Source organism: Pedosphaera parvula Ellin514 (genome assembly GCF_000172555.1).
Lineage (GTDB): Bacteria > Verrucomicrobiota > Verrucomicrobiia > Limisphaerales > Pedosphaeraceae > Pedosphaera.
In genome coordinates, this window is record NZ_ABOX02000020.1 from 1 (window position 1) to 57,671 (window position 57,671).

Genomic DNA, 57,671 nt, shown 5'->3' on the forward strand with positions numbered 1-57,671 from the left:
GATGCGATGCGAACATCTGCAAGACCCGCTTGGAATTGACGTGGTCAAGCCGCGCCTTAGCTGGGTTCTTACGTCAACAAACCGTGGCTGTCATCAAACAGCTTATCAAGTCCTGGTGGCCTCAAGTCCGGCAATTCTTGCGCAGAATCAGGGTGATATGTGGAACAGTGGCAAGGTGGTTTCAGACCAGTCAATTCTCGCTGCATACGATGGACAGCCACTGGTCTCGGGTCATCAGTATTACTGGAAGGTGCGAGTCTGGGATCAGGACGGGACCGCTTCAGCATGGAGTCCCACCGCGGCGTGGAGCATGGGGTTGCTCAGTCCTTCCGATTGGAGTGCCAACTGGATTGGGATGAACACTGACACAAACATTTTACCCGCCCCGCCAAGTCCGATGCTGCGGAAGACCTTCACCGTGAGTAAACCGGTTGCACGGGCGACTGCCTATATATGCGGCCTTGGTTACTATGAACTTCAACTGAACGGCGCAAAGGTCGGTGACCACGTTTTGGACCCGACTTGGACGCGATATGATGACCATTCCGACTATGTCACCTACGATGTGACGACGAACCTCCTTCAAGGTCAAAACGCTTTGGGGATTCAGCTTGCCAACGGTTTCTACAACCAATGGACGACGGATGCATGGAACACCTACAACGCTCCGTGGCGCGCATTGCCGCAGACGATCATGCAATTGGACGTCGAATACACCGACGGAACAAGCATGCGTGTGATCAGCGATCAAACATGGAAAGCTTCGACTGGTCCGCTGCTGCTGGATGCAACAAGATTGGGTGAAGTATACGATGCTCGACTGGAGCAACAGGGCTGGGCGGCCGCCAGTTACAACGACTCGGCCTGGGGCTCGGCTATCTTGCGAGAGGGTATCAGGGGAGATTTGATAGCCCCGAATGCCGAACCGATCCGGGTCAAAAAAACAATGTCTCCTGTTAAAATCATTCCTGTTTCAGGTCAGCCCGGAGTTTACACGTTCGATTTTGGTCAGAACCTGGTTGGATGGGGGCGCTTATCAGTCACCGGCCCTGCGGGGACGGTGGTGACGATGGTGTTTGGCGAAAAAACCAACAGCAACGGCTCGGTGGATCAAGGCAACATCAATGTCTATGTGGATTCCCAGCGGACTTATTTTCAGAAGGACATTTACACCCTCAAAGGCGGAGGCGTGGAAGTTTGGGAGCCACGCTTTACCTATCATGGTTTCCGGTACGCCCAGGTTTCAGGGCTTCCATCAGCACCGACAACCAACACACTCGTAGCCCGTGTGTTGAACACCGATTTCGAGTCGGCGGGAAGTTTTCTTTGTTCCAGCGATTTGCTCAACCGGATTGAGACGAATACATTGTGGTCGTACCTCGGTAATTTCGTCGGCATTCCGACTGACTGTCCGCACCGGGAAAAGAACGGTTGGACCGGTGACGCCCAGCTTGCCTGCGAAATCGGCCTGACGCATTTCGGCAGCGCCGCTGCTTACACGCGCTGGCTCCGGGAATTTCGCCCGGAGGAATTTGCCAGCGGAGGTTATGGCGTTCTCCCCAACGCTGTCTGGGGCGCCAGCGTGGGGCCGCCGTGGGAGTCCGCATATTTGATCATCCCGTGGTCCATTTATCAGCATTGTGGCGATGAACGCATCCTGACGAACAATTATGTCGGGATGAAGGCGTATGTGGATTACCTGACCAGTGTCGCGTCGGGAAACATCGTTTCGTTTGGCTTGGGCGACTGGTTGCCTGCGGCCACGACAACTCCCACATCTGTGACCGGCACGACTTACTATTATCAAGACGCTTTGATCGTAGCCCGCACGGCAGCGCTGATGGGAAACACGGCTGAATCGCTGCAATACAGCAATCTGGCTGCGCAGATCAAGACGTCATTCAATAGCACCTTTTACAATTCAACAACGAAACTTTATTCGGTGGGCAGCCAGACGGCGCAGTCGGCCGCGCTCTATTTCGGATTGGCGGATACGAATCAGGTTCCAGCAGTCGCCAAAACGTTGGCCGATAATGTTCGAGGGGTAGGCAACACCGTTGACACGGGAATCCTCGGTTCGAAGTATCTACTGCGTGCACTCTGTGACAACGGTCAGTCCGATACCGCGTTGGCGCTCGCGACCCAGACAACCTACCCGAGTTGGGGTTACACGGTCCTGTCCGGTGGTACTACGTTGTGGGAAACCTGGAACGGAACCGGGAGCATTGATTCCCTCAATCACGTGATGTTTGGCGATATTTCGGCGTGGTTCATTCAGTATCTCGCCGGCATCCGCCCCGGAGCGCCGGGCTACAAGACTGTGACTATCAAACCCGAGATCGTGAGTGGGCTGACCTGGGCACAGGCAACCCACGAATCGCCTTATGGAACGATTTCCAGCGCGTGGCAATTGAGCGGACAGGACGTCAACCTTAACATCACCATTCCGCCGGGAGCGGTGGCCAAGGTTTATCTACCAACGATGGGTGGTAGTGCGACAAATCTGGTCATCAAAGAAACTGGCACAACCATCTGGCAGGGTGGCGCCATCGCAGCCAGTGTTTCCAGCGTGACGTTCGATCACTTTGAAGGTGGTGGCGCGCAGACCTATTCTGTTTGGTCGGTTGCTTCGGGAAGTTACCAGTTCGCGTGGAATGTTTTGCCGGTCCCGAACGGTTTGACTGCGAAGGCCGGCAACCGTTGGGTGAGTTTAAACTGGAATGCAGTGCCGGGCGCGACCGGTTACAACGTGAAACGTTCCACGGCGTCAGGCGGGCCTTACGCGACATTGGTCAGTGGTTTGAACACCACCAATTACAATGATGCGCCGCTGAGCAATGGCGTCACCTGGTATTATGTCGTCTCTGCGGTTTACTCGAATGGCGAGAGCTTTAATTCTTCCGAGGCCAGTGCCAAACCGAGTGAGATTCTGAATGCAGGTTTTGAAATCCCACACATTGGTGGCGGCTACATGTATACCCCGCAGGGCGTTTCGTGGAATTTTACCGGAGGCACCGACAACGGCTCGGGCATCGCGGCGAACAATAGCGGCTTTACCTCTGAAAATCCGTCGGCCCCCGAGGGAACACAAGTAGGATTTGTTCAATCAAACGGGGTTATTTCACAAATCTTGTCCGGCTTCATTCCTGGAACGCACTACACCATCACTTTTGCCGCCGCGCAACGAGCGGGTGGCAACCAACATGGTGGAGAATCCTGGGACGTGAGGATTGATGGAAATGTGATCGCTAGCTTCAATCCCGGACCAACTGCCACCAGCTATGTGGACTATACTGCCAATTTCACAGCGACGGCGGCAAACCACAGCCTTGCATTTGTCGGTACAGATTTGGCCACTGGTGACAACACGGTTTTCCTGGATAGTGTGCGAGTGTCTCCTTCGCTTCAGCCTGCTCCTATAATGGTAACATTGACGAGCCCGATCAATAACACCGGATTTGCTACAGGCATGCTGGTTAATCTCGCTGCAACAGTAAACAGCAATGGAAATACCATCAACTCGGTACAGTTCTATGCCAGTACCAACACTCTGATTGGCACGGATACCAGCGCGCCGTATACGTACATTTGGACCAATCCAACTGCAGGTAACTACAAGGTGTTTGCACGGGCGATCTTCAACGGTGGCAATGTCTCTGATTCCGGTGTTGTGAACATTGTCGTTACCAATCTGCCGCCGGTGATTCAAGGCATTAACTCAATCCCTGGCGGTCAATACTTTTCCATTGGAGGCACTGGTCAAGCGGGGCAGCCTGTCGTCTTGATGACCACTGCAGGCTTGTCGGCTCCAGTGCTGTGGTCCCCGCTGGCTACCAATCAAGCCGATGCCAATGGCCATGTTGTTTTCTCAAACCTTGCGGCAACAAACCAACAACAATTTTATCGTCTCGCGGCTCCGCAGTGACTTTGATCCGTCTGAGCGTCGCAAATGCCGTACGGGGAACTAGCACGAACTCATGAACGATGAACCCGATCGGGATTTAGCAGTGTTCACGGAGGCAGTCCAGATGCCTGTCGGTGAGCGGACTGCCTATTTGGAGTTTGCATGCGCAAACGACCCCGGTCTGCGCGAGCGTGTCGATGCATTATTGCGAGCCCACGAAAAGGCAGGAGACTTTCTGGGAAAATTCCCAGTGGATGCAGCACTTGGGGGTGGACGCACACTGTCGGCGGGACCAGGACCGGGTGACAGAATTGGTCATTACAAATTGTTGCAGCAGATCGGCGAAGGCGGCTGCGGCATTGTTTTCATGGCGGAGCAGCATGAGCCGGTACGACGTTTGGTGGCTCTTAAGGTCATCAAGGCGGGCATGGACACAAAGAGTGTCATAGCCCGCTTTGAGGCTGAGCGGCAGGCGCTGGCGATGATGGATCACCCAAATATCGCCAAAGTGCTGGAGGCCGGAGCTACGGATGCTGGCAGGCCTTACTTCGTCATGGAGTTGGTTCGTGGAGTAAAGATCACGGAATACTGCGACCAGAATTCATTGACGACTTCCGCTCGCCTGCAACTTTTTATTCTGGTTTGTGAGGCGGTGCAGCATGCGCATCAGAAGGGAATCATCCATCGAGACATCAAGCCTTCAAACATCCTGGTGACAACTACCGCCGAGGGTAAAGCTCTACCGAAAGTCATTGATTTTGGAATTGCTAAAGCGACCACGAACCAACGGTTGACCGATAAGACACTCTTCACAGCGTTTGAAATGCTGATTGGAACGCCCGCATACATGAGTCCGGAGCAAGCGGCGCTGACCAGTGTGGACGTGGACACTCGAACGGATATCTACAGCTTGGGGGTTCTACTTTACGAACTGCTGACCAGCAAGACGCCATTTGATGCTCACGAGCTTCTGAAGGCAGGGCTCGATGAGATTCGACGTGTAATTCGCGAGCAGGAGCCAGTGCGGCCTTCAACGCGATTAAGCACAATGGCGGGGCAAGACTTGACTACGATAGCTCAATGTAGGCGTGCCGAGCCACCCAAGCTAGTTCGTGCCCTAACAGGTGATCTCGACTGGATCGTGATGAAGGCGCTGGAGAAAGATCGAGCGCGCCGCTACCAGACTGCCAGTGGGATGGCACAAGACATCCAGCATTACGTGGTGGGCGAGGCGGTTGCTGCCAGACCCCCCAATGCTCTCTACAAGTTTCAAAAGTTATTTCTCCGGAACAAACTATTATTCGGCGGGCTCGGCATTATCGCCGTTTTGCTGGTCGCGGGTTTAGGCATCACGACCTGGCTGTTAGCCAAGGAAAATCGGACGCGTCTGGAGGCAGATAGCGCTCGCTCGCAAGCGGAGGCGGATAAAAAGTATGCTTTAAGTGAGGCAGCCAAAAGCCGACAAGTGACCCAGTTCATGGAGGACATGCTGCAAGGAGTGGGTCCGTCAGTCGCACGTGGTCGAGACACCGCAATGTTGAAGGAGATTCTTGATAAGGCTGCTGAGCGTGTCGGCAAAGAATTGACCAACCAGCCGGCCGTCGAAGCGGAGCTGCGAAGCATGATTGGCAGCGTCTATCATGAGCTCGCGCTGTATGATAAGGCAGAAACCATGCATCGTGCGGCGCTGGCCAACTACAACCGACTTTTTGGCACCGAGAATAAGGAAGTAGCTGCATCGCTGAACAATCTAGCGCGCGTGTTGCTGGAAGAAGGCAGACGGGACGAGGCGGAAAGTGCATTTCGGGAGGCATTAGCCATCCGGCAAAGAATATTTGGCAATGAGCACCCTGACGTTGCCACCTCCCTCCAAGGTTTGTCCGAGGTGCTCCGGCGCAAAGGGAATCAGTCCGAGGCAGTAAGGCTCAATGTGGAGGCATTGGAGATGCGTCGGAAGGTGTTGGGTAACGACAATCTGGAGGTTGCTGATTCTCTGCACAAGCTGGCAGCCTTGGTGGCGGAAAGAGGTGAGTTTGCCCAAGCTGAATCCATGGAGCGCGAGGTTTTGGCAATGCAACGCAAATTCGTCGGTGATGAGCATCCAATGATTGCTACGACGCTCCTCAACTTGAACATCATGCTATGCGGCCAAGGCAAGCAAGAGGAGGCAGAAATGGGACATCGCCAGGTGCTGGCGATGCAACGCAGGCTTTACGGCGACGAACATCCGGCTGTGGCGGTTAGTCTTGAAAGCCTTGGATTGATTCTCCAGCAGCGAGGGAAGTTGGCTGAGGCTGAAATCAACCTGCGCGAAGCACTTTCAATACAAGGCAAGTTCCTGAGCGATGAAAGTCCACAACGGCTCACATTTTTCCGACATTTGGCCGAATTGCTCGAAGTCGCCGGCAAGTTGGCGGAAGCTGAAACCGTGTATAGGCAAATGCTGGATATGCGAGTCAAAAGTTTGGGCGAGGAACACCTGGATGTGGCTGAATCGCTCGATGCTTTGGCAAACGTGCTCCAAGCCCAAGGCAAGTTGACTGAGGCTGAGACAATGTATCGCCGAGCTCTCAAAATTAGACGTAAACTCTTGGGTGACGTGCATCAGCTCGTAGCTGATTCAGTCAACAAACTTCTCTCCTTACTTCTGAGCCAGAAAAAATTTGGCGAAGCTGAGCAAAGTTTAACCATGTTTCTTACCCCGGCATTAGTTGGCAATCCTCGAAGCGTCACTTTATTGAATGCGCGGGTCGAACTCTTTGCGAGGCAGGGCCGGTGGAAAGAGGCCGCTGTAGATGCAAGCATCGTCCTTGAGTATCAACCAACAAATAATCTGGCTTACCACACTTTGGCGCCGCTGCTGGTCGCTTCCAGAGACCTCGTCCTCTATCAACGGCTTTGCCAAAGAATGATGAGTCAATTTGCAGGCACAACCGATGCTTGCGCTGCTGACCGCATGGCCAAAGATTGTCTCATGCTTCCATTGTCGGAAGTGAATTTTCAGCTGGTTGGCAACCTGGCTGATACTGCCGTCACGAACGGCAGCGAACTGGTTGCGATTCCCTTTTTCCAAACTTGCAAAGCGCTGGCAGAATATCGACAAGGGCGTTTTACCGCAGCCAGAGAGTGGGCGCAAAAGGCCTTGGAAGGACGTATTGTGTTCGCTCAGGCCGAGGCTTATCCCGTTCTGGCGATGGCCCATTACCGGCTGAACCAAAAGGACAATGCCCGTGCCGTGTTAGTGATGGGCAAGGACTTTGTTAAAAACAATTTGCCCCAGGTCGATAGCGATGATTTTGGTGTCGATTGGCGTGACTGGATCATCACCCAGGCGTTGATCGACGAAGCCACTGCGCTCATCGAAGGTAAACCTGCCTCGGAAAGCAACCCATACAAAAAATAAACTCCAGGCATGAAGGAAGATCGAACGGACTTTGATCAGGATGTATCTGCCAGGAGCTGATCCGTCACGTCAGCCTCGACGCGGAATCTACGTTTGATGAATCTGAAGAAAAGAATGGCCTCTGAGAAATCTCACTGATAAATTCTGCGATGAAACGCTGTATCTCAGGAAACATGAGCGATGTCACACAACTGTTAGCTTTCATAGGAGACGATGCCAAATCCGCAGAACAGTTGCTCTCACTCGTTTACGATGAATTGCGGCGACTCGCGACCTACAGGATGTCCCGAGAAGCACCCGGCCAGACGCTCCAACCGACTGCGCTCGTACACGAAGCATGGTTGCGATTGGCTGATGGCAAAGTGCCGAGATTTGAAAATCGTGCTCACTTCTTTTCCGCTGCCGCCGAAGCGATGCGCCGCATCCTCATAGACCGTGCTCGCCGCAAACTCACCCGGCGTCACGGCAGCGGACTAGAGCGGGTGGACATCGATGGGTACGATCTGGCAGCTCCTGATGAGGACGATCAAGTACTGGCCATGCACGAGGCATTGGACAAACTTGCCAGGAGGTATCCCGTACAGGCCGAGTTGGTCAAGTTGCGCTATTTTGGCGGCCTGACAAATGAGGAAGCGGCTCAGCTTCTTGGCATTTCTGTCGCCACGGCAAAGAATTACTGGACGTTCGCGCGTGCGTGGCTTTTCCAAGAGATCAAAGGTTCCTAGTCTGTCGCCAGTCAATTCTGAATCTGAACTGCTTCACCTTTCTTCATCGTTTCCCGAAGAACTGGCCATCTCGCAGATTGGGCATGCAGAGTTCTGCCGAGCATCGCACTGACTCTTCTGCGGACTGCGAATCTTCATTTTGTGGATGAGGTGTCCTATCAGCAAGCAGCGGCGGGAGGCGAATTCCGGTAGAGCTACAGTGAGGAGGATCACTTTAGCCAGAATGACTACATGACGGTAAGTTTTTCAAATTCGGTTAGCCTTTCTTTTCCGAAATCTCGCATTACTTAATGATGATAAGAATCGAGATGAAAATCAAAACTATCCGACAACGGGAATCGACTTGATACAACTGCTGAATCCCTAAAGACAATATTCATGAAACTCGCCTCTAACATCGCTGGAATTCTGCTCGGACTAGTTTTCAATGTCGTCGCGTTCAACTACTTCTTTCACTTTTTTCCCATGCCAGCCCCGCCCGCAGATTCGCCGCCTGGGCATTTCCTGGGTGCCATGATACCAACTGGCTACTTTGCATTCGTGAAATTGCTCGAAATTGCAGGTGGGGTTCTCGTCGCAATCCCACGCACAAGAGCACTTGGCCTGCTAACGCTAGGTCCAATCGTCGTCAATATACTTTGCTTCCACATTTTCCTCGTCAAGGGCGCTGGACTGATTCCGATGCCATCACTGGTCGCGTTGCTGTCACTATTTTTGCTATGGACGAGCCGAGGGGCTTTTTCGGCAATGCTGCTGGCGCCTAGGGAATCACGGCGACTTGAAGAGAATGTTCGCAGCGCATGAGGGAGTTTCATGCTACACCAAATTCGCCTTTCGTTTATGGCTTTGTTTCCCTGCAGACGAGGAAAGAGCGTTGAGCAGAGCGCTCAACGGCTCTACAACTTTCCCGCGCTGCCAGACGACATCCAAGTTCCAGGTTGCTGTTTCGTCAGCAATCGGGATCAAGGACACACCGGGGCCGGCTCGATGGCGCACGAAACCTGGCAGGAGCAAGACCGCGTGGTCGTTAGCTACAAGCTCGAGCCCTTCGGCAAGGCTTTGAGGCTGGCCAATAAACTTTACCCTGAATTTCCCGAGTTTTCGGCAAAGCTGGGCAACCCGGCGATTATATCCGGGCATGTCGCATTCGAGCCCACTTACGAATGCCTCACCTTTCAATTCGGCCAGTCGCACTCGTTTTCGAGAAGCAAGAGAATGGTCCGCTGGCAGGAAAACAAGACTTGGAACAGTAGCCACCCGACGGGTGGAAAAATCAAGTGCGAGGAGGTCACCAGCCTGGTCCATCAGCCCCACGTCGATCTTGCCATGGCGCAAAGCAGATATTTGTTCACCGGGCGAAAGATCGTGCAACTGCAACTTCACAGCCGGATAGGCCTGGCGCAGTTCGGTAAGGGCGGGGTTGAGATAATCAAGCGCGGCAGAGCCGACGTAGCCGATACGCAGCCGCTTACTAGCGCCGCACACAATTCGACGGACCTCCAGCATGGCGGCATCGTAGCTCGCAAGACATGGCCCCATCCGCGCCGCCAGAGCGTGGCCCCCGGTGGTTGGTTGCACTCCAGTGGAACTACGCTCCAAAAGTTTTCCGCCAACTTCGTGTTCAAGAGCCTGCATTTGCCGCGAAAGTGCGGATTGCGACAGACTCAAACGCGTGGCGGCACGATGCAGACTGCCTTCCTCGATCACGCAAAGGAACGCGCGAATTTGCAAAATCATAAACGGAACAGTGATGCAAAACATGCATCACCGCAATCACCAATCAGCGTTACCCGAACAACTCTTCTCTGAATAATCTAAAAACATCATGAATACGAATATTTCGCCCAGACAACTTCTCGGACAACTTAATTGGCGCTACGCAGTGAAGCAGTTTGATTCCGCTCGCAAAATCAGCCCCGAGGTTTGGACTACGCTTGAGGACGCGCTGGTGCTTACTCCGTCAAGCGGGGGGTTGCAGCCCTGGGCGTTTATCGTGGTCGATGATCCTGCAATCAGGGAAAAGCTTGTATCCGCCTCTTATGGTCAAACCAAGGTTAAGGAAGCATCTCACCTCGTGGTTTTTGCCGCCAAGCAGAACTTCAGCGCAGCGGATGTCGATGCGCATATCAAGCGGACTGCTGAAGTCCAAGGCCAAACCGTTGAAGCGCTGGCCCCGTTTCGCGACATGCTCGTTGGTGGAATTGTGAACGCGATGGATCGGCCTGCGCTCAAGGCATGGGCTGGACGACAAGTTGCCATCGCACTAGGCAACCTCCTCACCAGTGCCGCACTGCTGGGAATTGACGCCTGTCCCATGGAGGGTTTTGTGCCCGCTCAGTACGACTCAATCCTTGGTCTTGAAAGTAAAGGACTAAGTGCTGTGGCAATTTGCACACTCGGCTTCCGCTCTGAAAAGGACACGTTCGCTGCCCTCCCAAAAGTTCGCTTCCGCAAAGAACAGGTAATCTTTCACATCTGAAACTCGTACCAGACAGCAACCAATAGAAAAGACAAATAATGAACACCAACATTAACCGAACAGCTGACGCAACATTGAATCACTCACGTGCTGCAAAAGTCGGCCTCGAAGCACTGCTCACGCCGGGCAACTGCGCTTTAATACTCATCGACCACCAGCCATTCCAGGTTGCTGGCCTCCGCAGCCACGATACTCAGACGATGATCAACAATGTCGTAGGGCTCGCCAAATCCGCGAAGGTCTTCGGTGTGCCAACGCTCTTTACGACAGTCCTCGAACGGCAGGGTGGCTACCTGCTAAAACCCCTTCAGGATGTATTTCCTGACCAAAAGCCGATCGACCGTACGTTCATCAATACCTGGGAAGACCCGCGCATCGTGGATTGGGTCAGGAAGACCGGCCGCAAGAAAATCGTCATGGCGGCGCTCTGGACCGAAATATGCCTCGCGATGCCAGCCATTCAGGCTCTCGGTGAAGGCTATGAGGTTTATATCGTCACCGATGCTTCCGGCGGTGTGAGCGTAGAGGCGCACGAGATGGCAATTCAGCGGATGGTTCAAGCTGGCGCCGTTCCGATCACCTGGATGGTCTTCGGGTCAGAACTCCAGCGCGACTGGGCTCGTACCGACACCGCGCCCGCCTTGGCTCAAATGCTCGTGGAACATGCAGGCGTCGTCGGCACCACTTTTGTGTGGGAGCAGCAGCTGCTCAATTCGCGGTGAACATAAAGGTGTTCTGAGGCGAACGGTGTTTCCAAGGCGAATGCGCGCTCGCTCTGACCGAAATGATCGAGCGGAGTAATCGCACATGAAACACTTTCTGCCGCTTCTACTGGCTTTAATGTTCTGTTCGCCCATCCATGCCGAGAAAATGAAAACTTACAAAAAAGACGTCACCATTTGGTATGAGGCGTTCAACAAAAACGACTCGACCCTCCTTGACAAGATCCTCAGCGAGAACTGGGTTGATATTCCACCCGCGCCCGGTCAGCCCTCCGGGCCAGCAGGTGCAAAACAAATTTTAGTCGAGCTCACAAAGACTTTTCCTGACCTGAAGGTTACGATTCAGGATGTTCTCCAGGAAGGAAACAAGGTTGTCGTTCGTTCCGAAATTTCGGGGACACAGAAAGCGTCATTTATGGGCTTTCCTTCCAAAAGTCGGAAACTGGTCATCCAGGCCATTGACATCCATGAATTCAAGGACGGAAAGATTATCCGAACCTGGCACACTGAGGATTGGATGACTGGTTTCCATCAATTGGATGTTTTCGCAAAGTAACATACAGAGTAAGTACCCAATATGAGTAGCACATCCACCGTACCCAATGATTTCCGCGATAAAGTTGTCTTAGTTACCGGGGCCGGCTCCGGCATAGGTCGGGAGGCGGCAAGGTCATTTGCCGCCCGGGGCGCTCTGGTATACTGCGCTGACATTAACGATCGGGGCCTTGCCGAAACTCAAAGTCTGATAACCAAAGCCTCAGGCAAAGTCCAAATCGCACACACTGACGTTTCAGTCGAAGAAGAAGTCTCATCCCTCCTTTCACGAATCGACAAAGAAGCTGGACGACTGGACGTCGCGTTTAATAACGCCGGCATCACTGGCGGAGCCCACCGAATTGAGGAGTATCCGATGGACGACTTCGACAAGGTTCTTCGGGTCAATTTGAAGAGTGTGTTTCTATGTATGAAGTATGAGTTGCCGCTCTTGAAACGTGGCGGCGGTGGCGCCATTTGCAACACCGCTTCTGTTGCCGCCATAACTGGACCAGGTGGCATGTGTGCTTACGCCGCCTCCAAGCATGCTGTTCTTGGCCTCACTCGTGTTGCTGCAATGGAAAACGCCGCTCACAAAGTTCGCGTCAATGCGCTTGTTCCCGGGTGGACCGATACACCAATGGTACGCGCAGAAAGTGCCCAGAATCCTGCATTTGCCAAGCATGGGCTTTCGGCTATTCCCGCCAAGCGAGGGGGCCAGCCCAGTGAAGTTGCTGCTGCGGCTGTTTGGTTGTGCTCGAGCGAAGCGAGTTACGTTATGGGGCAAATGATCGTCGTCGACGGCGGCATGACGATTGGTGGCTTTGAATTTGAGTGATGGGCAAACCTCCAGGAAAGAGGACATAATATGAGTGAACTTCTAAAAGGTAAGGTGATGATTGTCACCGGCGCATCGAGCGGCATTGGCCGGGCCATCGCAATTGCGGCGGCACGGCATGGAGCGAAAGCGGTGATTGTTTCCGACATCGCCGAGGCGCCGCGAGAAGGCGGTGAACCAACGACCCGTGAGATCCAATCGCTTGGTGTCCCCACACGATTTTTCCGCACTAACGTGAGTCAACGCTCTGAAGTGGATGCGCTAGTCGAATCGGCCGCCGAATTTGGCGGCGTGGACGTGATGGTATGCAATGCCGGCATCACATTACGATCCGATGGTGCCGACGTGGCCGAAGAAGATTACCGCCGCCTTATGGCAGTCAATCTTGATGGCGTGCTATTTGGTGCACAAGCAGCTGCGCGTCAGATGAAGGCGCGGGCAAAATCCGGCAGTATCGTGCTGATGGGAAGCATGGGCGGGATATCGGGCGCGGGCATGACTGTCGCTTATTCGACCAGCAAAGGCGGTGTTGTGCTCATGGCCAAGGCCCTCGCCGATGCACTTGGTCCGGATGGCATTCGGGTCAACTCGGTTTGCCCAGGCACGATTGACACCCATTTGCTGCGCACAACGCCGGGAATTGCAGAGGCGGCTGAAGAATTTAGGAAGCGCACTCCGTTGCGCAGACTCGGTAAACCTTCTGAAATTGGTGATGCCGTTGTTTGGCTTGGGTCTGACCTATCGAGCTATGTTACCGGCATTGCGCTTTTCGTCGATGGCGGACTGCTCTCGGTGATCTGATCCATGCGCCACACGATGCCAGACTAACACGACCACTACCCCGCCAATATTCGGAAATAATTATGTCCATCGTCGTCCGCTTTTATCAGTATGGCCCACCTTCAGTCCTTAAGGTCGAGGACGAGGTTCATGAAGATATTGCCGTATTGCCGCACGTCGTCGCTCAAGCTCACCAGTAATCCTCCCATGATTCGTAGTGACCAGTTACGCAAGGCTTCGTGCCAATGGAACAGCTAAGATATGACAACCAACCAATTTTGACGGAATGTGAACAATGAGTAAGCAAGATAATTCAACAGCCGAAAATAGTAGTGTTTCCAGCGATGCTGTAAAAGCCGTCGTCCGCAGGAACACGGAAGAGGTTCAGGGCAGGGGAAACTTTGACGTCTTCGAGCAACTCTTCGCTGATGATTTCCTGGATCATACGCCCCAACCCAATTCCGGCACCGACAAAGATAGCGTCCGTACTCTGTACCGCAGGCTTCGCGCTGCATTTCCCGATTTCCATGCAGACATTCATTGGCAAGCCAGCGACGGGGAGTTGGTGACGACTTACAAGACGTATCATGGAACGCACGAGGGACCATTCCTGGGCGTGGCGCCGACCGGTCGAAAAATCCACTTTGAAACCGTGGATGTCATGCGGGTGCATAACGGCAAAATCACGGAACACTGGGGTGTGGCAAATCTTTTCTCCCTTATGCAACAGCTCGGCGCTTTACCCACGGCGACACAAGCGGGGAACGCTCAGCGCACTTCGAGTGATGCATCCACGCGAAAGTAGCCGGGCGGCTACGGGTTCCTGTTCATTGGGAAAAAGATGTTTGGTTCAACGGTCTCAAAATTCTATTCACTGGAAGCCGTAAGCATACTTCGTATTTGCCCCAACAATCCACCAATCAGACCGCCTCATCAGACCTTCTCCATCGTGCCGGGCGGCAGGTGGAATGACAAATCACCCTCAACCTGACCAAAGCCATCACTCCAAACCCATGGAACCAGCACATTACAAATCGCACAGGAGACTCCGAACCAGACTGCCGTGGATTACCGCTGTGGGCTGCCTGATGATTGAAATCGCACTGGGGCAGCCGATCGCGCCGCCAACAACCAACGCGCTGCCACAAACGGTTCCACCCAGCCTTGCCGGAGATTCCATCGTCCTTCCTTCCGGGTTCAACGATCCCATCGAGCCTTTTAATCGCGCCATTTGGGGGTTCAACACGGGTTTTATGACGTCGTTGGTGAGGCCGACCTCCAAGGTGTATCGGCGCGTGGTGGCCAAGCCCGTGCGCACGGGGATTGGGAATATGGGCAAAAACCTGACCTATCCGGGACGACTCGCGAATAACATGTTGCAAGGAAACTGGGCGGGGATGGGTCAGGAAACGGAACGCTGTTTGTGTAACACAGTGTTGGGCCTGGGCGGGTTCTTCGATGTGGCCACGCACTGGGGCGTGCCCAAAAACGACGCGGATTTTGGCCAGACCTTCAGGAAATGGGGCTGGCAGCCGGGGTGTTATCTGATGCTGCCGGTTTTCGGACCGAGCGACGGGCGGGACGCCACCGGCCTGGTCGGGGACATGGCCGCCAACCCGCTGACCTACTTTGCCCCCTATAGCTACATCGGTTCCGGGGTCGCGGCCAATAACTTCGGTGACACCGTGGAGGGGGCCGTGCGCTTCAGCCAGGCCGAGGCGGATTCATATTCGATCCTGCAATACGCCTGGAGCTTTGGGCACGAAAACCGGCGGGTTGACTGGCGTGTGGATGGAAGCAAAGACGAAGCGGCGCTGGAAACACTGCAATCCATCTTTTTCACTTATACAAACGCCGAATTTCCAGCCCTGGGCAAAACACGATCGGTATTAATCCCCGCCACCGGGAAGAAATTGGACTTCACCTTCTGGCTGCAACCAGGCCATGCGCCGGTCGTGTATCTGGTGCCTGGTTTTGGCGCCCATCGCCTGGCCGGGAATGAGCTGGCGCTGGCCGAACTTCTCTACCAGAACGGTTTCTCCCCCGTCTGCATCAGCAGCACGTTCCATCCCGAATTCATGGAGCACGCCTCGAGCACCGACCTTCCATCCTATCCACCCGTCGGCGTGCGCGACGTGCACGTCGCACTGACTCAGATCGACCGCCGTTTGGAGGAATTGTATCCGCATCGCCTGGGCGCAAGGGCTCTGATGGGTTACTCCATGGGAGCATTCCAGACGTTGTTCCTGGCGGCGACAGCAGCCACCAATGACACTCCATTGCTCAAATTTGACCGTTACGTCGCCATCGATGCCCCGGTTCGTTTGCAGTACTGTGTCACCAATGTGGACCAATTTTACCAGGCGCCATTGGCCTGGCCCGCCGGAGAGCGAACCTCCAACATTGAAAACACGCTGCTCAAGGTGGCGGCCTTGGGCGCACGCCCCCCGGCGCCAGGGTCCGTCCTGCCATTCAATGACATCGAAAGCAGGTTCCTGATCGGCCTGGGTTTCCGTTTGACGCTGCGGGACATGATTTTCAGCAGCCAATTGCGCCACAATCAAGGCGTGTTGAAACATCCGCTCAAAAAATCAAGGCGGCGCGCTGCTTACGAGGAAATCATGCAGTACTCCTTGTGGGATTATATCGATAAGTTTGCGAGCCCTTATGACCAGGCCAGAGGCATCGATATCGCGAATCCCGAGACAATGGACAAGGGCACGGATCTGCGCACCTATTCCGCCGAACTACAGGACAACCATAATATCCAGGTCATCGCAAACCGGAACGATTTTATCCTGGCGGCTGAGGATCTTAATTGGATCGAGGCCACATTCGGACCAGCACGCGCGACACTCTTTGAGCGGGGCGGCCATATGGGCAACCTTTCACAGCCAGTGGTGCAACGGGCCATTTTGGAGGCTCTTGATGGCCTGGCAGAAATCCAAACGGCGTCAAAAACGCGTCATGGGCTTGATTCCAAGTCGACGCATGCCACTAGTGCAGAGAACAATAAATAGCGCAAACTGCCTTGCGGGATGGTAAATACGGCAGCATGGAATTGTTAATTTCAACGACACGGCCACGGCGGGAGGGAGCTGGGAATGAATGAGATCACACGGTTTCTTCTGAGCCACGGCGGGAGTGTTTTATTTCTGGTCGTTTTTGTGGAGCAGGCCGGCCTTCCGTTGCCCGCCGCACCGTGGCTGTTGACGGCGGGCGCTCTGATCGCAGGTGGAAGGTTGAATGCATGGCTGGCGGTCAGCGTGACCTTCATGGCCTGTATGATTGCGGACTCGATCTGGTTTTATCTGGGGCGTCGTCGCGGTCACCGCGTATTAGGGCTCTTGTGCCGCATCTCGCTGGAGCCGGACTCGTGCGTTCGCCGGACGCAGGATGTGTTCGCACGCTACGGGATGCGAGGCTTGGTTGCCGCAAAATTCATTCCGGGCTTAAGCACTTTGGCGCCCCCGCTCGCGGGCAGTTCTGGCGTCAGCATCCCACGATTTCTTCTCTTCGATGGAGTGGGTTCCCTTCTTTACGTCGGAAGCTTCACGATTGTGGGAGCCTTGTTCGGCCGTCAGTTGGAACAGGTCATGGCGGCAATCGGCAGCCTCGGAAGCGGTGCGTTGGGTTTGATCGTTGGATTGGGCACTCTTTACATCGGTTACAAGTATTTCCAGAGGTATCGCGTGTTGCGTGAATTGCGGATGGCGCGAGTTACCGTAGATGAACTGTATCAAAAATTGGAAGCGGGCGAGAACCTCATGATCCTGGATTTGCGGTCTCATGCGGCACTGGCAGAGGATCCATCGTTAATTCGAGGCGCCCTCCACATGACGATGGAGGAGGTGGAACGTCGTCAGCAGGAGATCCCCCGCGACCGTGACGTCATTCTGTATTGCTCCTGTCCCAACGAGGTAAGCAGCGCGCGAGTCGCGCTGCGGCTGCATCGCAAAGGCGTTTTGCGCGTCCGTCCCTTGTTGGGAGGAATCGATGCCTGGCGAGAGCGCAATTACCCGACAGAATTGCGTGTTGTAGGAGCAACACTTGTCTAACCTCAGACCGGCGCCGTAGCGGCGTGACATTCGCAGGTTCCAAAATCTGAATCTAAGTCTTCTCGAATTGGACGGCATGGTGGCAGACCGTTGCGTGCTTTTTGGAACCCATTCTCCTGAAGGCTTCTGACAATTCATCCCAAATGCCTGAATTTCTCCATCAAAGAGAGCGTTGGCTCTTTAATCTTTATTCCGGCAAATGGTCTTGGCCTGTTCCGTAACAAAGCAATCCTCTGAATCAAAAAAGTGTCTTGCGCAGAAAAATTAGCATTCCAGCTTGTCTTCTTTCTCCATTCGACAAAATCAGTAATCAAGGAAATGGTATGGGCTTGAATTCAGTTTGGCTATATATCCATTATCATCCATTCAATGAAAACACGCGAGAAGCCGGAGGGATTTGTGGGGCAGCGCCTGGTGGTGGTCCCGCGCCCCATCCTGGCCGCCTCCATAAAGAACCCGCTCCTTCAGCATTTGCTGCCGACGGACGCGGGCTATTATCCCACGGCCAAAGGCCATGTCTGCGTACGGCGGAAGGGTTGTCCCGAGGTCATCTTCATCTACTGCGCCAAAGGAAACGGTTGGTGCGAAATCGCCGGACGAAAGCACCAGATCTCCAAAAATCAATTGCTGGTCATCAACGCTTTTACGCCGCACGTCTATGGCGCTGATAAAAACTCCCCTTGGACCATCCATTGGTTCCATGCGGTCGGCTCCAATGTGTCGGTCTATTTGGACAAGCTCGGCGTGACCGAGGAAAAACCCGTCGTGCCACTCGGCGGGGATGTTCAGTTGTTCTCTTTGTTTGAGGAGGTCCTGGAGTCCCTGGAACACGGCTTTACCCCTACACACCTGATCTATGCCGCGCACTCATTGACGCATCTGATGGGCTTGATTCTCCGCCACAAGGACGAATTCGGATACGGCGAAACCAGCGTGCGCGAACGCATGGCCAACAGCATTGAGTTCATGAAAGGCCATCTTCGAGAGCCTCTCAACATCGTCACGCTCGCCGCGCTTGTAAACCTGTCGCGGTCCCATTACAGCACCTCATTCCGGCGCGTGACGGGTTATGCCCCGCTCAGTTACCTGAATCACTTGCGCATGCAGCGGGCGGTTCAATTGCTCAACGCTACTGAACTGTCCATCAAGGAGATAGGTGACCAGCTTGGCTTCTCAGATCAATTTTATTTCTCCCGTGCTTTTCGCAAGGTTCACAATCATTCTCCCTCCGAGCACCGTCGCCGCTACGCCAGCTGAAGCCTTCCAGCCTTGACCGCGCGGACTCCATTTTTCAAGTCGCGCCCTCCCGCCTGAGGTTCAGGCTAATTGTCCATATCGTCCGCTTAAACGTCCATTCCATTCCCAACGGCTGTGTGGGACACTCAAAACAAGTCCACACATCTAGAGCACGTTATGAAACGGCAAATTCACGCATTAACCCTGCATGAACCGAACAAACGGTTTGCGGTGGAAGGCGCGCTCGAAATAGAATCGACGATATTTATGAAAGTGCAAAACTGCATGGCCAGGGAGGCGAAATCTTCCAGACCCCCGGACAAAGCCTTCACACTGATCGAATTGCTGGTGGTGATCGCCATCATCGCCATATTGGCCGGTCTCCTCCTGCCCGCCTTGGCCAGGGCAAAAAAAAACGCCCAACGCACCTCTTGCTTCAACAATGTGCGCCAACAGGGCATCGCCCTGTTCATATATGCTGATGAAAATGCTGATTTTTACCCTGTCTGGCCCACCTGGGTCGCCTACGGTGGACAGACTTCCACCTTGCAGCCCACCGATCCGGGCTACATAGCGGTGATACCGAACGGTGGCAATGTTGATCAAACCAACCGGCCTCTGAATAAATACGTCGCCAATGGCATCAACATTTTTCGCTGCCCGGCCGACAAAGGAGACGCCGACTACCCGACCGTCAAATCCTGCTGGGACGCCTATGGCATCAGTTATTACATGGCCTTCTGGTTCGACGACACTAACGTCGGGGTTCGTCACGTCGGTGGTGCCTCCAACTGGCCCTGGCCTCAAACGGGAAATGAGGGTCCAATTAAATCCTCAGAAATCGCCATTGCTCCAACAACGAAACTCATCCTCGGTGACTTCCCCTGGTATGCGCGCAACATCAACAATGCATCCAGCGCCTGGCATAATGACCAGGGCCGTTCCATTTTCCCCACATTGTTCGGTGACGGACATGCCTCCAATTTTCTCTTTCCGACAAATCATCCGACCATCCCCAGCCCCACCAATGCTTACTGGTGACAAGTTCTCCTGAAGCTTCTCATTTGAATTGTGCTTCGCCTTTTCACCATGCGCATATTCTTTGCCTCTTTTTTCGCTGTCGGCTGCCTGCTCGCCGACCCCTTCACGACTTCCGCAGGGCCACTGCTGCCCCCGGTTCAGGTGGGCAACATTCTGAAAATGACGAACGCCAACGTCCGTCTCGAATATGACCTGAGCACTGGCCGGGCAAATTTTTACTGGCATAACAGCCTCAAAATCTCGGGCTTCTACGGCGGTGTTGGCCTCGACACCTACATCACCGGCACGGATTACAGCAACCGTGTCTGGACGGTGACGAATAACGAGGTGGATATCGTCCTGACCGGTAACAATCTTCCAATGATGAAACAGCTTTTCATCCTGGACCAGGATGACAGCTTCTTGACCCGCCTGGACATGATGGGAAACGGTTTGCAATCGCGCTGGATGGGGCCGGTCGTTATGGACATCGCGGGAGGTGTGGATATTGGAGCCTACGCGGACGATCGTGCATTAATCGTCCCATTCGATAACGACTCCTTTTCCTTTGTTTACAATGCGATGCCCATCAACAATACCAGCAGCAGTTACGAAGTTTCCGCTTTTTACGACAACACCAGCCGTAATGGCCTCGTGGTAGGCTCCGTCACTCACGACACCTGGAAAACTGGCGTGTATTTCCAGGGCTCGAACAACAAGCTCAACGTTCTGAATGTGTACGGCGGTGTGACGTCTTCGGACACGCGCGATACCATGGCGCACGGCCTCGTCACTGGAAATACGATCTCTTCACCAACGGTATTCGTCGGCTTCGGCAGCGACTGGCGGACAACGATGGAGGATTACGCGAACGCCAACGCATCGATGGCGCCCAGGCTGGCGTGGAATGGCGGGGTCCCGTTCGGTTGGAATACCTGGTACCCCTATGCCGGACTGACCAACGTGAACGTCTATTCAAATTCCATGGTCGTGTCGGATTTCATCAAAACCAATCTGCAAAGCAATAACTTCAATGACGCCGGCGTGGTCTACATCAATCTTGATGCGAACGGCGGTTTCACCGACGTACAACTACAGAACTTCGTGAACCACTGCCACGGCAACGGCCAGAAAGCCGGAGTTTATTACACGCCTTTTGTTTATTGGGATACCGAGTCGAACAGCTTCAACAATTTCATCGTGGATAGCGGATATAAATGGAGCGAAGCATTGTTGCGGGATGATGCCGGCCATGTTCAATCATTGGATTCAGGCCTTGTTTTGGACCCCACGCATCCCGGCGTCAAGCAAGCCATCAGCTACTACTTCAGCCGTTTCAAAGGATTTGGATTTGAATACGTCAAACTGGATTTTCTGACACATGGTGCCTTGGAAGGCGTTCACTACGATCCGAATATCACTACCGGACTCCAGGCTTACAACCAGGGCATGCGGTACATCACGCAGCAGAACAACGGTAGGATGTTCCTCAGCGAATCCATCGCGCCGATCTTCCCTTATCAATACGCCCACGCCAGGAGAATCACTTGTGACACCGCCACCGACAGCGCCTTCGAACTGCAGGCTCTCACGTATGGTTGGTGGCTCAACGGCCGGCTGTATCAATTTAACGATCCGGACAATATGAAATTTGCCGGAATGACCGCAAACCAGAACCAGAGCCGCCTGCTGAGTTGCGTGATATCCGGCACGGTGTTCATCAACGGCGATGATTTGACCTCCGGCACGGGACAATCCCTGGCTCGAACCTGCCTGACCAACGCGGCAATAAACGAGGTCGCCCGCGCGGGCATTAGTTTTCGCGCCGTGGAGGGCAACACGGGAACCAGCGCTGCAGACACCTTTTTGCGACGGGACGGCTCGACCTGGTACGTGGCAGTCTTTAATTACGGCTCATCCACCGCGAACAAAAATCTTAATCTGGCAAGGCTGGGAATTTCCGGGACTTACACCGCCGTCGACCTTTGGAGCGGCGCTGTCTCTTCCGTAAGCGGAACCACCTGGACGGTCAGTTTGGGGGCTAATCAGGCAAAGCTATTCAGATTGGGTTCCGGTCCCACCATAAGCAGCGGACCGATCAGTCAAACGGTCATGCCGGGTTCCTCTATCACGTTGACCACGATTGCGTCGGGCACGCCTCCGTTCACCTATGTGTGGCGAAAGGACGGCAACATTCTTAACGGACAGACTGCCAATACCGTGAGCTTCCCATCCGCCAGCCTGACCAATGCCGGAACTTACACTGTGCAAGTGACCGGCGGCAATGGCATCGTGACCAATAGTGCCATCGTTGTTGTAATGCCTGGCCCATTGCGCTGGGCTGCCGGTAACAACAATTGGGATACCAACACGTCCGGCGTCTGGAAGGACAGCGCCGCAAATAACATTGTTTATGGCGACGGAAATGCAGTGCAGTTCGATGATTCAGCCACCGGTTCCTCCATAGTTACTATCGCATTGATCCAGACAGTCAGTCCCGCAAGCGTCACGGTCAGCAATGTTGCCAAGGATTATTCAATCACTGGGGCAGGGGATATCTCGGGAGCGACATGTAAATTGATAAAGAGCGGCACTGGCAAGTTGTCCCTCGGAGTAGCGAATGACTTCGCCGGTGGGACGGTCATCAACGCAGGCATTTTGCAAGTGGGCGCCGGCGGAACGACAGGCAATCTCGGCAGTGGTCCTGTGCTGAACAATGCCACTTTGTCGTTCAACCACAGCGATTCCTTTGTCCTCAACAATTGGTTCAGAGACACCAACGGTTCTCCTGCAGGCACCGGAACAGTTCTTCAACTGGGCCCGGGCAACCTGGTTTTTGGAGCTGACAATATGCTCGGCGCTGCTGGCAGCCATCCCACCCAATCTTTGATCGTATCCCCTGGATCGATTGCCGAAGCCGCCAGTTTTGTCCCCATCGGCCCCGTTACGCTGACTGGCAGCACTCTCTTTTCTTCTGCCGGTAACAGCGGTGCTTATCCGAGTTGGGTTTTAACCGGTGGCCTCACTGTGTTGAGCAATCCAGTCACCTCCTTGATTACCAACGCCGACATCGGCTCCGACTGGGCCGGTCCACTCGCTGCCGTTCAATTAATCGATGCGACAACCTTCAACGTTGGCAAAGGCGCCACCAATGGAATCGATCTCCTCGTCCCGGCCACTCTCACCCATTCGTATTATGATTACGGGAATTTCGGAAAATTAATCAAAACGGGCTCGGGCAAAATGGTGCTCACCGGGAGCAACTATTACCAAAACGGCACCGTCATCAGTAACGGCGTTTTGCAGATTGGAAATGGCGGCACGACCGGAAACCTTCCACCCGGTTATGCAAACGTTGTGAACTACGCGACACTGGCCTTCAACCGTAGCGATACGTACACGTGGTCACCGACGACTTACGTGGGCGGTTCGGGAACGATTCAACAAATGGGAACGGGAAAGTTGGTGCTAAATAGTTACATCCCATTCAACGTGCCGCCTTCTCAATCGCTCTACGTCGGCCCGCAATCAACGGCTGAAACCGTCCAACTCACCCCCATCGGCATGATTACGCTCAATGGTGGGACATTGTCCTCGTCATCGGGCAATAGCGGTGGTTCTCCCAGTTGGGTGTTGATGGGCGGAGTGACAGTTCTCGCCAATCCGATTACCGCGGTAATCACCAACTATGGCACAGCTTCGGACAGCACCGGTCCATTTTCGGCTGTCCAACTTGTGGACTCGACCACGTTTAATGTTGCCCATGGGGCCACCAACGGCATCGATCTTTTGGTTCCCGCCACGCTCACTCATTCGTATTACGATTTCGGACATTTTGGGACTCTGATCAAGACTGGCCCGGGCACAATGGTTCTTTCCGGTTCAAACCTTTACCAGGGTGGCACAACTATTAGTGCGGGTGTTCTATTGGTCAACAACACCACTGGCTCCGGCACCGGTTCCGGCGGCGTCATAATTCAAAGTGGTGCCATGCTCGGTGGCACAGGCTACATCAGCGGTGCCGTCACCGCGCAGCCGGGCTCAATATTCTCGCCTGGCGCAGCCATCGGCAAACTAACTGTCGGCAGCCTTTCCCTTCAGGGGACTACCGTGATGGAAATCAATCGTTCACTTTCTCCTTCAAACGATCTCGTCGTCGTTTCCGGTTCCCTGAATTTTGGGGGAACGCTCATTATTACCAACCTGGGGCCGACACTGCTCGCCGGTGACAATTTTAAACTCTTCAGCAAAGCGGGAAACGGCGTTTTCAACAGCATCTCACTTCCAGTGCTGCACGGAGGATTGGGCTGGGTCAACAACCTTTCGGTCAACGGAAACCTTTCGGTCGCCCAGGCGGTTAATCCCACGCCCATCAATCTCAGCGCCCAGTTCTCCGGAAATAATCTCGTTCTGAATTGGCCGCTCGACCACACCGGCTGGCAATTGGAGACCCAGACAAATTCGCTTGATGTGGGTTTGTCCGCCAATTGGTACATAATTCCGGGTTCAACATTTTCCAACCAGTGGGTGATGCCAATCCAATCAAACAATGCCGCCGCTTTCTATCGACTGGTCTTGCCATGAGTTTGCAAAAAGAAATGTCACCGGTGAATTGTCCATGCCTTCCGTCGAAACGTCTATTCTCTGAAGCAACATTTGATGAGAAAGTCTCCCCATAGCCCATTTTTGTAACCAGAGCAGAAAACTCGTCATCAACAATATATCAAAATGCATGAATCCCTTTAAGATCACGCTTGCCGTTGCCATGGTTGCGCTGGCAGGGAGCAACCCTTCCTCCTGTTTGGCACAAAATAGTACTTGGAACGTGGATGCCGATGGCATCTGGAGCACCGCCACCAACTGGGTCGGCGGCATTATCGCCAATGGCGTGGGCAATTCAGCCGACTTTAGCGCGGTTCCTATCACCGCTGAACGCAGCGTCGTCCTGGATTCCAACCGCACGCTAGGCTCACTAGACATCGGCGAAACGAACTTATCTTACTTTTATGAAAATTTCGTCAGCACCAACGGCAGTGTGTTGACCCTGAATAATGGCGCCAATACCCCTGTCTTGGCATCTTCCGGTTATCGCCAATTTTACATTCCCATCGCTGGAAGCAGTGGCGTGGATTTCACCAATCCAGTCAGCACCACCCTGGGTTCCGTTCTTGGCATCTTCGGCAGCAACACTTATTCCGGCGTCACTACCATTGAATCCAACGTCGTCATATATCCCCAATCCACCAATGCCTTCGGCGGCACTGCGGATGGCACCGTCGTCAAAGTGGGTGGTTCGATATATTTGGTCGGCACTAGTTATCCAACGGCCGAACCCCTGACGTTGAGCGGAAATGGTTTTGGAGGCGATGGCCAGGGAGCGTTGCATGGTGGCGGTGGTGATCCGCGAACTTATTCCGGCAACATCATCAGCAGCCAATCAAATCAAGGCACAATCGGTGTGGATACTGGTGGCACTTTGATTCTTACCGGGACACTTACTGGCGGTAACAGCGCATTTACGGAGAAATCCGGTGGTGGCACACTCGTTCTTGCTGGCAATGTCCCTGCCCTTAGTCCCTTCGTCAGTTCTGGCGTGTTGCAGATCGGCAACGGAGGAACCACTGGCAATCTGGTGGACAACGCCTACTATGGTAATTATGGCACCATCGCCTTCAACCGGAGTGATACTTACACTTGGTCTCCAACCACCTATGTCGGCGGCAACGGCACCATCTGGGCGATGGGCCCTGGCGCCTTGATAATCAATTCCTACGAGCCTTTTCACGGCGATAATTTGAGCGACCCGCCGCAGCAGGCTCTGCTTGTCGGTCCAGGTGCCGTCGCACAGACCGCCACGTTCATCCCCATCAATTCGCTTACGCTCAATGGCGGGACGCTCTCCGCTACAGGCGGGAACAATTATGCACGCCAAAACTGGGCGCTCTGGAACACAGTTAACGTAATGAGCAACGCGTTGTCCTCCGTTATCTCCTGTACAGGAACGGATGGTGATGGCAGTGAAAATGGCATTCAGATTCTCGATGCCCCAAACGGCACCACCTTCAACGTCGCTTCAGGTGCCACCAATGGCATTGACCTGTATGTGCCCGCCGTTCTGATCCACTCCTATTGGGACTATGGTAATTTCGGCACGCTGGTGAAAACTGGCCCTGGTACAATGGAACTTACTGCGGCAAATCTTTACCAAGGCGGCACCACTATCAGCGGTGGCATGTTGCTCGTGAACAATACCTCCGGTTCCGGCACCGGAACCGGCGGCGTAACGGTGCAGGGCGGCGCTACTCTGGGCGGCAATGGCACCATCAGCGGCACTGTTACGATCCAACCCGGCGGCACACTCGCACCGGGCATGCCCATTGGCGTGCTGACCATCGGCGGCAACCTCACGCTTCAAGGCACCACAATTCTTGAAATCGACAAAAGCACCCCTGCCACCAATGATTTGTTGGTTGTGGCTGGTGCCATGTCCTTGGGTGGCAATCTGGTGGTCACCAATGCCGGTCCTAATCTGACCGTTGGAGACAGATTCGTCCTGCTAAGCCAGGTGGGCATCGGAAGTTTTGACAATGTCACGCTGGCTCCATTGCATGGCGGTCTGGGCTGGGTAAACAATCTGGCATCCGACGGAAGCGTCTCGGTCTATCAGGCTGTGAACCCAACTCCCACCACCATGACCGCGCAGTTTGTCAGCGGGAATCTGAACCTGAGCTGGCCCGCAGACCATATTGGTTGGCAACTCGAAGTTCAAACCAACCCTCTGAACGTCGGTCTCAGCAGTAATTGGACGGTGGTCGCCGGTTCGACGTCTGTTAATTCGGTGTCGCTGCCGGTCTCATCGGGCAATCCGACGGTGTTCTACCGCCTCGCTTTACCGTAAACATGGAATGGAATTAGGTTGTAAACATGCTGGAACGAGACTTCCCAGGCGGTTAGGCTTGGGGAGTCTTTCTATTCAAGTTACCCGTCATGATCGTTCCGTTCACCAAAAATTTCTTCTGGATAAGTCATTCGGTACGGCCAGTCGGCTGCTAAGCATTTCACGCCATGATAATCGCATCTGAAACAAAAAGTTCCACTCTCAAGGTTGACTATAACATGGGCTATGTATGGCTCATTTCGGTAGTGGCGGCCATGGGCGGTTTATTATTCGGCTGGGACTGGGTGGTGATCGGCGGCGCCAAGCCGTTTTTTCAACGATACTTTGAATTGACCACCGAGTCCCAAATCGGTTGGGCCAACAGTTGTGCTCTCATCGGTTGTCTGGTCGGGGCACTGGCGGCGGGCGCGCTGAGTGACAATTTCGGCCGCAAAAAACTCCTCATCCTCGCCGCATTCCTCTTCGCCGTGACTTCACTGGGAAACGCCCTCGCCAACAACTTCTCCATCTTCATCGCCTGGCGTATATTAGGTGGCACCGCGATCGGCCTGGCTTCCAGTCTCTCGCCGATGTACATCGCCGAAATCGCCCCCGCGCAGGTCCGCGGCAAACTGGTCGCAATCAATCAATTGACCGTGGTCATTGGCATTCTTCTGGCCCAATACATCAACTGGTATCTCGTTCGCAACCTGCCAGCCGGCGCTTCGGACGATTTCATCCGTAATTCCTGGTTCGGACAGCAGGGCTGGAGATGGATGTTCGGGCTTACCGCCGCCCCCGCGCTGCTCTTCTTCCTGGGCATGTTCATGGTCCCTGAAAGTCCGCGCTGGTTGACCAAGTATGGCAAAACTGACAACGCCCGCCGTATATTGACGAAAATCGGCGGCAATTACTACGCCGATGCCGCGCTCTCCGATATCAAATCCACGATTGCCACAGAGCAGGTGCAAAGCGCTGGTATCAAGGAATTATTCGCCCCGGCAATGAGAAAAGTTCTCGTGCTTGGCATCGTCCTGGCGGTCTTCCAGCAATGGTGCGGCATCAATGTCATTTTCAATTATGCCGAAGAAATCTTTCGCGCCGCCGGTTATGACATTTCGACCGTTTTGAAAAACATCGCCTGGACGGGATCCGTCAATCTCGCCTGTACTTTTGTCGCACTCGGAGTCGTGGATCGCGGCGGGCGGCGCCCCCTGATGTTATTCGGCTCCGCCGCCCTGGCTTTGATCTATCTCGCATTGGGCTTTTGCTACAGCGGCGGGGTCAAAGGGCTGCCAATGTTGCTGTTGGTTCTGGCGGCGATCGGCTGCTATGCCATGTCTCTCGCGCCGATAACCTGGGTGGTCATCTCCGAGATTTTTCCGAACCGCATAAGAGGCGCGGCCATGTCCGTCGCGGTCTCGGCCCTGTGGATCGCCTGTTTTCTGCTCACCTACACGTTTCCCATCCTGAATAAGAGACTCGGCTCGGCCGGAACATTCTGGCTTTATGCCGCCATTTGCCTCGCCGGATTTGTTTTCATCAAATTCAAACTCCCCGAAACACGCGGCAAAACACTGGAGCAAATCGAAAGCGATTTGGTCAATTAATCCATTGAATCCGTAAGTCAATGAATGGAACTCAAATAAACGGTGGACGTGCGCGTCATGGCCTCATGGACACAAGGCGCACGGACGAATCCCCAATCGCCTCAACTGTTGAGGTGCGTCTGGAAGAGATGATCATCCCCACTTTCCTGCCCGCGCCCCCGGACAAAAATCCCATGTTTCTGGAAAAGCGAGTCTACCAGGGCAGCAGCGGAAAAGTCTATCCGCTGCCCTTCACAGATCGCATTGCGGAGAAACCGGTGGATAGGAAATGGAAGGCGGTTTGGTTGGAAAATGAATTTCTCCGCGTGATGATTCTTCCGGAGCTTGGTGGCCGCATCCACGTCATGCAGGACAAGACGAATGGCTACGATGTCATTTACAACCAGCCGGTCATCAAACCCGCTCTCGTGGGTCTCGCAGGACCATGGATAAGCGGTGGTATTGAGTTCAACTGGCCCCAGCACCATCGCCCCGCCACATTTCTGCCGGTGGATTATGAGATCGAAACCCATGCCGATGGTTCCCGGACGGTCTGGTGCAGCGACCATGACCCGATGACCCGGATGAAGGGCATGCATGGAGTTTGTCTTCACCCGGGACGCTCCTATCTTGAACTGAAGGTCCGCGCCTACAATCGCACAACGCTCACCCAGACTTTCCTGTGGTGGGCCAACGTGGCCACGCGCGTGAACGAATCCTATCAGAGTTTCTTCCCGCCGGACGTCTCGTATGTTGCCGATCATGCCCGCCGCACCATGAGCAGCTATCCGTTATGCCGCGACCATTACTATGGAGTGGAGTATGCTGAGCGCGCGCGCAGCGGTGTTCCAGAGGCCGCTTGTCCCGCGAACTTCATTCCATCAGCTTGTGGCGGAAAAACCCTGGTGGATTACGCTTCAAACGATTTGTCGTTCTACGCAAATATTCCCGTGCCAACTTCCTATATGTGCATGGGCAGCAAAGAGGATTTCTTTGGCGGCTACGATCACTCGGCTCAGGCTGGCATTGTCCATTTCGCCAACCATCATATTTCTCCCGGAAAAAAGCAGTGGACTTGGGGAAACCACGAATTCGGCTACGCATGGGACCGCAATCTCACCGTGCCCGACTCCAAAGGCGAATTCGGACCATATATCGAGATCATGGCGGGCGTCTACACCGACAACCAACCCGACTTCAGCTTTCTCCAACCTGGCGAAACCAAGACCTGGAGCCAGTATTGGTATCCATTTCAAAAAATCGGACCAGTGTCTCGGGCAAATCTGCAAGCTGCCATCAGCCTGCATTCCACGAGGAGCGCATTGCAGTTGGGCATTGCGGTCACAGCCGATCAATCCGGCTCTGTTGTCACCGTTGACGCAAAAGGCAGGCAAATCATCCGATTCGAGCGGAATCTTGCGCCGGCAACACCTTTGCTTGAGACAATTCAATTGCCGAGGGGGGGTGTCGCAACCGATTTGTTGATCCGCGTCATCGATCAATATGGCAACGAACTAATTTCATACCAGCCCAAGGCGAGAGTGGAGACTGAAGTCCCTCCGCCGGCAACGGAGCCGCCCGCGCCAGCCGACATCTCGAGCAACGATGAACTATACGTAACGGGACTTCACCTGGATCAATATCGCCATGCAACCCGTTTGCCAACGTTCTACTGGCGCGAGGCGTTGCGCCGGGATCCGCTGGATTCCCGTTGCAATAATGCCCTGGGTTTGTGGCATCTGCGTCGCGGCGAGTTTGCCACCGCCGAGGAGCACTTTCGTCGGGCTATCGCGCGCTTGACCCGCCGCAATTCAAATCCATCCGATGGCGAGCCACTTTACAATCTTGGTCTTTGCCTGCGCCATCTGGAGCGTGACGACGAGGCGTATGATTTCTTCTACAAAGCCACCTGGAATCAGGCATGGGCTGGAGCGGGTTATCATGCGGTTGCTGAAATTGATTGCCTGAGAGGACGATGGGTAACAGCACTACAGCATATTGATCTGGCCTTGCGCTTTGATACCCAAAACCTGAGGGCCAGAAATCTGAAGGTTCTGATCCTGCGGAAATTGGAGAAGCCCGAGCAAGCGGTCAGGTTTCTCTCGAAGACTTCGCATTTGGATTGCTTGGATTGGTGGTCTCGCCATTTGAATGGCGATAACCTGGCTTGCGATTTGCAGACTCATTTGGACATCGCTCATGACTATGCCCGCGCCGGCTTTCTGCAGGAAGGAATCAGCGTCCTGAATCTTGCCGTGGCGAAGCCGGGTGATCTGCCCGATCAAAGTTGGGGCGCGCTTCCGCTGATCCACTTCACGCTCGGTTGGCTCCACGGAAAGGCCGGCGACGTCAGAGCCGCCCTCAAAGCCTTCAAAACCGCGGCATCGCTGCCCACGGATTATTGCTTCCCATCGCGCCTCGAAGAGATAGCCATTTTGGAAGCAGCCGTCCGCGCTAATCCCGCCGACGCCCATGCCCCTTATTATCTTGGCAATTTGCTTTATGATCGTCGGCGTCACGATGAAGCCATCCGGCTTTGGGAACGCAGCGCCCGGTTGGACACGGGATTCTCCATTGTCTGGCGCAACCTCGGCATCGGCTATTTTAACATTCGGCAAAACCGTGCCAAGGCCCGTCAATCTTATGACAAGGCTTTCAAGGCCAACCCACTTGATGCTCGTCTCCTGTACGAACGCGACCAACTCTGGAAACGTCTCGGCGAATCTCCCGAACCGCGGTTGCGCGAAATCGGGAAGTATCCTGCTTTGGTTTGCCAGCGGGATGATTTGGTCGTGGAACTCTGCGCCCTTTACAACCAGGTCGGTAGAAATCATGAAGCCCTCGCGTTGGTGGGTGCCCGGCATTTCCAACCATGGGAAGGCGGCGAAGGCGGGCCATTGGGCCAGTATGTCCGTGCCCACCTCGCGTTGGGCAGGTCCTTCATGGCGCGCGGAGATTTCAACGCTGCCAAAGATCACTTTGCTTGCGCAGTCCAGGCGCCCCCAAATCTGGGCGAGGCCAAACATCTCCTGGCAAATCAGAGCGACATCCAATATTGGCTCGGCTGTTCATTTTCCAAATTGGGTGATAAGGCCTCGGCTCAAAGGCATTGGCAGTCTGCCGCAAATGCCCGGGGCGATTTTCAGGAAATGAGCGTCCGTTCTTTCTCTGAAATGACTTATTTCTCCGCGCTGTCGTTGATATGCCTCGGACAAAAGTCGAAAGGCCGGACTTTGCTCAAGGAATTGCTGGCGTATGCCCGCCAGTTGGAAAAGACTCCCGCGACCATCGATTATTTCGCGACTTCACTTCCCACCATGTTGCTTTTTGATGACGACGCCCAATTCCGCCAAACCACCGGCGCGTTGTTTCTACAAGCCCAGGCGCAACTGGGTTTGGGGCGGGCCGCAAAAGCCCGTGCGCTTTTGAAAACAGTTCTTCGACGCGATCCCAACCACGCGTTGGCCTTTGATCTTTTCACGGGTCGGCAGGAGATGAAGTGATTTACCCCCCTCTCCGGAGGCTGACAAAGATGTTCAATATTCTTCACGCAAACATTTTGAAAAACTCGAACTTCATAAGAGCCTGTTTTAAAATTATGGAGGGTGCTGTTTTCGGGCAAAAGGCTGGATGGCAAGGCGCGACGAAGGAGAATATCCCTGGTGGATCTTCGACTGAGGAGCAACGCAGCCAGACGGCCTTTTGCGCGAAAACCCTCCGGGCGGCGGTGCTTTTGGCCGCGGCCTGCGTTCTCGGCCCTCACAGCCCGCTGCGGGGATGCTTGGTGCCCGTGCGCAAGCACCTCGCCGCCTTGGCCGCAGCCAAAATCCCCAACCGCAGCACCCTCCATAATTTTAAAACAGGCTCTAAACTGAGAGGATTAGAGACATGAAAGGTGTAGAGAACAATCCTATCGTCCGCCAGGAACAAGGGTTCGATGTTTATCAGCTTGGCAACGAAGATGTGGAGATCGCCGTTGTGCCGGAACTCGGCGCAAAAATCATCTCGTTGAAAAATTTGAAGACCGGGCGCGAATGGCTCTGGCATCCTCCCGGCCCCTTGAAACTTTTTGCAAATCGCTTGGGAGACGACTTTGCCACGAGCCCGTTGGCTGGCATGGATGAATGCCTGCCGACCATCGCTCCTTGCGCCTGGCGGGGGCGCGAATTGCCCGATCACGGTGAAGCATGGAGCGCTGCCTGGACCGTGGACTCCCAAGCCTGGGATTGCGGCATTCTAAAAACCTCGTGCAAGTTGGCGCTCTCGCCTTTGGAATTTGAGCGCACCATCCTGCTGCTGGACAACGGGATTCGGATGGTATACCGGCTGACCAATCAGGGCCCGGCCACAGAGCAATTTCTTTGGGCGCTTCATCCGTTGCTTCAATTGGAAGCGGGTGACCAGCTTGAGTTGCCGACCTCGACCCGTGCCTTGTTAAACGGGAATGAGTGGGTCGACTCCATCGATACCGCCGTTCCCGACGGCAACTGTGCCAAGGTTTTCGCCGCGCCTCTCGACAAAGGCATTTCCGCAATCCACAATAAACGCACCGGTGAAAGACTGGAGTTCGAATGGAACGTTGTGGAAAATCATGCGCTCGGTTTGTGGCTGACTCGCGGAGGGTGGCATGGCATGGATCATTTCGCCATGGAGCCGACGAACGGCGACTCCGATTTTCTCACCGTGGCCGCACGCCGGGAACGTTGCAGAGCACTGGCCCCCTTCGCTTCGGCAACCTGGCAAATCCAAATACGAATCGGTTCATGATCCAGATGGAGGGTGGCCGCAGCCCGCTCGATTGAAAGCTATGCAAATCAAATCCTCCGTTTCAAAGTCCGTCGCCCTTGTCCTCCTCTTGATTTCCTCCGGGTCGTACAGTTTCGCTGAAACAGTCAGGCTATCTTCGCTTGATCTGTCCCTGATGACCTGCGGTTGGAGTGTTCCCAAGGTGGATACTGGCATCGTCGGACGCCCCCTGAGTATCGGTTCAAAAGAATTCTCTTATGGGGTGGGCACGCACGCGGAAAGCAATCTGCGGATCGATCTAGGTGGAAATGCGACTCGGTTTCGCGCACAGGTAGGCGTGGATGACAGCGCGGGGACGCAAGGCAGCGTTGAGTTTATTGTCATCGGGGATAAGAAAGTGCTTTGGAAAAGTGGCGTGGTCAGGGGCGCACAGGCGCCAACCAAGGTTGATGTGGATATCAGCGGGGTTCGCACGTTGGGATTGCGTGTCACCGATGGAGGAGACGGATCTGGCAACGACCACGCCGACTGGGCCGAAGCCAATATTGCAATGAACGATGGCGCGCCAAAACCCAAAGCCCTGCCACCAAAAGAGATCATCAGCCTGAAGACCGCGCATTTTTCCCTGGATTTCGAGGTTGGCGAGGACGGTCGCCTTTACCAAAACGCCCTGGGCCTGTCCGGCGGCAAAGTGGAACGGTCTGATGAAGCCTATCCTCAAGCCGGTGACGGCTATATCTGGGAACCAGCCTTGCAGGTGGTTCATGCGGATGGAAATACCTCCACCGCGTTGCTATTTGACACTGTCACCCAAAACCACGAAACCACGAATCGTGATCTCGTCCGCATCAAGCTGCACGATCCAGCCTACCCGTTTGAGGTCGCGCTTTGCTTCCGTGTCCATCGGGATAAGGATGTCATTGAGCAGTGGTCGGAGATAATCCATCACGAAACAAACTCGGTGCAACTTGAGCGCATGGCCTCAACGTCCCTCAATTTCGCCTCGACCAATCTTTTTCTCACACATTTCGCGGGCGATTGGGCGAAGGAGATGTTGTCGCCGATCACCGAGCAACTCACCCCGGGCACGAAAATTCTGGATTCCAAGATCGGCGTGAGGGCGGATCAATTCGGCAATCCTTCCTTCATTCTCTCTCTGGACGGGCCGCCTTCCGAGACCGCGGGTCGCGTGTTGGCAGGTTCGCTCGCCTGGTCGGGAAGTTTTCAATGCGCTTTCGATGACAACAACCAGGGAGTCCGCGCCTTGTGCGGCATTAACCCGTTCGCTTCGACCTACCATCTGAAATCGGGTGAAACGTTCGTTACACCAACCATGATCTGGACCTGGAGCAATCATGGCCTGGGTGAAATGAGCCGCAAACTTCATGCCTGGGCGCGTGATTTCGGGATGCGGGACGGCCATGAAACCCGCGCCGTTCTTCTCAACAATTGGGAAGCCACGGAATTCAACTTCGATTTCAAGCGTATCGTCGGCCTCTATGATCCGGCCAAGGAGATCGGCTCCGAACTGTTTCTTTTGGATGACGGCTGGTTCGGAAACAAATACCCGCGCGTGAATGACCATGCCGGTCTTGGCGATTGGCAGCCGAACCGCAAACGCTTGCCCGAAGGCCTCGCTCCGCTTGCAAGCGAGGCGGCGAAGCGGGGATTGCGCTTCGGAATCTGGATTGAACCTGAAATGGTGAATCCACAAAGCGAACTTTTCGACAACCATCCCGACTGGGTGATCTCGCAACCGAAACGCCCATTGGAATTGCAGCGTAACCAGCTTGTCCTTGATCTGACGCGGCCCCAGGTGCAACAGTTTGAATGGAAAGTCATCCAGGATATCCTCAGCGTCCCCGGCATCACCTATGCCAAGTGGGATTGCAACCGCTACCTGACCCAACCGGGTTCCTCGTACCTGGCCCCAGACCGTCAATCACATCTGTGGATTGATTATGTCCGCGCACTTTACGCTCTCATGGAAAAGACAGCCCGGGCTTTCCCGAACACTGAGTTGATGTTGTGTTCCGGCGGCGGCGGGCGTGTGGATTATGCTGCGTTGAAATATTTCCATGAATTCTGGCCAAGCGACAACACCGACTCCACGGTGCGCGTTCCAATGCAATGGGACTTTTCATATTTTTTCCCGCCGATGGCCACCGCCAGTCATGTCACTCATTCGGGCAACCGTCCCATGCACTTCGCCTGCAGCGTCGCGATGAGTGCGCGTTTCGGCATGGACTTGGATTTGACCAGTCTGCCACCGGCCGACAAGGCCGTTTGCGCAGGCGCGATCAGCGCCTACAAACGGATTCGAGATGTGACGCAACTCGGCGATTTGTACCGCTTGGAAAATCCTCACGAAGGAATGCGCGGCGCACTGGATTTCGTGTCGCCCGACCAATCCCGCGCTGTGGTGTTTGTATTCCAGTTGAAAGACGGCCAAAATACCGCAGTGCGTCCGCAAGGACTTGATCCTGCAAAACGGTATTTGATCCGCGAGATCAATCCCGCCTCCGGTCGTGCGGCCATTCCACAGGAAGGCAAAACCTTCACCGGCGAGGAATTGATGCGTCAGGGCATGCTGCCCTCCTGCACCCGCGCCGTCGAAGCCTGTGTAATCGAACTCGGCTCATGAATACGGGTCTCAGCATCGAGTACAGTTTGACCAGGTCGTTGTTGCTGAAACGCATTCTTATGTCGGCCATTCCAGGCGCGATATTCCTGGCGGCCATTGTGGTAGAAGCATCGGTGCCGGATAAAAACTCATGGTCGATTGCTTCACAGGATGGTCAATGTTCCATTTCCGTTTCGCTTGGGGATGAGGGAAGCTTGAGTTACCAAACTTCGCGCGCGGGAAGGATGGTGATCGGCCAATCGCCGCTCGGACTTCGCGTCGACGATTCACGTTTCGAAAAGGGACTCACTTTCAATCACGCTGGCAAAGTGGAAAGGCGCCGGCAAAAATACGAATTGTTCGCCGGTACCCAGCCGCACGTGAACAAAGTGTTGAGCTATCGGAGCCTGCTGTTTGAGAATGCGGATCACATTCCGCTGGAAATTGAGTTGGCAGCGAGCAATGAAGGCGTCGCCTTTCGTTATCGTTTCATCCAGGATTCGAGCAGCGTTCATGTGGTTGAATCCGAGCTTACGGGCTTTGCTCTTCCACTTGAGGCGCGAGGCTGGCTCCAGCCATACCATGCCGCAGGCCCTTATACACCAGCATACGAGGATTTCTTTTTTCATGTTTCGCCGGGAGAAGCGCCGCCTGATTCCCGCGCCAAAGCTGTCGGCTGGGCGTTCCCCGCGCTGTTTAATGTCCCCACGGCGTCAACCTGGGTGTTGTTGACGGAAGCAGGCACGGATGAATCCTACTGCGCCTGTCACCTCAACCCGAATTCTTCCGGCGGTGTTTATCGCATCGCTTTTCCTTTGGCCGATGAAGGCACGCGTGGCTACACCAATCGATTCGGCCCAGAACCACGATTCACCTTGCCTTGGACCATGCCTTGGCGCGTGATTGTCATGGGGGGAACCCCTGGCGACATTGCCTTGGAAACCCTGGTGACTGACCTCGTGCCTCCATCGCACATCGAGGATACATCGTGGATAAAGCCAGGTCATGCTGCGTGGGCTTGGTGGTCCTATCCCGATGAGCCGACCACGACAAAACGGTTTAATGAGTTCACCGATTTCTCCGCCAAAATGGGCTGGGAATACACGCTGTTCGACGCTGGTTGGTGGCGACCCGGATTAAAGCCCATTGCCGAACATGCTCAGTCCGAAGGCGTCCGACCGCTGGCTTGGCTGCATGCCGCCGATTTTTACGATGCCAATAAGCGAACGGCCAAACTGGATGAAATGGCCGCCGCTGGCATTCGTGGTGTGAAAGTGGATTTTTGGTGTTCAGATCGACAGGAAGCAATCGCCGCACAGCTGGCTTTGATCAAAGATACCGCCGGGCGAAAAATGGCAGTCAATTTGCATGGGTGCACCATCCCACGCGGTTGGCAACGCACATGGCCAAATTTGCTCACGGTCGAAGCCGTGCTGGGCACAGAAAGTTATTTCTACGAACCGCATTACACTGAAAAGGCGGCGGAACTGGATACTGTTCTGCCATTCACGCGCAACGCCATCGGACCAATGGACATTACTCCCATTGGTTGTTCTCCCAAAAAATATCGTCGGCTGACCACCGCCGCCCATCAATTGGCCGCCGCGCTTATCTTTACTTCCGGAATTATCCATTATGCCGATAGCCCGGAGTTCTTTGCATCCCTGCCACCACAAGCCTTGCAGGTGTTTCGCGATGCGCCCGTGCGGTGGGATGAAACCCGCTGTCTCTCGGGTGTTCCAGGACAAGAGGCGATTTTTGCGCGACGCTCCGGCAAGAGTTGGTTCATCGCCGGTATCAATGGCACCGAATCCGCCCTGCCTGTCACTCTGGATTTGTCGGTCTTCAACAAATTCTACCATCGCCTGCTGATCTCCGAGGGTGAACACGCAGACTTGGGAGTCATCGTGACTCCGGTCAATAACGCAGCTTCATGGCAGCACGAACTTCCGCCACGTGGTGGGTTCATCTTGAGGTTAAACGAATGAAACTCGAGGGTTCGAATCCCTTTGCTCGCTCCACTCTCAACATCAACCACTTACGTTTCAAAAGGGTTGATTTACAACACATTCATCTTAGTACTTTTATTTAATTGGAATCCATTGCCATGGTAACCTCAGTTGGACGGTATTCGTCCTGAAGCGAAAGTTCCTCGCTTTTCTCGGATTTTTCCCTTATAAATGGACCCATGCGCTTCAGGCACGATTTAATCTGACAGCTCTTGTTTGTTCTCCTGGCTAAAGTTCGATTCCGACACTCGCCTCCAACTTCAAGTTGCACTCTTGCAACGAGTTGCAGATACCGGAGGAGGCAAGTGCCAGTGAAAGTGCCAGTGAAATCAATACCGGGTAACGACTCAACGACTACTCCGGTATTACTCGGCAATCACTCGCGATGGCGGGATTCGCAGCCCGTTTGGTGTAGCTGATACACCCAAAGCCGCGTTCAGTTTCATCGCTTCGGACAGAAAGTCTGAAATTATGAAACGTCGTTTCATCCTCTACCGTCGCAAACTCGGTGGCACATTCTATGTCGAGGACACCGAAACCCGAAAGCAGGAAAGTCTTAGCACAAAGGATCGTGCTGAAGCCACGTCTCTCCTCAACGCCCGCAATGAATCCGTCCGCCAACCGCAACTGAACCTCCAAATCGCCAAGGCATGCTTGGCCGGAACGGATTCAGGCGTCGCGACACGGACATGGCAACAAGCTCTCGATGCCATCGTCGAAACCAAAAACGGTTCAACCCAGGATCGCTGGCGGCGGGCAGCGAACGAAACCGCGTTGGATTTCATTCGTCATCGTGTGATTATTGAAACGCAAGCCGACCACCTGCTCGCCTGCCTCAAGGCGGGCACGGTCAGCACCAACGTCCATCTGCGGAAGCTCCATAACTTCTGCATTGCGATGAACTGGCTGCCGTGGCCGCTCATTCCGAAACGCCTCTGGCCGGAAGTGCGGTTCAAGGACAAACGCGCCATTACCAGCGAAGAACATCAGCTCATCATTGAGCGGGAAAAGAACCCGGAGCGGCGCAGCTTCTACGAACTGTGTTGGCATCTCGGCGGTTCTCAAACCGACATCGCCAATCTGAAGGCGGAAGACATTGACTGGCCCAACCAAACAATCGCATACGCCCGACAAAAAACCGGAAGCCTCGCGATGATTCATTTCGGCCCGCACATCGAGGCGATTCTGCGCCACTTGAACGCAACTGGCCCGTTGTTCCCGTATCTGCAATCCGTTCGCTCTGGCGACCGCGCCACCGATTCCTTTTTCGAACCAGAAGACCAGTAGAGTAACTAGCTTCCGCCCTGTTTATATTCGCAACTCACTTTGGCGCATTCTGCAAGTCATTTGGCGCGTCGTGCTAGTTACAGGCGCGACGGGTAGAGCTAGATTATTCGTGTCAATACCACCGGATGGTCCGGTGGAACCGACAAAGAAAACGAATATGAAAAACATCTGGTTCATTACTGGCAGTTCGCGCGGCTTCGGCCGCGCTCTTACCGAAGCGGTCCTTGAGGCCGGTTATTCCGTCGTCGCTACGGCCCGTCGGCCCGAACAGCTCGACGATCTCGTTGCACGCTATGGTTCACAAATTCGACCCGTGAAGCTGGACGTCACCTCGCCTACGGATGCGGAAAAAGCAGTCGCTTTTGCCATCGAAGCTTTCGGCCGGATTGACGTTCTCGTTAACAATGCCGGATATGGTTTCTCAGGCGCATTCGAGGAGATGACGCCTGATGAATTCGCCGGCCAGATTGACACGAATTTCTGGGGGGTCGTCCACGTCACGCGCGCGGTCCTCCCCATCCTTCGTCGTCAGGGCCACGGACATATCATTCAGATCACATCCATCGGTGGTCGAATCGGGGTGCCCGGCATGTCGGGCTATAATGCCGCGAAGTTCGCCGTTGAAGGTTTCAGCGAATCGCTCGCACAAGAGATCAAGCCGTTGGGCCTTAAACTCACCATTGTTGAACCGGGTGGGTTCCGCACCGATTGGGCTGGCAGCTCAATGGCCTACGCCACACCCATCGAGGCTTATGCTCCAACCGTTGGGGTGATGCGCAGACACATGGAAACTCACACGGGACACGAGCCAGGAGATCCTCGCAAAGGCGCCGCCGCCATTTTACAGATCGCCGACCAGCCAGCGCCGCCGCTGCGGCTGCCCTTGGGCAACGACGCGATGGCCTTGGGTCGTCGTGGATACCAGCAAAGTCTCGATGAATTGAATCGCTGGGCATCGCTAACTCAATCGACAGACTTCGACGGGGTGTCGGTATCTGCCACTGATCCCGCGGTCTTGCAAGTCCTCGGCAAAGCCTAATGGAAACAAATATTGACGATTTCAAAACACCAATTATATGACCATATTTGTAATATGACCTCTCAAGTCCCGGACAAATTCAAAGCCGCCAACGCCTTCTGGCGCGGCTTGAAAAAAATCGGACTCACGCCAGCGGCTGTGCTACGCCAAAGCCGACTGCCCGTCAGCCTTTACGATGGGGAGAAGAACCTTGTAACCACGGCCCAGTTCTTCGCCCTTTGGCGCGCGGTCGGCGAACTCAATCCCGATCCCGCTGTCGGCTTGAAACTCGCGAGCGAACTCGAACCTGAACATTATCACCCAGGAACCCTCGCCGCGCTTCACGCCCGCAATTACCGAGATGCCATTGAGCGCGTGGCGCGGTACAAGCAGCTCTGCTGTCCCGAGGAGGTTCATATTACCTCCAAGGGAGATGAGTGCATAATCGAGACGGTTTGGCTGTATCCCGATGGTGACATACCGCCGCTGCTCACAGACGCAATACTCGCGTCATTTGTCGAACTTGGTCGCCGCGGTACACAGACGCAACTTCGGCCCAAACGAGTGGAATTAAAGCGTGTGCAGGAGTCGAATGGCGTCCACGAGAAGTTCTTCAGGTGCCCAGTGAAATTCCGCTCGCAACGCAACGCGCTGGTTCTTAACACTTCGGACCTCGACCTGCCTTTCGCGACACACAATGCCGATCTCTTGGAAATGTTGAATCCGCAATTGGAAAAGGCTTTGGAAGGGAAAAAGGCTAAAACCCAGATCGGCGATCAGGTAAAATGGATACTAAAACGCCTGCTATCCGGCAATCGTCCGGACATTCTGCTCGTGGCTAAGGAACTCGGGATGAGCGCGCGCACATTGCAACGTCGCATCACCGATGAGGGCGCCACCTTTCGTCAACTGGTGCTCGAAGCCCGGCAGGAACTCGCACGCCAATACCTCACTCAATCCTCGATTGAAATCAATGAGGCCGCCTATTTGCTCGGTTACGATGACGCAAATTCTTTTTACCGCGCTTTCAAAACTTGGGAAGGCACCACACCCGGCCACTGGCGGTCGTTGAAGCGTGCAGCAACAAGCTGAAGGACATTATGTCGGGCGTCACAATCAATCAACCAAAAGAGCCGTCCATCACGTCTTGTCATGTCCGATTGGGTCGTTTGCCGAGAAGTTCGATAGAGCGTGCCGCCCTGCGTTAAATGTAACAAGTTGTCAGGAGAGTCCGGCTCACGATAGCTTGTCGAAAAAGAGATAAACGGCAGCAATCCGGCCCTCCCGAACGATGATGAAATCAGTCCCGGCGTAAGCTGGCGCTTCGCCCGGACGGCCCGATACCCATCGGATTCGCCCGGCATTTACCAATTCTTCTGGCTCGGCGATGGGCTGATATTGAAAATCAGGGTGAGTAGCTTTGATAGCGCCCGCGATTCGATCGATTTCATCGCGGCCACGGTAGATCCCCTTCGGCTCGTAGAACGCGCAATCTTCGGTGAAGATCTCGTCAATGGCCTTGCGGCGACGCGCGGGGTCATTTTCTCCAAAGACGTCGTGAAGATTGCGGGTGAGTAGGTTCGATATGCTGTAGGATGTTTTCATAATGCGGATTCCAGTCTTCCAAAATGCCCGATGCTCGTCGGTGGCATACGTAATTACTTAGGAATGATCAGGCAGAGTTCTTGCCGCAGGTTGTTGGCTCCGTGAATTCACATTCGCGGGAGCGGTAACCAGAATTCCGGCGAAATTGCCGCGGTAACGCCAAAGTAGGAACAGCGCAAGAACTGACACTACAATTGCCATAGGCAATCCTGCCGGCGCCATGAAGGCGTGGAAACAAAGGATATTGACGATCACCGGTCCGAGCAGCGTCAAGGCCAACGGCGCCGAACGGTCGCTTAAAAGCAGGAGACCGCCTGCGACTTGCAAAGCGCCCACGACGTATACGTAATGGCTCACAAACAGGGACGTCATAAAGTCGCGCGCCGGACCTTCCGGCGGCGGCGGCATGGGAATAAAATGCAGGAACAAGTTCAATCCAAACACGATGAAGATCAGCCCCAGCAGACTGCGAACGATGATTGTTGCAATTTTCATATCAATATCTCCCTTTCTTAAGTTGGTAATTCCAAATCACGCAGCCTTCAAAACGATCTTGCCGCGCACATGGCCGCTTTGACTCAATTCATGAGCGCGCCGCGCTTCCGTCAGAGGAAGAACGGTGTCTACCACCGTCTTCACTTTGCCGGAGTCGATCAGTTTTGCGATTTCAGCGAGGTCGGATGAACTCGCATGGGCGCCGTAGAATAAGGCACGAACGCCGTGTTTGGCAGCCAGTTCTTGCGAAGGCGGCTGAACAATGGACACCAAAATCCCGCCTTTCTTGAGCGCTTTGAACGAGCGTTCCTGGGTGTCGTCACCGATCGTGTCGAGAACCACGTCCACATCACGGACGACATCCTCAAATCGAGCCGCCTGGTAATCGACTGCTTGATCGACGCCCAATTCGCGCAGAAATGCCTGGTTCTTTGATGAGGCAGTTCCGATCACGTAGGCGCCCTTTGCTTTGGCGAACTGCACAGCGAAAACGCCAACACCTCCACCGGCTGCGTGGATCAGCGCCTTTTGACCTGCACGGAGCTGCGCGACTTCGAAGAGAGCCTGCCAAGCCGCCAGGCCCGCCACAGGAATAGCGGCAGCGTGCACGTGATCCAACGTATTGGGCTTCTTAGCAACGGCGGCTTCCTTGACTACGGCATATTCCGCGTAGCCGCCGCCTTCCAGTAGCGCATACACTTGGTCGCCACGTCGGAAATGGGTGACATTTTCGCCCACCTCTTCCACCGTGCCGGAAACGTCCCACCCCAGAGTCGCAGGAAACGTGAGCGGGAAAACATCTTTCAAATAGCCAGCCCGCTGTTTCCAATCAATCGGGTTGATCGAGGCAGCCGCAATTTTGATGAGCACTTCGTTCAGGCCGGGTGTCGGACGCTGCATTTCCACTTGCGCCATAACTTCCGGCCCGCCGTATTGATGAATTCGTATCGCTTTCATAATCATTTTCTCCAGGTTATAATCTATTCTTCTTTTCTTGTGAGACCTACCGACCATCTGCTGCCACTATCCCTCATTGGCTCCGTTCCGCCCAATACCATGATGCTTGTGTCGCCATGCCTTTTTGGCATAATGGAGCGAAATGGAACTCCGGCACTTGCGATATTTCCTGGCTGTGGCTGACGCATTGAATTTCACCAAGGCGGCCCGGCAACTGCGCATCGCGCAACCGGCGCTGAGTCGGCGAGTTCAAGACTTGGAGGATGAAATCGGCGTGGACCTGCTCAAACGCAGTCCGCGCGGCGTAACACTCACGGCGGAGGGAAAACTGTTCCTGGAGAAAACTCGCCAATTGTTGAAAATGGCCGATGAATCAGTGGAACAAGTGCGTGCATTGGCGCGGGGACAGTTTGGCAGCTTGCACATCGGCTATGCCCCGTCACCAACGGTCGAGATATTGCCGCCCGCGCTGGCCGCTTATCAGAGGGCCTTTCCCCATGTGAATGTCTTGCTGCATGACGCGTCTCGTCGGGAGATTGTGGACGGGCTACAAGATGGCACCCTGCAACTGGCGGTGCTTCCCGAGGTCGTGAACATGGAGGCGGAGGGCATCGAATTCGAACCGCTGCGGTCTTATCCATATTATGTGGCGCTCTCCCCATCGCATCCGTTGACCCGACTCAAAGCCATTCCGTTGGAAAAAATCGCGAACGAGCCACTCGTGGGATTCGCCCGCCACGACTACCCGGATTATTACCCGTTCGTTGAGCGAATTTTCCGCCCCTTGGGTGTTACACCTAAAATCGCTGTGGAATGCGACAGCGGCAGTTCGTTGATTACTGCGGTTGAAACAGGGCGAGGCGTATCACTGGCGATGTCCGTATTCAAGGTTGTGACTGGAAAGAGGCTGGTGCTTCGTCCGGTGGCCGGCTCCAAGGACGAGATCCCTGTTGGAATTGCTCGTGCGAAGAACGGAGATCTCACGCCTGCTGGCGAGAAATTCTGTGAGTTCTTGCGAAAGTTTTCAAAGCGGACGCCGCCTGCCTGAGTTCGCCATTGCCCGGATGTCCCGGTTCTCAAAAACCAGGCTTTCGCGCTCTCCCGGCTTGCGCCGCTCACGAAGGCCACCCCTGACGCCCCGCAGCTCAGTCACAGCCGCGAGACTACTGCTCTGAAACTATCTAAAAAACGTCAGCAAAAGTGTCGGGAAAGTGTTGGGCTGGGTGGTCACCTCTTTCGCAAAGGTGGCTATTTCGCGTCATGGAAAATGATGCCCATAGTGTTGCGATGGCCAGAGCGGAGGCGGCTGACGCCATGCCTTAAATTTACGCGATAGACGCCTTTCGTGCCCTGCACCGGGCGGTGGCTTACGGCAAAAGCCACTGCATCCCCCTGTTGAAGACTTACGACCTCTGCTCGTGACTGCATCCGGGGCCGTTGTTCGGTCAGTACGAACTCACCGCCTGTAAAATCTTTGCCGGGCTCTGACAAAAGAAAGGCGACTTGAATCGGAAACACATTCTCACCATACAAATCCTGATGCAAAGCGTTCCAATCGCCCTCACTGTAACTTAACAGCAGGGGTGTCGGCCTGGTCTGTTCTGCCGCATGACAGCGTTGGATATACTCCTCATGCGTCTTGGGATACCAAACGTCAATCTTCATCGACGTATTCCATCGGGTTGCAACCGTGGCCAAGTGCGGGTAGAGCGAGACCCGCAGGTCGTTAACAATCTTAGGTAGTGGGTATGACCAATATTTATACTCGCCCTTGCCAAAGCCGTGCCGAGCCATGACAACAGTGCTGCGAAAGATGTCTTTCTGATCAAACATGCCTGCAATAGTGCGGCACTCATCCCGTGTGAGAACCGATTTGAGAATTGTGCAGCCAAAGCCATCCAACTCACTACCCAAGGATTTCCAGTCAAGGGCATCGATGCGGTCTGAGATTGAAGTCGATTTAGTTGTCATGCGTTATTTTTTCAATTGCCAAAAGTTTCTCCTTGCGAACTACGCCCCAGCGATAACCGGAAATATTTCCATCAGTCCGCACAACTCGATGGCAAGGAATAGCCACAGCAAGCGTGTTTGCCCCGCAGGCCTGGGCGACAGCCCGAACAGCTTTGGGAAGCTTGATACGATTTGCCACGTCTGAATAGCTAGCCGTCTCACCAACAGGAATCCGCTGAAGCTCTTTCCAAACGCGTTGCTGGAAAGCCGTGCCGCGAATGTCCAAGGGGAGCTTGAGTCCGACGCCCGGCGACTCGACGAAGCCCACCACCTGAGCGACCAGCTTCTCAAATTCAGCATCCCCGCCGATAATATTCGCCTTTGGAAATTGATCTTGAAGATTTTGCGCAAGCACGTCCGGGTCGGCGCCCAAAAATATTGCGCAAACTCCCTTTTGAGAAGCGGCGACGAGAATCGAACCCAAAGACGATTCACCGATGGCGAATCGGATCGTATTGCCGGTGCCGCCGTTTCGGTATTCGGTTGGTTTCATGCCCAGTATTTTAGTAGAGTCCGCGTAAAATCGGCCATTGGAATTAAAACCAGATTCATAAATGGCTTCAGTCACGGTTCCTCTTTTTGGCAAAACAGTCTTCACACGGCCAGCACGGTGCCCCTTTGCATACTCTTTTGGTGTAAGGCCGGTGGCGGTTTTAAACAGGCGTTGAAAATAGCCGGGACTCATTTTGACTGCCTTGGCAATCTGGCCCAAGCTCGGAAGTTCGTCGGCTTGCTCGATGAGCCGACATGCTATTGCGACTGCCTCCGCATGTTTGCCCACGAGTCCAATTCCTTTGGGGTCACAACGCTTACAGGCGCGAAAGCCTGCTTGTTCCACGTCTTTTATGGTTGTGTAAAACGCAACGTTTTCACGGTTGGGCTGTCTCGATGGGCAGGATGGGCGACAAAACACCCCGGTTGTTTTCACCGAATACCAAAACTTGCCATCGCCCCGTGGGTCCTTTTTCAATAGCGCCTGCCAGCGGGCTTTATCACTGGCAAACTGTGGACCTCTTTTTTTAGCCGCAGATTTCGTTTTCATAATCATGCTCCAAATTTGTCATTGTCCCAATTATCAGGAACTCTGGTTCTTGCTTTCAAATTCATTTCCCGGCATCCGCAGACGCAATTGAGTACGCTTATCGGATTCGAGTTCGTGGCAGTGTTCACACGATTTACTTTCTCTTAGTAATCTACCTGATCTCAATGGTTCGCGAACTCCGGTTCTTGCTTTCAAATTCGTGAGCCGCGGAATTTAAAGTCGTGAAACGGAGTTTGGAGTTCGCGGAATTGGAATAGCGTCTTCTGACAGTTGCACGACGTAACTGCTGAGAAACAAAACAAAGTCTGTATAAGCGAAAGGAAGAATTATGTCTAAACAAGATGATAACAAGGCGGTGGTCGGTCGATGGTTTGAAAAATTTTGGGGCAAAGAATGCGACCTCTCAATCGTTGACGAGATCGCCGCTCCCAACATGCTCCTGAAGTATTCGCTCCATGAACCTCGCCGGGGTCACGCCGATATCAAGGCGTTCATGACCGACTTCCGCAAGGCATTCCCCGACCTTAACTTTTGGGGTACTGCCGACCTAATTGCTGATGGCGATTACGTTGTTGGGCAGTGGGACGGTGGCGGCACACACACCGGCCCCGCATTTGCGGACTTCATCCACGGTTCGCTTCCGGCAAAGACTGGTCGCAAAATGCGGTTCACCGGAATTACGATCCTCAAGGTCATCGACGGCAAAATCGTTGAAGAACTTGGGCTTGATGATGGTGTGACCACGTTGACCCAACTCGGCATTTTGAAGAAGGCCTGACAAATATTGAATGGAGCCCATATTCGGGGCCATTTAAATCTGTCATAAATCGGGCGCACGGCGAGAGCTGTGCGCCCTTTTATTTAATGATTTGCCCGATCACAACGGCGGCAGACTAGCGATCTTTGGCCGCTGGCTCGGCTTTGCTCAAAATCGCAGACTGCCGCCGAGGAGGGGCCTGACTTCTGCATTGCACCGGCCACGTTCCACTTCGTGATCCGCTTCGCCGACTCCGCGAGCACTCCGCTCCACTTCGGCACAGTTCAATTTGAAGACAGGCCGGAGGATGCTAACTTGTCACGCTTCATGCGTTCGCACTGAATCGCGCCATTTTCGCCCGCTGGCGCGGAAATGGTTGGAAGAATAATTTCCTTGGGCCGTTTTCAAGTCCTTTCCCGCATTGCTCCCCTCTACATCGGCCTTTCCTTGGCCCTCACTGGCCTGGCTTCACAGGGGCCGGTCGTGGTGCCCTCTAAAGACTACTCCCACTGGCCGCCCTGCTTCGCGGGCCATTGCCCTGAAGGGCGAAAGACCTAGCCGAATTGGATACGATGTTCGATTCCGACCCTCACCTCCAACTCCAAACAAATTGTTTTTCAACGAGTTGCAGAATCCAGAGGCGGGTGCGAAAAAAATCACCGGTGAGGACATGAAATCTTCACCGGTGATAAGTATGGGAGGCTTCGTTTTAGGCGCGAGCGTCAGCGGCCCTCTGAATAAGCTCTGCCACCACCTCTGGTTTGGAAACGTAGATGGCGTGACTGCCGGGCGCTTCCGTCACTTGTGCTTTGGCACGCCCCGCCATGGCCCGCTGGGCTGGCGGCGGAATCATCTTGTCTTCCGTGGCAACCAGGTAATAACTCGGCTTGGTTTTCCATGCCGGTTGCGAAACGGCGCCAGAGAGCGCATCCAGGCCCCATGGCACCTGGGAATCAGCCATGAATGATGCCAATCCGGGTTCAACGTCAGCAGCGAATGAGGCCGCGAATTTGGTTCGGTCCAGAAAGAGATAGCCGTCCTTGGGCGGCAAAATTGGTGGCACCGGTGCGCCGGGCGGAGGGTTCGCGATCAATGATGACACTGATTCTCCCTGGTCCGGAGCGAAGGCGGTTATGTAAACCAGATCAGAAACCTTGGGGTGAGTGCCTGCTTCCGTGATCACCACGCCACCGTAGGAATGCCCCACGAGCACGACCTCACTGTTCAAACTGTCAATTGCGGATTTGGTGACCGCGACATCGTCGGCCAAAGATTTGGTCGGGTTTTGGACGATGAGGACGTTGTAGCCTTTTTTCTTAAGCATGCTATATACGCCCGCCCATCCCGAACCGTCCACAAAACCTCCGTGAACGAGAACAATGGCCTTGTTTTTCTGCTGATTCAATTTTTGCGTGTTCATAACGATTTTCTTTCCAATTTTGGTTTCTTGTTTGTATCTAGTGACGTTTGCCAATCTGTGAATGACACTACCAGCGATCCTTATCAGGCAGCCAATACCCTGTTTCTTGTGCCGCGATGCTTTTTAGGAATATCAGGAGTTGGCGCAAACACCCTTAAACGGCAGCGACCTTCCTGATACTAGCGCACAGTTTCTCCCCGGCAGGAGTGACATCACCGTGCTTGGCGCGGGCAATGCCCAGGCAAAGTGTGGCAGTGGTTTTGGCGAGCGGCCGGTAATGAAGTCTTTTCCCGATGGCTTGTCTGAAGAGTTCACTGACCACAGCCACCTTCGCTCCGATTCGAACCTCGGTAATAAGCGAGTTTATACTGTCGCTCTCGGTTGCAACGTTTGGGCGCAGCGGTGAAAACACCTTGTGCAGCAATCTGTGATATTCGGAGTTATTCCGGCGGCCAAGGACAACCAGCGGATGGGCGGCAAGGGTCTCCACGGAGATGTTTTTCATGCGCGACAACGGATGTCCCGGTGCCATCGCGACGAAAAATGGGTAACGGCGAAGCTCTTCAAACTCCAATCCTGCGGAGGTTTCTTCGCTGGGTTGAATCATGAGCGCGAGTTGCAGGAAGCCATTGCGCAATTCATTGCACAGCTCGTCACTGCCCAGATCATGGAGGATCACCTTTACCCCGGGCGTGAGTTTCTGAAATTCAGCGAGTGCTCGCGGCAGTATTTCCTGGTCCAGGGGAGGCAGGTAGCCGACGCGCAATTCGCCAAATTCACCGCGAGCCAGGGCGCGGACTTTCGTTGCTGACTCGTCTACGAGTTGAAGAATCCTTTTCGCGTCCTCCAGGAATAATTTTCCTTCCGCAGTCAAGGTAACACCATGGGAATTTCGTTTGAGCAAGTCCACGCCCAATTCATCTTCCAAATCTGAAACCTGCCGGCTTAAAGCGGGTTGCGCGAGTCGAAGTCGCGTTGCGGCTTTGGTGAAATTCAGGGCTTCGCCAACAGCCACGAAGTATCTTAAATGGCGCAGTTCCATAGTTGGAGGCAATCATGTCAGAAACAAGTTGCACGGCAAGAATCCGATACGCTCGAGTAGCGCAGGTCACGTCAAAGGAAACCCTATTTCTATTTTGCTTGGTTAACTCTACTCACTCGTGCTAGGAATTCATCCTCGGAAAGCGATTCGCGCAGTTCTGCCAACACCAGAAAAACCAAGTGGCATGGCAAACTGCCGGAATCAAACTGTGTAGTAAAGTGAGAGGGTACAGCTGGCGCAAGCCTGTGCGATTTGGCCAGAGTTGGCACGATTAGCTTGCGTTTATCTCAGGAAACATGCTATTTTTTTAGGAAATTAATGGGTGAGCCGTCCGAGTCCTACCTTTGGAGCCACTTCTTAAGTTGTTGGAGTTCAATAACAGCACCCTCAGTTAGATGCTTAAATGGGCCAACTGTGTAGTAAAGTGAGTGGGTACGTGGTTTTGGTCACAATTCGCTGCAACTCCGCACCGATTCTCCCAGTAATCCCTAACACAGATGCTTCGGCCTGGCTTTCCCTCGAAAGGTTATGATGTTGAAGCATCGTTACTGGCTTTATTAGCGGGAAGGTGACTGCTACCACCTGGAAGATACCCAGACGCGCAATGGGGAGAGCCTGCGCACCATAGACCAGGTGGAAGCCGAGCGGCAGTGGGATGCCCGCAACCAGTCCTTTGAGTAACCCGCGCTGAACTTGGCGTTGGGCAAGACCTATCTGGCAGCCATCGATCCCAACCTCGTCAACTGTACATGGACGGTGGTGATGCAAGAGTCTTGTGTGTGCGGCAGTGCAACCGACCCCGCCTAACGATTTTCCAAGCTGTGTCCGGGTGCGTTTTGATCTGCTCCCAGCTACGGACCTGATCGTGCAGTCAGACTAAAACTGTCACTCCTCATTGCTGAAAATGGCCTGCAGCGTGTTGAGATCATGTCGAGCGGTAAATTTCTGAAAACTTTCGCCCACTTGTCGATGACGCAAGTAACCTTCCAGCATCTTCTCGAGCGTTGACGAGAGTTGCTCGAACGAAACTCCTTGGAACACTTGCCGCCCCACAGACTGGTTGTCTCCGAAACCGCCTCCGACAAAGACATGATAACCATCCACGCTTGCTCCACCCATTTTAACCTTTGCACCCAATAATCCTATATCTCCCATGTAATGCTGTGCGCAGGAGTTGGGGCAACCCGTCAGGTGGATGTTGATCGGTTGGTCCAGTTTAAAACGCTTTTCCAAATAGTTCGCCAGTTCCAAACCATGTGCCTTCGTATTGGAGGCGGCAAATTTGCAGTAGGAATTTCCGGTGCAGGCAACCAACCCGCTGCGAATGTTCGACTGTTGCCAGTGTAGTCCCATCTTGACCAGGGCTTTCTTGACGGTTTCGACGAAGGCGTCGGGAATGTTTGGAATGATCAAGTTCTGCCAAACGGTAAGACGGATTTCACCTGAGGCATAATTATCTGCAATATCCGCCAGTCGTAACATCTGTTTGGGAGTAATCTGGCCGACCGGGAGGGCAACACCGATATAATTTAGCCCGGACTGTTTTTGAGGAAAGACTCCAATATGCGAGTGGGATACAATTGGAAGTTTGTGCTCCGTATGAACAGATGAGTTTCCATCTGCTTCCAAGGGAGCCTTGAATAATTGATAGCCGAGCAGCTTTTCTGTCTCGGCCAAATATTGTTCCAACGTCCACTGCTCGAGCAAATGTTTTAGGCGAGCCTTTTTACGATCAGTACGATTGCCGTGCGCTATATAGACCCTGATCACGGCAACGATTACCTTTAGTATTTCCTCGGGACGAACCAGGACACCCAGATCTTTTGCAAATGCTTTATGGCCAGTGGCTCCTCCCAGTTTAATCCGAAAATAAATGCCAGCCTCAAGGTTTCCCTGCTTTGAAGGAACGTTGACGGCCTTCACGCCGATATCGTTGGTGTCCTCGACTGTGCCGATTAACCCACCACCGTCGAAGGCGACATTGAACTTCCTTGGCAGGTCGTAGAACTGGCGATCATTGAGGATGATTTGTCCCAGTTGATGGCACAAAGGTCCGGTGTCGATAAGTTCATGAGGATCGATTCCAAAAGTCGGATTGGCCGTAAGATTGCGAATGTTGTCTGCTCCTGAGCCTCTGGTATGCAAGCCAACGCTTTGGATGCGGCGCAATACCTCGGGGGCATCCTTCATTTCGATCAAGCGTATTTGAAGGTTTGAGCGGGTGGTGATCTGCACGTATTTCGTGGTCAGTTCGTTCGCAACGTGCGCAATCTCGCGCCATTGAAAGGTCTTGAGTTGTCCCGCCGGAATCCGCAGCCGGGCCATAAAGGCTTCCTTATTCGGCGTCAGATAAAAAAGGCCATTCCATTTAAACCTGAAAATATTTTCACGCTCTGGAGCTTTGTTGGCAGCGGCATGCTCAAGCAATAAGGGAAAGCTCTCCAGAGGATGCAACTCATGTTTGATGCGCTCTTCGAAGATCAGTCCTTCAAGTGCTGTTGGCTGGCTAATGGTGGTAATTGGATTAGTTGCTACATCAGTGAATTTAAAGCCTCGGTTGGCAAGACCAGCGAACAAGCCCTCCAGGTAGGAGCGCTGTTCATCGCTGAGCTTTTGACCTTTGATTTCTTCAAATGGCAGGGTCGGAGTATTCATCAATACACATCTCTTTGATAACGTTTCTCCACTTTTAGTTTTTGGACATACTCGGCAGCTTGTCCGGCACCATTTCCACCCGCGCTCTGAATTAGTTGATGCAGGGCCATATCCACATCCTTGGCCATGCGTTTGGCATCACCGCAGACGTAAACGTGCGCTCCCGCTTCGAGCCATTCCCAGAACTGCGCTGACTTTTCCAGTATTCGCTGCTGCACATAAATCTTGTCCGCCTGATCGCGCGAAAATGCGGTATCCAAATGCGTCAGATGTCCGTCCTTCAGCATGGATTCCAATTCATCTGCATACAGGAAATCAGTGGCACGCCGCTGGTCTCCGAAGAAAAGCCAGTTTTTACCTCGCGCCCCCACGGCGCGCCGCTCTTCAAGAAAGGCTCTGAATGGCGCCACGCCCGTTCCTGGTCCGATCATGATGATGGGAGCATCATGATTCTGTGGCAGGCGAAAACCGTGTGAAGGTTGCACGAAGACCGGAACTGGTGTTTGCTCATCCACACGGTCCGCGAGGAATGTGGAGCAGACACCTTTGCAGGGGCGGCCATGACTGTCATAACGCACAATGGCAACCGTGAGGTGAACTTCTCCCGGGTGCATCCTCGGGCTGGAGGAAATGGAATAGAGTCGTGCCTGTAGTTTGGGCAGCAGTTCTGCAATTTCACCGGGAGAAAAGGAGGCTCCAGGATGGCTTAACAGAAGGTGAATCAATTCACGGCCATGAAGAAATTTATCCAATTCGGTTTTGGCGTCAGGGGCCAATAGTTTCTTCAGCTGCTCATCGTTGGAACGTTCAGCCAGGATTTTGAGAAAGCCCGTTGATATTCTTGTGATCTGAAAGTTCTCGATGAGTGCTTTACGAAGGGACACCTCGGTTCCATGCGCAAGTTTGACAGCCTCTTCACCATCGCACTTGAGGGCAAGCAACACTTCATCAGCCAGAGCGGGACAATTGGCAGGCATCACGCCGAGGGCATCTCCCACTTCGTAATTGAGCCCCGAATCCTTAAGCGAAATCTCGAAATGCCTTGTCTCCTTGGCAGAGTTCGCACCGTTCAATTTGCGATTCGTGATCAAACGCGCTGGAAATGGATTTGCCTTGGAGTATGCTTTTGGACTGGACTCAGTTTTTGGCGGAGGGAGCAACTCCTTGACTTGCGCGGGCGTTTCAACAGAAAGCTTTTTGAACTCCGACCAGATGGCGGACATCCAGACATTTGCCGGGGCTTCGTAATCAGTGTCACACTCGCCGAGCGGGTGCAAACGTTTTGCACCCAATTGTTCCAGACGTGCATCAAACTTCCTGCCCGCACCGCAAAAATCGCTGTAGTTACGATCGCCCAGCGCGAGCACTGAATAATTGATATGTTCCAGACGGGGAGCAGTTTCAGAGTTTAAAAAGTTCCAGAACGCCGCGGCATTGTCCGGTGGATCGCCATCTCCCCAGGTGCTGGTTACCAGCAGCACAGAACATTCCTGCCCCCACTCGATCGCAGCATAGGAATTCATGTCCAACACCCGGGCGCTCACTCCGCGTTTTGATGCTTCAGCAGCGGCCTTTTTTGCAAGCCCTTCGGCCGTGCCGGTTTGGCTTCCGAACAGAATCAGCACCTTATGCGTGCTGGTCGTGGCTTCTGATGCGGCATTGGCTGGTTCGCTGGTAGGCTCGGCAAACAGGCCGGCCAGAAATCCATTGATCCAGGCTCGCTGTTCGGCGGTGAAAGGAGCATTTTCAGGGATGCAAGGGATGGGGCGCATATTGTATCAAACCGGGCGGACGATTTTCATTTTGCTCGACATACTTTCCGCGTCACTACGCTGCAAGATTCCATAGCCTTCCGCGTGCCAATCGTTGAAAAGCGATCTTGGAATTTTTAATAACTGCCATGAACAAAATTCATGCAGTAGAGGTTCCTTATGAAAAAACTGGTAATCAGGCACTTATCATTCTTCAGAATTCTTTTTATCTGAATTTCATCACAATCTAATTTTACGACGGGCATAAAAGAGTTTGTTGTGTGGGATGTTGTTTTTTAATCAAACCGCACAAAGTGTCACATCACTCTCATGCGTTCTGTTCCTTTGGATGGATTGCCCGAATTGAGACGGCGCAGGACTTGTAGGAAGGTTGGCGTGAATACGGATCAAAGGATGGAAATGTCAGTTGGTTGGTCTGGGCATAATGCATGGGAATAAAGATTTGTCCCGTTGCGATGGTGCTGGTGATAAATGCCTTGGCCTTTAACCTGCCGCGACGCGAGGTTACTTCAACCCATGAACTCGCCGTGATGCCTCGCCGGGCCGCATCCGAAGGGTTAATTTCGGCATAAATGCTTTCGGGATATAACCGACGCAACACTGCCGATTTAGCTGTGCGGGTCTGTGTGTGCCATTGCGCGGATGTGCCCCGGCCCGTCAGTAGGATGAATGGATATTCCGCATCCGGAGGCTCCGACATTTCGCGGGGTTCACCGAATATAAAACGAGCCTTTCCATCTCCGTGATAAAAAATTCCGTCGCCGAATAGCCGACGCTCGGAATCCAGCAGCTTTTCCTCCTGCTGCAGAGGCCATTGAATGCCACCTGCAGCGTCGATCATTTTGTAATCGAGAATCCCGCTGAAATCGCAGGGCTGTCCATGTGATAGTCTTTTGATGATTTGAAATACTACTTCCGGAGAACGCCATTGCGCGAAGAGTTCAGTGCATCCCCAATACGCAGCTACCAGTTTAAAAATATTGAAATCTGACAAAGCCAACCCAGGTGCAGGAGCGACCTTTTTCACTAAACCAATCCGACGCTCTGAATTGATGAACGTTCCATCCTTCTCTCCCCAGGCAGCGGCGGGCAGTATCAAGTGAGCGAACTGCGCCGTTTCCGTGGTGTGATACATGTCCTGTACGACGAGGAATTCCAATTTGGCAAAGATTCTTTGAATTGAGGATTGATTGATCCAGGAATGTGCGGTGTTTGTGGCAACCACCCAAAGGCCCTTGATGGTGCCCGTATCGATTCCGTCGATGATCTGGTCATAAGCCCAACCCGTTTGATTAGGAATGAGGCCAGCATCAATTCCCAGAATGGAGGCGACTCTTTCCCGATCTGCAGCATCTTTGAAATCGTGTCCTCCCAAGAGATTTGTTGTGTTGCTGAACAGACGCGAACCCATTGCATTGCATTGGCCGGTGATGGAGTTTGCTCCGGTCCCGGGACGGCCGATGTTGCCTGTCATCAGGGCGATGTTGATGATGGCCTGAGCCACTCGCGTTCCCTCATGACTTTGGTTTACGCCCATGGTCCACCAGAAGGAGACTCGCTTCCCTTGGTGAATTGTTTCCGCCAAGTGATGCAGTTGTTTTACGTCAATGCCACTCGCCTCAGCAGTCATTTCAGGCGTGAAGGCTTGAACATGTTTTTTGAAATCTTCAAAACCGGCGGTGTGCTGGTTAATGTAATCAGGATTGATCCATCCCTGATTAATCAAAATATTTGCCAAACCGTAGAGAAAAGTAAGATCGGATTTTGGTCGGATGGGATAGTGCTGCGTAGCTGCCATTGCGGTTTCAGTTTTGCGTGGATCGATGACAATGATTTCCGGCTGGTTGGGATTTCGCAGGACGCGTTGCCACAGGATGGGGTGAGCAATGCAAAGGTTGGAACCGATGAAAACAAGGACATCGGATTCTTCGAAATCCCGGTAAGTGTAAGGCGGAGCATCAAATCCAAAGGATTCCTTGTAAGCAGTCACGGCAGTGGCCATGCACTGTCGCGTGTTGCCGTCGCCATGGATCATTCCCATGCCGAACTTGGCCAGTGCTCCCAGAAAGGCCATTTCTTCAGTCACAATCTGACCGGTGCCCAGGAATGCCACCGAAGCGGGACCGTGCCTCGTCTGAATATCCTTGAAACGCTCAGTGAAGACCGTCATGGCCTCGTTCCAATCCACCGGTTCCAGCTTTCCATCCTTGCCGCGTAGATAAGGAGTCGTAGCGCGATCCGGCGCTTGCAGGGGAGTTAGAGCTTCCCAACCTTTTGGGCAGGCCATTCCAAGATTCACGGGGTAATTTGTTTGAGGAGTGAGATTTACTGCGCGGCCTTCCTTGAGATGGATATTCAAACCACAGCCGGTCGAACAAAATCCGCAAACCATGGTGGTCGTGGCGTCGGGCTGGAACTTTGCAGGAACCTTACCCAAACCAAAATTCCCCGGGTGCAGGGTGATATCCGAAGTGAGTGGCCCGGTCCATTCGCGGAGTAATGAGTTTTCCGGTGCGGCTTCACGTTGTTCCTTGGTCGTCATGCGGAAATACTTCCAGGCATTTTGGCTGGCGCAACCGCAGTGAAAAATAAATGGCGTTCCAGCAATTCTCCAGTAATGCAGAATAGAGAAATGGTCAGGAGCCAAAATCCATTTGAGTTTATGTGGACTGAGCTTTCGAGCAAGTATGTTACTGGAAGGATAATTCCCCCGATGAATCCGCAACAAAAGCGCAGACGAGCAATCAAACCAAGTTTACCGGCCAGCAGCCGCGCTGTTTTGTTCAACGGCGAGAGGAAGGGACTTTCCTCATCGACCAAATGATTGAAAATTCGGTGCTCAAAAACAAGCTTGACGATGGTGAGCGCGCAGAGAGTGATCAGTGCTGCTGGTAGAAAGGGGCCGGAGTTTTTTGGAAAAAGCATGGCACCCACCGCGCTAGCCATGCTGCCGAGGAGAAAGGTGGTTCCCAAAAACCTTGTGAAACTTTGCGATGCATTCCAAAACTCACGCCGGGTATCCACGTAGATCATGGCGGAACACGCTATGCCGAGCAGACCCGTGCCCGCCGTGGCAAATGCAAATCCTCTTTGGAGCGTGGCGAGGGATGGAAACCAAAACGCAACCAATGTGGCCATTGCAGATGGAACGAAGATTCCAAATGCGATAATTTCGCGGCTGAACCAGGAGGTTCGCCAGCCAAGAAAGGCCCGCCAGGCTTTCAGCGGTCGTCCCAAATGGAGTGAGCCCAACCCCAAGGCCAGCATGCCTGCAAGCGCGGCCGTCAGGCTGAACCATTTTGCAGGTTGCATTAACAGGGTGCCGATGCTCAAGCCAACCGCCAATTGTGACAAAACGAGCATGAACACCAGCGGCAGATGTGCGGGGGCAGGGGAAACACGCGCATGGTCGCCAGCCAGCAAATTGCGTGGGAGCGGTCTGGAAGATTTGTAAAGCGTTGTTGGAAGAGTATCGGATGGTTCTGGTGCGGTGGGCAGAAAGTTGTTGGTGGCAACACTCGTTGAGGCAATATTACCGCGGAACTGATTCAAAATAGCCTTTTGCTCCACGAATGTGATGCGAATCGCCTGACTGGGACAGGCTTGGACGCAGGCCGGAGCCTCACCGTGACTCAGGCGGCTGCTGCACATGTCACATTTGCGAACGATGCCCCGCTTCGCGGAATACTTGGGCACCTCGTACGGACATTTCATGATGCAATATTGGCAACCGATACATTGGTCATCGAGGTGCCGGACAATGCCGGTGACCGGGTCTTTGTCGTACGCCAGCACAGGACAACCACTCAGGCATCCGGGATCAACGCAATGGTGGCAGGCGGTGGTCACGGTTGCCTGGAAGGGTGCGCGCCAGTCCTCACTGCGAAGCAGGCCTACGTCCCGCCACGTCTCTTCTTCATCCAGGCCATTCAAGCTGTGGCACGCAGTCACACAGGCTTTGCATCCGGAGCAGCGATCCAAATCGACTTCGAAGGCATATTGTTCACCAGGTTTCGGAAGAGTTAACGGGATGAGATCGCGATAATACTTTGCCTGTGCTGGAAAGGC

38 protein-coding genes (1 of these 38 running past the window's edge) are annotated in these 57,671 nt (G+C 53.9%); 26 read left to right on the forward strand and 12 right to left on the reverse strand.

All coding sequences use genetic code 11. The features are described from left to right. From CFLAV_RS32460 to CFLAV_RS16050, 4 genes are all read left to right on the forward strand, one after another. On the forward strand, positions 1–3,925 hold a 3,925-nt coding region (locus CFLAV_RS32460; RefSeq protein WP_007415820.1), incomplete at its 5' end, for a family 78 glycoside hydrolase catalytic domain. A gap of 52 nt (positions 3,926–3,977) precedes the next feature. Further along, on the forward strand, positions 3,978–7,307 hold the full coding sequence (locus CFLAV_RS32465) for a serine/threonine-protein kinase (RefSeq protein ID WP_007415821.1): 3,330 nt from the start codon (positions 3,978–3,980) through the stop codon (positions 7,305–7,307). Between the two features lie 173 nt (positions 7,308–7,480). After that, on the forward strand, positions 7,481–8,032 hold the full coding sequence (locus CFLAV_RS16045) for a sigma-70 family RNA polymerase sigma factor (RefSeq protein WP_007415822.1): 552 nt from the start codon (positions 7,481–7,483) through the stop codon (positions 8,030–8,032). Positions 8,033–8,410: 378 nt separating this feature from the next. Beyond that, a complete protein-coding gene (locus CFLAV_RS16050) occupies positions 8,411–8,836 on the forward strand; it encodes a hypothetical protein (RefSeq protein WP_007415823.1) in 426 nt (141 codons plus the stop codon). Between the two features lie 12 nt (positions 8,837–8,848). Here the strand turns inward: CFLAV_RS16050 and CFLAV_RS16055 are convergent, their stop codons facing one another. Beyond that, positions 8,849–9,769, reverse strand: coding sequence for a LysR family transcriptional regulator (locus CFLAV_RS16055; RefSeq protein ID WP_040549086.1), 921 nt, complete (start codon positions 9,767–9,769; stop codon positions 8,849–8,851). A gap of 88 nt (positions 9,770–9,857) precedes the next feature. On the opposite strand from CFLAV_RS16055, the gene CFLAV_RS16060 reads away from it, so the two are divergent. The 20 genes from CFLAV_RS16060 to CFLAV_RS16160 all read left to right on the forward strand — a co-directional run bounded on the left by CFLAV_RS16060 (position 9,858) and on the right by CFLAV_RS16160 (position 40,940). Next, positions 9,858–10,511 carry an NAD(P)H-dependent oxidoreductase gene (locus CFLAV_RS16060; protein WP_007415825.1) on the forward strand — a complete coding sequence of 218 codons (654 nt, stop codon included), beginning with the start codon at positions 9,858–9,860 and terminating at the stop codon, positions 10,509–10,511. 38 nt (positions 10,512–10,549) lie between these two features. Next, complete coding sequence (locus CFLAV_RS16065; protein WP_007415826.1) at positions 10,550–11,233, forward strand: hydrolase; 684 nt, start codon at positions 10,550–10,552, stop codon at positions 11,231–11,233. 85 nt (positions 11,234–11,318) lie between these two features. After that, complete coding sequence (locus CFLAV_RS16070) at positions 11,319–11,789, forward strand: ester cyclase (RefSeq protein WP_007415827.1); 471 nt, start codon at positions 11,319–11,321, stop codon at positions 11,787–11,789. Positions 11,790–11,810: 21 nt separating this feature from the next. After that, a complete protein-coding gene (locus CFLAV_RS16075) occupies positions 11,811–12,605 on the forward strand; it encodes an SDR family NAD(P)-dependent oxidoreductase (RefSeq protein WP_007415828.1) in 795 nt (264 codons plus the stop codon). 30 nt (positions 12,606–12,635) lie between these two features. Next, the gene (locus tag CFLAV_RS16080; protein ID WP_007415829.1) at positions 12,636–13,406 is read left to right on the forward strand and encodes an SDR family oxidoreductase; all 771 of its coding nucleotides are present in this window, start codon (positions 12,636–12,638) and stop codon (positions 13,404–13,406) included. 274 nt (positions 13,407–13,680) lie between these two features. Beyond that, positions 13,681–14,190, forward strand: a complete 510-nt coding sequence (locus CFLAV_RS16085; RefSeq protein ID WP_007415831.1) for an ester cyclase — start codon at positions 13,681–13,683, stop codon at positions 14,188–14,190. A gap of 283 nt (positions 14,191–14,473) precedes the next feature. Further along, positions 14,474–16,405, forward strand: coding sequence for an MlaA family lipoprotein (locus CFLAV_RS32470; protein ID WP_007415832.1), 1,932 nt, complete (start codon positions 14,474–14,476; stop codon positions 16,403–16,405). An 84-nt stretch (positions 16,406–16,489) separates the two neighbouring features. Continuing rightward, positions 16,490–17,443 (forward strand): DedA family protein/thiosulfate sulfurtransferase GlpE, encoded by a 954-nt coding sequence (locus tag CFLAV_RS16095; protein ID WP_007415833.1) that lies wholly within the window; start codon positions 16,490–16,492, stop codon positions 17,441–17,443. 369 nt (positions 17,444–17,812) lie between these two features. Beyond that, the gene (locus tag CFLAV_RS16100; RefSeq protein WP_007415834.1) at positions 17,813–18,700 is read left to right on the forward strand and encodes an AraC family transcriptional regulator; all 888 of its coding nucleotides are present in this window, start codon (positions 17,813–17,815) and stop codon (positions 18,698–18,700) included. Positions 18,701–18,856: 156 nt separating this feature from the next. Further along, the gene (locus CFLAV_RS32475; protein WP_007415835.1) at positions 18,857–19,720 is read left to right on the forward strand and encodes a type II secretion system protein; all 864 of its coding nucleotides are present in this window, start codon (positions 18,857–18,859) and stop codon (positions 19,718–19,720) included. A 48-nt stretch (positions 19,721–19,768) separates the two neighbouring features. Further along, complete coding sequence (locus CFLAV_RS32480; RefSeq protein WP_007415836.1) at positions 19,769–24,283, forward strand: autotransporter-associated beta strand repeat-containing protein; 4,515 nt, start codon at positions 19,769–19,771, stop codon at positions 24,281–24,283. A 148-nt stretch (positions 24,284–24,431) separates the two neighbouring features. Further along, positions 24,432–26,597 (forward strand): autotransporter-associated beta strand repeat-containing protein, encoded by a 2,166-nt coding sequence (locus CFLAV_RS16115; RefSeq protein WP_007415837.1) that lies wholly within the window; start codon positions 24,432–24,434, stop codon positions 26,595–26,597. Positions 26,598–26,764: 167 nt separating this feature from the next. Further along, positions 26,765–28,186 carry a sugar porter family MFS transporter gene (locus tag CFLAV_RS16120; RefSeq protein WP_007415838.1) on the forward strand — a complete coding sequence of 474 codons (1,422 nt, stop codon included), beginning with the start codon at positions 26,765–26,767 and terminating at the stop codon, positions 28,184–28,186. A 65-nt stretch (positions 28,187–28,251) separates the two neighbouring features. Next, on the forward strand, positions 28,252–31,668 hold the full coding sequence (locus CFLAV_RS16125) for a DUF5107 domain-containing protein (RefSeq protein WP_040549115.1): 3,417 nt from the start codon (positions 28,252–28,254) through the stop codon (positions 31,666–31,668). A 385-nt stretch (positions 31,669–32,053) separates the two neighbouring features. Then, positions 32,054–32,932, forward strand: a complete 879-nt coding sequence (locus tag CFLAV_RS16135; RefSeq protein WP_007415841.1) for an aldose epimerase family protein — start codon at positions 32,054–32,056, stop codon at positions 32,930–32,932. A 40-nt stretch (positions 32,933–32,972) separates the two neighbouring features. Next, positions 32,973–35,555 carry an alpha-galactosidase gene (locus CFLAV_RS16140; RefSeq protein ID WP_007415842.1) on the forward strand — a complete coding sequence of 861 codons (2,583 nt, stop codon included), beginning with the start codon at positions 32,973–32,975 and terminating at the stop codon, positions 35,553–35,555. Then, on the forward strand, positions 35,552–37,522 hold the full coding sequence (locus CFLAV_RS16145) for a glycoside hydrolase family 97 protein (protein ID WP_007415843.1): 1,971 nt from the start codon (positions 35,552–35,554) through the stop codon (positions 37,520–37,522). The genes CFLAV_RS16140 and CFLAV_RS16145 overlap by 4 nt, the downstream gene beginning before the upstream one ends. 492 nt (positions 37,523–38,014) lie before the next feature. Further along, positions 38,015–38,830 carry a site-specific integrase gene (locus tag CFLAV_RS16150; protein WP_007415844.1) on the forward strand — a complete coding sequence of 272 codons (816 nt, stop codon included), beginning with the start codon at positions 38,015–38,017 and terminating at the stop codon, positions 38,828–38,830. A 157-nt stretch (positions 38,831–38,987) separates the two neighbouring features. Continuing rightward, complete coding sequence (locus tag CFLAV_RS16155) at positions 38,988–39,869, forward strand: oxidoreductase (RefSeq protein ID WP_007415845.1); 882 nt, start codon at positions 38,988–38,990, stop codon at positions 39,867–39,869. 54 nt (positions 39,870–39,923) lie between these two features. Next, the gene (locus CFLAV_RS16160; protein ID WP_007415846.1) at positions 39,924–40,940 is read left to right on the forward strand and encodes an AraC family transcriptional regulator; all 1,017 of its coding nucleotides are present in this window, start codon (positions 39,924–39,926) and stop codon (positions 40,938–40,940) included. Positions 40,941–41,084: 144 nt separating this feature from the next. On the opposite strand, the gene CFLAV_RS16165 is transcribed toward CFLAV_RS16160, so the two are convergent. The 3 genes from CFLAV_RS16165 to CFLAV_RS16175 are packed head-to-tail and all read right to left on the reverse strand — an operon-like array spanning position 41,085 to position 42,905. Further along, positions 41,085–41,453, reverse strand: coding sequence for a nuclear transport factor 2 family protein (locus CFLAV_RS16165; RefSeq protein ID WP_007415847.1), 369 nt, complete (start codon positions 41,451–41,453; stop codon positions 41,085–41,087). A gap of 57 nt (positions 41,454–41,510) precedes the next feature. Further along, a complete protein-coding gene (locus CFLAV_RS16170) occupies positions 41,511–41,948 on the reverse strand; it encodes a hypothetical protein (RefSeq protein WP_007415848.1) in 438 nt (145 codons plus the stop codon). A 36-nt stretch (positions 41,949–41,984) separates the two neighbouring features. Continuing rightward, positions 41,985–42,905 (reverse strand): NADP-dependent oxidoreductase, encoded by a 921-nt coding sequence (locus CFLAV_RS16175; protein WP_040549119.1) that lies wholly within the window; start codon positions 42,903–42,905, stop codon positions 41,985–41,987. 142 nt (positions 42,906–43,047) lie between these two features. Here CFLAV_RS16175 and CFLAV_RS16180 point away from each other — a divergent pair, with 142 nt between their 5' ends. After that, complete coding sequence (locus tag CFLAV_RS16180) at positions 43,048–43,953, forward strand: LysR family transcriptional regulator (protein WP_007415850.1); 906 nt, start codon at positions 43,048–43,050, stop codon at positions 43,951–43,953. Positions 43,954–44,153: 200 nt separating this feature from the next. On the opposite strand, the gene CFLAV_RS16190 is transcribed toward CFLAV_RS16180, so the two are convergent. Further along, positions 44,154–44,876: a 2OG-Fe(II) oxygenase gene (locus CFLAV_RS16190; RefSeq protein ID WP_007415851.1), complete on the reverse strand. Its 723-nt coding sequence runs from the start codon at positions 44,874–44,876 to the stop codon at positions 44,154–44,156. After that, entirely contained in the window at positions 44,866–45,957 is a 1,092-nt protein-coding gene (ada, locus tag CFLAV_RS16195; RefSeq protein ID WP_192812801.1) for a bifunctional DNA-binding transcriptional regulator/O6-methylguanine-DNA methyltransferase Ada, read from the reverse strand. Before ada ends, CFLAV_RS16190 begins: the two co-directional genes overlap by 11 nt. A gap of 328 nt (positions 45,958–46,285) precedes the next feature. On the opposite strand from ada, the gene CFLAV_RS16200 reads away from it, so the two are divergent. Further along, the gene (locus CFLAV_RS16200) at positions 46,286–46,735 is read left to right on the forward strand and encodes an ester cyclase (protein ID WP_007415853.1); all 450 of its coding nucleotides are present in this window, start codon (positions 46,286–46,288) and stop codon (positions 46,733–46,735) included. A gap of 688 nt (positions 46,736–47,423) precedes the next feature. On the opposite strand, the gene CFLAV_RS16205 is transcribed toward CFLAV_RS16200, so the two are convergent. The 6 genes from CFLAV_RS16205 to CFLAV_RS16235 form a co-directional block, all read right to left on the reverse strand. Beyond that, the gene (locus tag CFLAV_RS16205; RefSeq protein WP_007415855.1) at positions 47,424–48,134 is read right to left on the reverse strand and encodes an alpha/beta hydrolase; all 711 of its coding nucleotides are present in this window, start codon (positions 48,132–48,134) and stop codon (positions 47,424–47,426) included. Between the two features lie 154 nt (positions 48,135–48,288). Next, on the reverse strand, positions 48,289–49,176 hold the full coding sequence (locus tag CFLAV_RS16210) for a LysR family transcriptional regulator (protein ID WP_007415856.1): 888 nt from the start codon (positions 49,174–49,176) through the stop codon (positions 48,289–48,291). 885 nt (positions 49,177–50,061) lie between these two features. Beyond that, the gene (locus CFLAV_RS16220; protein ID WP_007415857.1) at positions 50,062–51,831 is read right to left on the reverse strand and encodes a NirA family protein; all 1,770 of its coding nucleotides are present in this window, start codon (positions 51,829–51,831) and stop codon (positions 50,062–50,064) included. Beyond that, a complete protein-coding gene (locus CFLAV_RS16225; protein WP_007415858.1) occupies positions 51,831–53,603 on the reverse strand; it encodes a sulfite reductase subunit alpha in 1,773 nt (590 codons plus the stop codon). The genes CFLAV_RS16220 and CFLAV_RS16225 overlap by 1 nt, the downstream gene beginning before the upstream one ends. A 307-nt stretch (positions 53,604–53,910) precedes the next feature. Beyond that, entirely contained in the window at positions 53,911–56,145 is a 2,235-nt protein-coding gene (locus tag CFLAV_RS16230) for a molybdopterin oxidoreductase family protein (RefSeq protein WP_007415860.1), read from the reverse strand. Then, a protein-coding gene (locus tag CFLAV_RS16235) for a DmsC/YnfH family molybdoenzyme membrane anchor subunit (RefSeq protein ID WP_007415861.1) crosses the window boundary here: on the reverse strand, positions 56,142–57,671 show its 3' portion. It continues 111 nt past the right edge of the window; only the last 1,530 of its 1,641 coding nucleotides appear in the window; the start codon falls outside the window, past its right edge — the gene reads right to left on this strand; the stop codon is at positions 56,142–56,144. Before CFLAV_RS16235 ends, CFLAV_RS16230 begins: the two co-directional genes overlap by 4 nt.

What these genes read in the sequence shown, in the direction of transcription:
- CFLAV_RS16140 (WP_007415842.1), top strand. Translation starts at nt 32,973, where the DNA reads ATGCAAATCAAATCCTCCGTTTCAAAGTCCGTCGCCCTTGTCCTCCTC.
- CFLAV_RS16125 (WP_040549115.1), top strand. Translation starts at nt 28,252, where the DNA reads ATGGACACAAGGCGCACGGACGAATCCCCAATCGCCTCAACTGTTGAG.
- CFLAV_RS16045 (WP_007415822.1), top strand. Translation starts at nt 7,481, where the DNA reads ATGAGCGATGTCACACAACTGTTAGCTTTCATAGGAGACGATGCCAAA.
- CFLAV_RS16100 (WP_007415834.1), top strand. Translation starts at nt 17,813, where the DNA reads ATGAAAACACGCGAGAAGCCGGAGGGATTTGTGGGGCAGCGCCTGGTG.
- CFLAV_RS32465 (WP_007415821.1), top strand. Translation starts at nt 3,978, where the DNA reads ATGAACGATGAACCCGATCGGGATTTAGCAGTGTTCACGGAGGCAGTC.
- CFLAV_RS16180 (WP_007415850.1), top strand. Translation starts at nt 43,048, where the DNA reads ATGGAACTCCGGCACTTGCGATATTTCCTGGCTGTGGCTGACGCATTG.
- CFLAV_RS16135 (WP_007415841.1), top strand. Translation starts at nt 32,054, where the DNA reads ATGAAAGGTGTAGAGAACAATCCTATCGTCCGCCAGGAACAAGGGTTC.
- CFLAV_RS16095 (WP_007415833.1), top strand. Translation starts at nt 16,490, where the DNA reads ATGAATGAGATCACACGGTTTCTTCTGAGCCACGGCGGGAGTGTTTTA.
- CFLAV_RS16145 (WP_007415843.1), top strand. Translation starts at nt 35,552, where the DNA reads ATGAATACGGGTCTCAGCATCGAGTACAGTTTGACCAGGTCGTTGTTG.
- CFLAV_RS16120 (WP_007415838.1), top strand. Translation starts at nt 26,765, where the DNA reads ATGATAATCGCATCTGAAACAAAAAGTTCCACTCTCAAGGTTGACTAT.
- CFLAV_RS16210 (WP_007415856.1), bottom strand. Translation starts at nt 49,176, where the DNA reads ATGGAACTGCGCCATTTAAGATACTTCGTGGCTGTTGGCGAAGCCCTG.
- CFLAV_RS16085 (WP_007415831.1), top strand. Translation starts at nt 13,681, where the DNA reads ATGAGTAAGCAAGATAATTCAACAGCCGAAAATAGTAGTGTTTCCAGC.
- CFLAV_RS16200 (WP_007415853.1), top strand. Translation starts at nt 46,286, where the DNA reads ATGTCTAAACAAGATGATAACAAGGCGGTGGTCGGTCGATGGTTTGAA.
- CFLAV_RS16070 (WP_007415827.1), top strand. Translation starts at nt 11,319, where the DNA reads ATGAAACACTTTCTGCCGCTTCTACTGGCTTTAATGTTCTGTTCGCCC.
- CFLAV_RS16075 (WP_007415828.1), top strand. Translation starts at nt 11,811, where the DNA reads ATGAGTAGCACATCCACCGTACCCAATGATTTCCGCGATAAAGTTGTC.
- CFLAV_RS16150 (WP_007415844.1), top strand. Translation starts at nt 38,015, where the DNA reads ATGAAACGTCGTTTCATCCTCTACCGTCGCAAACTCGGTGGCACATTC.
- CFLAV_RS16065 (WP_007415826.1), top strand. Translation starts at nt 10,550, where the DNA reads ATGAACACCAACATTAACCGAACAGCTGACGCAACATTGAATCACTCA.
- CFLAV_RS16050 (WP_007415823.1), top strand. Translation starts at nt 8,411, where the DNA reads ATGAAACTCGCCTCTAACATCGCTGGAATTCTGCTCGGACTAGTTTTC.
- CFLAV_RS16160 (WP_007415846.1), top strand. Translation starts at nt 39,924, where the DNA reads ATGACCTCTCAAGTCCCGGACAAATTCAAAGCCGCCAACGCCTTCTGG.
- CFLAV_RS32475 (WP_007415835.1), top strand. Translation starts at nt 18,857, where the DNA reads ATGAAACGGCAAATTCACGCATTAACCCTGCATGAACCGAACAAACGG.
- CFLAV_RS16220 (WP_007415857.1), bottom strand. Translation starts at nt 51,831, where the DNA reads ATGAATACTCCGACCCTGCCATTTGAAGAAATCAAAGGTCAAAAGCTC.
- CFLAV_RS16115 (WP_007415837.1), top strand. Translation starts at nt 24,432, where the DNA reads ATGAATCCCTTTAAGATCACGCTTGCCGTTGCCATGGTTGCGCTGGCA.
- CFLAV_RS16205 (WP_007415855.1), bottom strand. Translation starts at nt 48,134, where the DNA reads ATGAACACGCAAAAATTGAATCAGCAGAAAAACAAGGCCATTGTTCTC.
- CFLAV_RS16190 (WP_007415851.1), bottom strand. Translation starts at nt 44,876, where the DNA reads ATGACAACTAAATCGACTTCAATCTCAGACCGCATCGATGCCCTTGAC.
- CFLAV_RS16165 (WP_007415847.1), bottom strand. Translation starts at nt 41,453, where the DNA reads ATGAAAACATCCTACAGCATATCGAACCTACTCACCCGCAATCTTCAC.
- CFLAV_RS16170 (WP_007415848.1), bottom strand. Translation starts at nt 41,948, where the DNA reads ATGAAAATTGCAACAATCATCGTTCGCAGTCTGCTGGGGCTGATCTTC.
- CFLAV_RS32480 (WP_007415836.1), top strand. Translation starts at nt 19,769, where the DNA reads ATGCGCATATTCTTTGCCTCTTTTTTCGCTGTCGGCTGCCTGCTCGCC.
- CFLAV_RS16230 (WP_007415860.1), bottom strand. Translation starts at nt 56,145, where the DNA reads ATGACGACCAAGGAACAACGTGAAGCCGCACCGGAAAACTCATTACTC.
- CFLAV_RS16155 (WP_007415845.1), top strand. Translation starts at nt 38,988, where the DNA reads ATGAAAAACATCTGGTTCATTACTGGCAGTTCGCGCGGCTTCGGCCGC.
- CFLAV_RS16175 (WP_040549119.1), bottom strand. Translation starts at nt 42,905, where the DNA reads ATGAAAGCGATACGAATTCATCAATACGGCGGGCCGGAAGTTATGGCG.
- CFLAV_RS16080 (WP_007415829.1), top strand. Translation starts at nt 12,636, where the DNA reads ATGAGTGAACTTCTAAAAGGTAAGGTGATGATTGTCACCGGCGCATCG.
- CFLAV_RS16225 (WP_007415858.1), bottom strand. Translation starts at nt 53,603, where the DNA reads ATGCGCCCCATCCCTTGCATCCCTGAAAATGCTCCTTTCACCGCCGAA.
- CFLAV_RS32470 (WP_007415832.1), top strand. Translation starts at nt 14,474, where the DNA reads ATGATTGAAATCGCACTGGGGCAGCCGATCGCGCCGCCAACAACCAAC.
- CFLAV_RS16060 (WP_007415825.1), top strand. Translation starts at nt 9,858, where the DNA reads ATGAATACGAATATTTCGCCCAGACAACTTCTCGGACAACTTAATTGG.
- CFLAV_RS16055 (WP_040549086.1), bottom strand. Translation starts at nt 9,769, where the DNA reads ATGATTTTGCAAATTCGCGCGTTCCTTTGCGTGATCGAGGAAGGCAGT.
- ada (WP_192812801.1), bottom strand. Translation starts at nt 45,957, where the DNA reads ATGAAAACGAAATCTGCGGCTAAAAAAAGAGGTCCACAGTTTGCCAGT.